The sequence below is a fragment of the Corallococcus sp. AB045 genome, from assembly GCF_003668895.1.
GTDB lineage: Bacteria > Myxococcota > Myxococcia > Myxococcales > Myxococcaceae > Corallococcus > Corallococcus coralloides.
Genome location: NZ_RAWN01000009.1, coordinates 1 through 57,671, shown reverse-complemented (window position 1 = coordinate 57,671; position 57,671 = coordinate 1). Strand labels below are relative to the sequence as shown.

Annotated in this window: 30 protein-coding genes, 2 tRNA genes and 1 pseudogene (1 of these 33 running past the window's edge); 22 read left to right on the top strand and 11 right to left on the bottom strand. The window is 69.2% G+C overall.

What is annotated here, in order from left to right:
- The 11 genes and pseudogenes from D7Y21_RS03865 to D7Y21_RS03815 all read left to right on the top strand — a co-directional run.
- Positions 1-226, top strand: partial view of a uracil-DNA glycosylase gene (locus D7Y21_RS03865; RefSeq protein ID WP_121711319.1) — the 3' end only. 455 nt of this gene lie to the left of the window's left edge; the window shows 226 of its 681 coding nt (coding positions 456-681); its start codon lies beyond the left edge, outside the window; its stop codon occupies positions 224-226.
- Positions 227-309: 83 nt separating this feature from the next.
- A tRNA-Val gene (locus D7Y21_RS03860) sits at positions 310-381 on the top strand.
- Between the two features lie 88 nt (positions 382-469).
- Positions 470-2,398: a threonine--tRNA ligase gene (gene thrS, locus D7Y21_RS03855; protein ID WP_120566089.1), complete on the top strand. Its 1,929-nt coding sequence runs from the start codon at positions 470-472 to the stop codon at positions 2,396-2,398.
- Positions 2,399-2,499: 101 nt separating this feature from the next.
- Positions 2,500-3,162, top strand: coding sequence for a translation initiation factor IF-3 (gene infC / locus D7Y21_RS03850; RefSeq protein WP_121711317.1), 663 nt, complete (start codon positions 2,500-2,502; stop codon positions 3,160-3,162).
- A gap of 97 nt (positions 3,163-3,259) precedes the next feature.
- A complete protein-coding gene (gene rpmI / locus D7Y21_RS03845) occupies positions 3,260-3,466 on the top strand; it encodes a 50S ribosomal protein L35 (RefSeq protein ID WP_120566087.1) in 207 nt (68 codons plus the stop codon).
- Between the two features lie 91 nt (positions 3,467-3,557).
- Positions 3,558-3,905, top strand: a complete 348-nt coding sequence (rplT, locus tag D7Y21_RS03840) for a 50S ribosomal protein L20 (protein WP_014397247.1) — start codon at positions 3,558-3,560, stop codon at positions 3,903-3,905.
- A 123-nt stretch (positions 3,906-4,028) separates the two neighbouring features.
- Positions 4,029-5,078, top strand: coding sequence for a phenylalanine--tRNA ligase subunit alpha (gene pheS, locus D7Y21_RS03835; protein WP_121711315.1), 1,050 nt, complete (start codon positions 4,029-4,031; stop codon positions 5,076-5,078).
- 30 nt (positions 5,079-5,108) lie between these two features.
- Complete coding sequence (gene pheT / locus D7Y21_RS03830) at positions 5,109-7,523, top strand: phenylalanine--tRNA ligase subunit beta (RefSeq protein WP_121711313.1); 2,415 nt, start codon at positions 5,109-5,111, stop codon at positions 7,521-7,523.
- Positions 7,524-7,617: 94 nt separating this feature from the next.
- Positions 7,618-7,896: pseudogene (locus D7Y21_RS03825) on the top strand (integration host factor subunit alpha); the annotation flags it as partial.
- A 195-nt stretch (positions 7,897-8,091) separates the two neighbouring features.
- Positions 8,092-8,168: transfer RNA gene (locus tag D7Y21_RS03820), tRNA-Pro, on the top strand.
- A 182-nt stretch (positions 8,169-8,350) separates the two neighbouring features.
- On the top strand, positions 8,351-10,003 hold the full coding sequence (locus D7Y21_RS03815) for a cyclic peptide export ABC transporter (protein WP_121711311.1): 1,653 nt from the start codon (positions 8,351-8,353) through the stop codon (positions 10,001-10,003).
- A 1-nt stretch (position 10,004) separates the two neighbouring features.
- Here the strand turns inward: D7Y21_RS03815 and D7Y21_RS03810 are convergent, their stop codons facing one another.
- On the bottom strand, positions 10,005-11,330 hold the full coding sequence (locus D7Y21_RS03810) for a glycosyltransferase (protein WP_158627226.1): 1,326 nt from the start codon (positions 11,328-11,330) through the stop codon (positions 10,005-10,007).
- Between the two features lie 61 nt (positions 11,331-11,391).
- Between D7Y21_RS03810 and D7Y21_RS03805 the strand changes: the two genes are divergently transcribed.
- Together D7Y21_RS03805 and D7Y21_RS03800 are read left to right on the top strand one after the other, a co-directional pair.
- Positions 11,392-12,330: a glycosyltransferase family 2 protein gene (locus D7Y21_RS03805; protein ID WP_158627225.1), complete on the top strand. Its 939-nt coding sequence runs from the start codon at positions 11,392-11,394 to the stop codon at positions 12,328-12,330.
- 38 nt (positions 12,331-12,368) lie between these two features.
- The gene (locus D7Y21_RS03800) at positions 12,369-13,853 is read left to right on the top strand and encodes a GMC oxidoreductase (protein WP_147469183.1); all 1,485 of its coding nucleotides are present in this window, start codon (positions 12,369-12,371) and stop codon (positions 13,851-13,853) included.
- Positions 13,854-13,862: 9 nt separating this feature from the next.
- Here D7Y21_RS03800 and D7Y21_RS03795 read toward each other — a convergent pair whose 3' ends face one another.
- The gene (locus D7Y21_RS03795; RefSeq protein ID WP_121711305.1) at positions 13,863-15,161 is read right to left on the bottom strand and encodes a glycosyltransferase; all 1,299 of its coding nucleotides are present in this window, start codon (positions 15,159-15,161) and stop codon (positions 13,863-13,865) included.
- A 250-nt stretch (positions 15,162-15,411) separates the two neighbouring features.
- Positions 15,412-16,311, bottom strand: coding sequence for an MBL fold metallo-hydrolase (locus D7Y21_RS03790; RefSeq protein ID WP_121711303.1), 900 nt, complete (start codon positions 16,309-16,311; stop codon positions 15,412-15,414).
- Between the two features lie 194 nt (positions 16,312-16,505).
- On the opposite strand from D7Y21_RS03790, the gene D7Y21_RS03785 reads away from it, so the two are divergent.
- Positions 16,506-17,486 (top strand): LysR substrate-binding domain-containing protein, encoded by a 981-nt coding sequence (locus tag D7Y21_RS03785; protein ID WP_233591824.1) that lies wholly within the window; start codon positions 16,506-16,508, stop codon positions 17,484-17,486.
- 628 nt (positions 17,487-18,114) lie between these two features.
- Here the strand turns inward: D7Y21_RS03785 and D7Y21_RS03775 are convergent.
- The 4 genes from D7Y21_RS03775 to D7Y21_RS03760 form a co-directional block, all read right to left on the bottom strand.
- Positions 18,115-19,494, bottom strand: a complete 1,380-nt coding sequence (locus tag D7Y21_RS03775) for a polysaccharide deacetylase family protein (protein WP_158627224.1) — start codon at positions 19,492-19,494, stop codon at positions 18,115-18,117.
- Between the two features lie 137 nt (positions 19,495-19,631).
- The gene (locus D7Y21_RS03770; RefSeq protein WP_121711299.1) at positions 19,632-20,975 is read right to left on the bottom strand and encodes a nicotinate phosphoribosyltransferase; all 1,344 of its coding nucleotides are present in this window, start codon (positions 20,973-20,975) and stop codon (positions 19,632-19,634) included.
- Positions 20,976-21,131: 156 nt separating this feature from the next.
- A complete protein-coding gene (locus D7Y21_RS03765; protein ID WP_121711297.1) occupies positions 21,132-23,387 on the bottom strand; it encodes a kelch repeat-containing protein in 2,256 nt (751 codons plus the stop codon).
- A 219-nt stretch (positions 23,388-23,606) separates the two neighbouring features.
- Complete coding sequence (locus D7Y21_RS03760) at positions 23,607-24,893, bottom strand: right-handed parallel beta-helix repeat-containing protein (RefSeq protein ID WP_370038061.1); 1,287 nt, start codon at positions 24,891-24,893, stop codon at positions 23,607-23,609.
- Between the two features lie 180 nt (positions 24,894-25,073).
- Between D7Y21_RS03760 and D7Y21_RS03755 the strand changes: the two genes are divergently transcribed.
- Together D7Y21_RS03755 and D7Y21_RS03750 are read left to right on the top strand one after the other, a co-directional pair.
- Positions 25,074-25,529 carry a cation-transporting P-type ATPase gene (locus D7Y21_RS03755; RefSeq protein ID WP_158627227.1) on the top strand — a complete coding sequence of 152 codons (456 nt, stop codon included), beginning with the start codon at positions 25,074-25,076 and terminating at the stop codon, positions 25,527-25,529.
- Positions 25,530-25,868: 339 nt separating this feature from the next.
- Positions 25,869-26,291, top strand: a complete 423-nt coding sequence (locus tag D7Y21_RS03750) for a CBS domain-containing protein (RefSeq protein WP_158627223.1) — start codon at positions 25,869-25,871, stop codon at positions 26,289-26,291.
- Between the two features lie 107 nt (positions 26,292-26,398).
- On the opposite strand, the gene D7Y21_RS03745 is transcribed toward D7Y21_RS03750, so the two are convergent.
- Both D7Y21_RS03745 and D7Y21_RS03740 read right to left on the bottom strand, forming a co-directional pair.
- Positions 26,399-27,535: a CapA family protein gene (locus tag D7Y21_RS03745; protein ID WP_121711290.1), complete on the bottom strand. Its 1,137-nt coding sequence runs from the start codon at positions 27,533-27,535 to the stop codon at positions 26,399-26,401.
- Complete coding sequence (locus D7Y21_RS03740; protein ID WP_014397215.1) at positions 27,535-27,711, bottom strand: zinc ribbon domain-containing protein; 177 nt, start codon at positions 27,709-27,711, stop codon at positions 27,535-27,537. Before D7Y21_RS03740 ends, D7Y21_RS03745 begins: the two co-directional genes overlap by 1 nt.
- 238 nt (positions 27,712-27,949) lie before the next feature.
- Between D7Y21_RS03740 and D7Y21_RS03735 the strand changes: the two genes are divergently transcribed.
- The 3 genes from D7Y21_RS03735 (at position 27,950) to D7Y21_RS03725 (ending at position 36,418) form a co-directional block, all read left to right on the top strand.
- Positions 27,950-29,047, top strand: a complete 1,098-nt coding sequence (locus D7Y21_RS03735; protein WP_121711288.1) for a hypothetical protein — start codon at positions 27,950-27,952, stop codon at positions 29,045-29,047.
- 620 nt (positions 29,048-29,667) lie between these two features.
- Positions 29,668-30,594, top strand: coding sequence for a hypothetical protein (locus D7Y21_RS03730; RefSeq protein WP_121711286.1), 927 nt, complete (start codon positions 29,668-29,670; stop codon positions 30,592-30,594).
- Complete coding sequence (locus D7Y21_RS03725) at positions 30,584-36,418, top strand: HEAT repeat domain-containing protein (protein WP_147469181.1); 5,835 nt, start codon at positions 30,584-30,586, stop codon at positions 36,416-36,418. Before D7Y21_RS03730 ends, D7Y21_RS03725 begins: the two co-directional genes overlap by 11 nt.
- A gap of 2 nt (positions 36,419-36,420) precedes the next feature.
- Here D7Y21_RS03725 and D7Y21_RS03720 read toward each other — a convergent pair whose 3' ends face one another.
- The gene (locus D7Y21_RS03720) at positions 36,421-37,698 is read right to left on the bottom strand and encodes a polysaccharide deacetylase family protein (protein ID WP_121711282.1); all 1,278 of its coding nucleotides are present in this window, start codon (positions 37,696-37,698) and stop codon (positions 36,421-36,423) included.
- Between the two features lie 55 nt (positions 37,699-37,753).
- Positions 37,754-40,195 (bottom strand): penicillin acylase family protein, encoded by a 2,442-nt coding sequence (locus D7Y21_RS03715; RefSeq protein ID WP_121711280.1) that lies wholly within the window; start codon positions 40,193-40,195, stop codon positions 37,754-37,756.
- Between the two features lie 192 nt (positions 40,196-40,387).
- Between D7Y21_RS03715 and D7Y21_RS03710 the strand changes: the two genes are divergently transcribed.
- The 3 genes from D7Y21_RS03710 to D7Y21_RS03700 all read left to right on the top strand — a co-directional run.
- A complete protein-coding gene (locus tag D7Y21_RS03710) occupies positions 40,388-41,542 on the top strand; it encodes a CCA tRNA nucleotidyltransferase (protein ID WP_121711278.1) in 1,155 nt (384 codons plus the stop codon).
- Positions 41,539-43,191 carry a cyclic peptide export ABC transporter gene (locus D7Y21_RS03705; protein ID WP_147469180.1) on the top strand — a complete coding sequence of 551 codons (1,653 nt, stop codon included), beginning with the start codon at positions 41,539-41,541 and terminating at the stop codon, positions 43,189-43,191. The genes D7Y21_RS03710 and D7Y21_RS03705 overlap by 4 nt, the downstream gene beginning before the upstream one ends.
- A gap of 184 nt (positions 43,192-43,375) precedes the next feature.
- A partial coding sequence (locus D7Y21_RS03700) for a non-ribosomal peptide synthase/polyketide synthase (protein WP_121711275.1) occupies positions 43,376-57,671 on the top strand: 14,296 nt, incomplete at its 3' end.

Genomic DNA, 57,671 nt, shown 5'->3' with positions numbered 1-57,671 from the left:
GGGGGCCATCGGGTGGAACGCCGCGCTGGCGTCGGCCGCCCGCACGGGCAGTCCGCTCCCCACGCCCCGGCCCGCCTTCGGCCACGGCGCCGAGTTCCGGCTGCCGGACGGCCGGTGGCTCGTGGGCAGCTACCACGTCAGCCAGCAGAACACCCAGACGGGGAGGCTCACCCCCGCCATGTTCGACGCGGTGATGAAACGCGTCCGCGCGTTGTTGGAGACGTGAGCGCGGGGAAGAGAAGGCCCTTTGCTCATGTTCCTTGACAGGTGTGGGAGCCCGCTGTTATTCCCCGCGCCCATCCGCACGACGGGTCGTTAGCTCAGCGGTAGAGCACTACCTTGACACGGTAGGGGTCAGTGGTTCGATCCCACTACGACCCATCATCAGTAAGTGTTCCATCTCGCGGGCGGCAGGCTTTCTCAAAAGCCTGCCGCCCGCGGTTTTTTCCAGCGCAGGGGTTTATCCGCCATGTCCGAATCCATCACGGTGACGCTCCCCGACGGCAGCCAGAAGCAGACCGCCCGGGGCACGACCATCGCGGACTTCGTGAAGGGCAGCATCGGCGTGGGGCTCGCGAAGGCGGCCCTGTTCGCCCGGGTCAACGGCCAGGACATGGACCTGACCCGGACGCTCGACGAGGACGCGAAGCTGCAGATCTTCACGTCCAAGAGCCCGGAAGGCCTGGACCTCATCCGTCACGACGCCGCGCACGTGGTGGCCAGCGCCGTGCAGAAGCTGTTCCCCGGCACGCAGGTGACCATCGGTCCCGCGACGGAGGAGGGCTTCTACTACGACTTCTTCCGCGAGAAGCCCTTCACGCCGGAGGAGCTGGAGAAGATTGAAGCGGCCGCCAACGCGGAGCTCAAGCAGGACGCGCCCTTCGTCCGCACTGAGATCTCCATGGAGGACGCCATCAAGCTCTTCGAGGAGAAGGGCGAGAAGTTCAAGGTGGAGATCGTAAAGGACATCGCCGCCAAGGGCGCCAAGACGCTCACGCTCTACACCCACGGCGACTGGGTGGACTTCTGCCTGGGGCCCCACGCGCCCAGCACGGGGAAGATCGGCGTCATCAAGATCCTCTCCTCCAGCGGCGCGTACTGGCGCGGCGACCACCGCAACCCCATGCTCCAGCGCGTGTACGGCACGGCCTTCTTCGACAAGAAGGCGCTGGAGGCCCACCTCACGCGCATCGAAGAGGCGCGCAAGCGCGACCACCGCAAGCTGGGCAAGGAGCTGGATCTCTTCCACTTCCACCCGTACTCGCCGGGCGCGGCCTTCTGGACGCCCAAGGGCACCGCGCTCTACCAGACGCTGTCGGACTGGATGCGCTCGCTCACGGCCGGTGACGGCTACGTGGAGATCAAGACGCCCCTGATGTTCAACAAGGGCCTCTGGGAGACGAGCGGTCACTGGGGCAAGTACAAGGAGAACATGTTCCTGGTGCTCGACAGCGAGTCCGGCGAGCACGACTTCTCCCTCAAGCCGATGAACTGCCCGTCGCACCACCTGTTCTACGGCTTCAAGAAGCACAGCTACCGCGACCTGCCCCTGCGCCTGCACACCCAGGACGTGCTCCACCGCAACGAGGCCGCGGGCTCCCTGGGCGGCCTCACCCGCGTGCGCCAGTTCGCGCAGGACGACGCGCACATCTACTGCATGGAGAGCCAGATCACCGACGAGGTGCGGCGCTTCGTGCAACTGCTGGATCGCGTCTACAAGGCGGTGGGCCTCACCTACGCGGTGAAGCTGTCCACGCGCCCCGAGCAGCGCCTGGGCGACGACTCCCTCTGGGACCGCGCGGAAGGCGGCCTCAAGGCGGCGCTGGAGTCGCTGGGCCTGGCGTACGAGCTGGCCCCTGGTGACGGCGCCTTCTACGGCCCGAAGATCGACTTCGCCGTGTCCGACAGCATTGGCCGCAAGTGGCAGCTGGGCACCATGCAGCTGGACTACCTGGCCCCGGAGCGCTTCGACCTCACCTACGTGGGCGAGGACAACGCCGCGCACCGCCCGGTGGTCCTCCACCGCGCCATCTTCGGCTCCTTCGAGCGCTTCACCGCCATCCTCATCGAGCACTTCGCCGGCGCCTTCCCAGCGTGGCTGGCCCCGGTGCAGGCCATCCTCGTCACCGTGGCGGACCGTCAGATGGACTACGCCCGCAAGGTGCGGGACGACCTGCGCGCCAAGGGCTTCCGCGTGGAGCTGGACGAGCGCGGCATCACGCTCAACGCGAAGATCCGCGAAGCCCAGCTGCAGAAGATCCCCTTCACCCTGGTGGTGGGCGACAACGAGGTGGAGGCCGGCGCCGTGGCCCCCCGCCGCTACGGCGGCGAGGACCTGAAGACGATGAAGTACGCGGACTTCGAGGCCCTGCTGGTCAAGGAAGCCACGCTGCCCTGAGTTGTGTAGGGGACTTGACTCCCCGTCCGGGCTGGACTACTTGCGCGACTTCCGGGGATTGAGGCACGCCCTCATCCCCTGAGTCGTCGGAGGGTCCTCCCATCGTTCGCGATCAGAGAACCAATCGCCGTATCCGAGCCCGCGAGGTCCGAGTCGTCGGACCGAACGCCGAGCAGCTCGGAGTCATGTCCCTGGAAGCAGCCCTGGCGCGCGCCCAGGCGGACGGTCTCGACCTCGTCGAGATCTCCCCCATGGCCAAGCCGCCGGTCTGCAAGATCATGGACTACGGCAAGTTCAAGTACGAGGAGAAGAAGAAGGCCTCGGACGCGAAGAAGAAGCAGGTCGTGGTCCACCTCAAAGAGGTGAAGCTCCGCCCCAAGACGGAGGAGCACGACTACGAGTTCAAGGTCCGCAACGTCCGCCGGTTCCTGGAGGAGGGGAACAAGGCGAAGATCACCATCCAGTTCCGGGGTCGTGAAATCACCCACAAGGAGCTGGGGAGCGCGATCCTGGACGATGTGACGAAGGACCTGAAGGAAATCGCGGTGGTGGAGCAGAACCCCCGGATGGAAGGGCGCCAGATGTTCATGATCCTGGCCCCCAACCCGAAGGTGGCGCAGCGTGCCCGCGACCTGGCCCGCCAGCAGGTGGAGGCGGCCGGGAAGAAGCAGGAAGGCAGGCCGGCGGACGTCAAGCCGGCGGTGGCGGCAGTGGTTTCTGCGTTGGCTGTAGGAAACGCTACCCCCATCGCCTCAAAAGAGTGATAGAGGCTTTCGCCCAAAGCGTCCGGGAACCGTGTGTCCCGGTCCGCCGTCAGTCACGAAGACTGCCGGCCGACAGGCAGAAGGAAGGTTTGGGATCATGCCCAAGTTGAAGACCCGCAGCGCCGCGAAGAAGCGCTTCCACGTGAAGAAGAGCGGCCAGGTGAAGTTCGGCAAGGCGTTCAGCAAGCACCTGTTCACCTTCTCCAAGACGGCCAAGCAGAAGCGCGGCAACCGTGGCACGGGCCACCTGCGCGACATGGACGCGAAGAAGGTCATCAAGGAGCTGTTCCCCTACGGCGCCTGAGTCGTCCTCGGGTTTGAACCAATCGTGAGTCCTGGCGGAGCGGCGTGAAGCCAGCGCCCCGGGGCTCCCTTCCAGAAGTCAGGAGTGTGTCATGCGCGTCAAAAAGGGTTTCAAGGCTCGTCGTCGTCGTAATCGCATTCTCAAGCTTGCGAAGGGCTTCCGCGGCCGTCGCAAGAACTGCTACCGCCGTGCGAACCAGGCCGTCGAGCGCGCCCTGGACTACGCCACCCGCGACCGCGCGGTGCGCAAGCGCAACTTCCGCTCCCTGTGGATCGTCCGCATCAACGCGGCCGCCCGCACCGTGGGCCTGTCCTACTCGAAGCTGATCGCCGGCTTGGCGAAGGCGAAGATCTCCCTGGATCGCAAGGTCCTGTCGGATCTGGCCATCGCGGACCCCGCGGGCTTTGCCGCCATCGCCAACATCGCGAAGGCAGCCTGAGACACGGCCGGCGGTGACGCCGGCTTCCGAAGCTGAAACGGGCTGCCTCCACCAGGGGGCGGCCCTTTTTTTTGCCCGGCGCCAGAGGCGACCGGGGCGTGAATGGAAGGCGGGAAGAGGACCATGCGAGACCGGTTGCAGGCTTTGGCGGACGCGGCGCGCCAGGAGATCTCCGGCGTGTCGGAGCCCTCGCAGGTGGAGGCGTTGCGCATCCGCTACCTGGGCAAGAAGGGCGAGCTGTCCGCGGTGCTGGGCGGCATGGGCAAGCTGCCCCCGGACGAGCGGCGCGCCCTGGGAGAGATCGCCAACACCGTCAAGGCGGAGCTGGAGCAGCTGCTGGCGGACGCCACGAAGCGGGCGGAAGAGGCCGCGCTGGAGGCTCAGCTGAAGGGCCCCAGGCTGGACGTGACGCTGCCCGGGCGCGCGGTGCTGCCCGGCGGACGGCACCCGGTGTCGCGCACGATGGAGGACATCGTCCGGACGTTCGCGCGGCTCGGGTTCGAGGTGGCGGTCGGCCCGGAGATCGAGCTCGACTACTTCAACTTCGAGGCGCTGAACCTGCCCAAGGATCACCCCGCGCGGGACATGCAGGACACGTTCTACGTGGACGAGCCCAGCCTGGGCCACGCGAAGAAGGCGGACAGCCCGTCGCTTCTGCGCACGCACACGTCGCCGGTGCAGGTGCGGCACATGCTGGCGCGCAAGCCGCCCATCCGCGCGGTGATGCCGGGCCGGGTGTACCGGCGGGATTCGGACATCACGCACACGCCCATGTTCCACCAGGTGGAAGGCCTGCTCGTGGACAAGGACGTGAGCTTCGCGGAGCTGAAGGGCACGCTGGACGCGTTCGTGAAGGCGTTCTTCGGTTCGGAGACGCGCACGCGCTTCCGCCCGTCGTTCTTCCCCTTCACGGAGCCCTCCGCGGAGGTGGACGTCACCTGTGCGTCGTGCGGCGGCAAGGGCTGCCGCGTGTGCAAGCAGACCGGCTGGCTGGAGGTGCTGGGCAGCGGCATGGTGCACCCGAACGTCTTCACCGCCGCGGGCTACGACCCGAAGGAGGTGACGGGCTACGCGTTCGGCATGGGCGTGGAGCGACTGGCCATGCTGCGCTACGGCATCGACGACCTGCGGATGATGTTCGAAAACGACGCGCGCTTCCTCGCGCAGTTCTGATTCCGGCCCACCAGGAAAGAGGACAACCCTGTGAAGATTTCAGTGAAGTGGCTGGGTGATTACGTCGCGCTGCCGCCGTCCGTGGACGAGCTGGCGCGCAAGCTGACCGCGGCGGGCCTGGAGATTGAGGGCGTGGAGCGCCCCGGCGAGGGCCTGCGCGGCGTGGTGGTGGCGCAGATCCGCGAGTCGGTGCAGCACCCCAACGCGGACAAGCTGTCCGTCACGCAGGTGGACATCGGCGGCTCCGCGCTGTTCCAGGTGGTGTGCGGCGCGAAGAACTTCAAGGTCGGCGACAAGGTGCCGCTGGCCACGGTGGGCGCGAAGCTGCCCAACGGCATGGAGATCAAGCAGGCCGCGCTCCGGGGCGTGGACAGCTTCGGCATGCTCTGCTCCGCGAAGGAGCTGGGCATCACCGAGGACTCGTCTGGTCTGCTCATCCTCCCCGCGGACACGAAGCTGGGCATCCCCATCGCGGAGGCCCTGGGGCTGGATGACTCGGTGCTGGAGGTGAACGTCACCCCGAACCGGCCGGACGCGCTCAGCCACCTGGGCATCGCGCGCGAGGTGGGCGTGGTGACGGGCGCGCAGCTGAAGTTGCCGCAGCCGAAGCCCGCCGAGTCCGGCAAGCCCGTGACGGAGCTGGTGAGGGTGCGCATCGACGCGAAGGAGCGCTGCTCGCGCTACGCGGCGCGGGTGGTGGAGGGCATCACCGTCCAGCCGTCGCCGCAGTGGATGCAGGACCGGCTGAAGGCGTGCGGCGTGCGCGCCATCAACAACGTGGTGGACGTCACCAACTACGTGCTCCTGGAGTACGGCCAGCCGCTGCACGCGTTCGACCTGGAAAAGGTGGCGGGCCAGGAGATCGTCGTCCGCACCGCGAAGGCGGGCGAGAAGCTGCGCACGCTGGATGACAAGGAGCGCACGCTGGACGCGGACGACCTGGTCATCGCGGATCGCGACCGGGCGCAGGCGCTGGCGGGCGTGATGGGCGGCGGCGACAGCGAGGTGACGCAGGGCACGAAGCGCATCGTCATCGAGTCCGCGCACTTCCACGGCTCCGGCGTGCGCCGGTCCGCGAAGCGCTACGCGCTGCACACGGAGGCGTCGCACCGCTTCGAGCGCGGGGCGGATCTGGACGCGGTGCTGCCGGCGTTGGACCGGGCCGCGCAGCTCATCGCGGAGCTGTCAGGCGGCTCGGTGGTGCCGGGCCGGGTGGACGTGCAGCCCGAGCCCCTGGCGCCGCGCCGGGCGACGCTGCGCTACGCGCGCGTGGAGAAGGTGCTGGGCGTGGCGGTGCCGGAGGCGGAGGTCCGGCGCATCCTGACGGCGCTGGGCTTCAAGTCCGTGGAGGAGTCGCAGGGGCAGACGACGTACGAGGTGCCCCGGGCGCGAGTGGACGTGGAGCGCGAGGAGGACCTGATGGAGGAGGTCGCCCGCGTGTACGGCTACGACAACATCCCGGCGCGGCTGCCGCGAGGGCTGGAGACGCTGGCGCCCGAGCCGCTGTCCATGGAGGCCGAGCGCCGGCTGCGCCACGCGCTGGGCGGCGTGGGGCTGTCCGAGGTGGTGAACTACTCGTTCGTGGCGCCGAAGTCGCTGGAGGTGCTGGGCGGGAAGGAAGCGCCCATCGCGCTGATGAACCCGCTGAGCGTCGAGCAGTCGGTGATGCGCACGAGCCTGCTGCCGGGCCTCCTGGAGAACCTGTCGCGCAGCGTGCGCCACCAGGTGGAGTCGGTGGGCCTCTACGAGACGGGCCGGGCGTACTTCCGGGATGCGCAGGGAGGGCAGGGCATGCGCCCGGCGGCTCGCGAGGTGCCGCGCGTGGCGGGCCTGGTGTGGGGCCTGCGTGGCGGTGGCCGGAGCTGGACGCAGAAGGACTCGCGCGTGGACTTCTACGACGCGAAGGGGGCGGTGGAGGCGCTGCTGCACGCACTGCACGTGGAGGGCGCGGCCTTCACCCCGGCGGAGGCGCCCGCGTACCACCCGCGGAGCTGCGCGCAGGTGGCGCTGAAGGACGGGACGGTGCTGGGTCTGGTGGGCGAGGTGCACCCGCGCGTGACGAAGGTGCTGGGCCTGCCGGAGGGCGTGTTCGTGTTCGAGCTGGACACGGATCCGCTGTACGCGGCGGCGCGGCTGGTGCCGCAGGCGGCGGCGTTGCCGAAGTACCCGGCGGTGCTGCGGGACCTGGCGGTGGTGGTGCCGCTGGAGCTGCGCAACGAGGAGGTGCGCCGGGTGATCCTGGAGGTCGGGGCGCCGCTGGTGGAGGACGCGCTGGTGTTCGACGTCTACACGGGCAAGCCCATCCCCGAGGGGAAGAAGAACCTGGCGTACGCCTTGAGGTACCGCTCGCCCGAGCGGACGCTGACCGACGCGGAGGTCACGGCGGCCCACCAGCGCATCATCACGGAGGTGAACCAGCGGCTGGGAGCGGCGCTGCGCGCCTGAATTCCTGAATGAAGTCAGGACGTTGACACGGTTCGGGGAAGGCTGACACCATGCCCCGCGTTCACCGGCCAATCACGGGTGCCAGAGGACTCGCATGACGAAAGCGGACATCATCGAGGGGGTCTACGAGAAGGTCGGCTTCTCCAAGAAGGAGTCGGCGGAGATCGTCGAGCTCGTCTTCGACACCGTGAAGGAGACGTTGGAGCGCGGGGACAAGATCAAGATCTCCGGGTTCGGAAACTTCCAGGTGCGCCAGAAGAAGGCGCGCGTGGGGCGCAACCCGCAGACGGGCAAGGAGATCGAGATCAGCGCCCGCCGGGTCCTGACCTTCCGGCCGAGCCAGGTGTTGAAGAGTGCCCTGAACGGCGAGGCACCCCCGGAGAACCACGCGGAGATCGACGCGCAGGAAGAGGCGGCGGCGGACGCGGCGGAAGCCCGGGGCGAGGACTTCGACGAGGGAATGGAAGAGGGCGACGAGTAGGTTTTTTTCACCAGCGCCCGTCACCTCCTGCTTGACCTGAAACGAGGGCAGGGGCATAAGGGCGCACCGTTTCACGACGGCGGTTCTCGGGGCGTAGCGCAGCCTGGTAGCGCACTTGCTTGGGGTGCAAGTGGTCGCAGGTTCAAATCCTGTCGCCCCGACCAAATAGAGGCCCTGGAGTTTCCGGTGCAAGCCGGTGACTCCAGGGCCTTTGTTTTTGGTTCAGCGTTCTCAGCTGCAAACCAGCGAATCCAGCAAGCTGCGGCAGGTCTGAAGAACTCATGTAGAGTCCTTCACGGATTCCGGTGCAGGCCCTCGCCTCCGAGGCGTGCCGGGCCTGTCACCCATGAAATTCCTCGCCCTCCTGTTCCGGACGTCCCCCGCGTCGCTCATCCTGGTGACGCTCTGCGGGCTCCTGTCGGGCGCCAGCAACGCGGGGCTCATCGCGCTGATCAACCACGCGCTCGGGGCCCAGCTGCGGGTGAGCTCGGCGGTGGCCCTGGGTTTCGTGGTGCTCGGCGTGCTGACGCTGTTGCTGCGCTACGGGACGCAGGCCCTGGTCAACAAGCTCAACGGGGACGCGCTCTTCGACATGCGCATGCGGCTGGCCCGTCAGGTCGTCGCCACGCCGCTGCGGCGCCTGGAGGAGCAGGGCATTCCCAACGTGATGACCGTCCTCACGGAGGACCTCTTCGTCATCAGCACCGCGTTGGGCGTGTTGCCTCGCTTCCTCACCAACATCGCCATCGCGCTGGGCTGCTGCGTCTACCTGGCGTGGCTGTCCTGGCAACTGCTCGTCGGCTTGTTGCTCGCCATCGCGCTGAGCGTGGTGGGCTACCGGCTCCTGGCCCGGAGCGCCATCCTGGATCTCCAGCGCACTCGGGAGCACCAGGGGGCGCTGTACAAGCAGCTTCGCGGCCTCACGGAGGGCATCAAGGAGCTGAAGCTGCACCAGGAGCGGCGCGCCGCGTTCCTCACGGAGGAGGTGGAAGCCACGTCCTCACTCGTGCGCGCGCTGCAGATCCGGATCGGCAACGTCTTCGCGGCGACGGGGAGCCTGGGGATGCTCCTGTCCTTCGCCTTCGTGGGGGCGCTCATCTTCGTGATGCCGGGCCTGGGCTGGGTGCAGCCGTCGGTGCTGGTGGGGTACTGCATCGCGGCGCTCTACCTCCAGCAGCCGCTCCAGTCCGTCATGGAGACGCTGCCCATCCTGAGCCGCGGGGATGTGTCGTGGACGAAGGTCCACCAACTGGGGCTGACGCTCGACTCCCTGGGCTCCGATGCACCCGCGCTTCCCGAACGGGGACACCGCGCGACGTTCCAGACCGTCGAACTCGTGGGCGTCACCCACACCTATTACCGCGAGGAATCCGATGGGCACTTCGTGGTGGGACCCATCCATCTGCGCATGCACGCCGGGGAGCTGATCTTCCTCGTGGGCGGCAATGGCAGCGGGAAGACCACGCTGGCCAAGCTGCTCACGGGGCTGTACCAGCCCGAGGGCGGGCAGATCCTCGTGGACGGTCAGCCCATCACGGAGCAGACGCAGGAGTCCTACCGGCAGTTGTTCTCCGCCGTGTTCTCGGACTTCTACCTGTTCGAACGGCTGCTGGGGCTCGTCGGAGAGGGCACCGCCTCGCAGGTGCAGCACTACCTGTCGCTGCTCCAGTTGTCGCGGAAGGTCCGGATCGACGGCGGCGTCCTCTCCACCACCGAGCTGTCTCTGGGGCAGCGCAAGCGGCTGGCGCTCCTCACCGCCTACCTGGAAGACCGCCCCATCTATCTCTTCGACGAGTGGGCGGCGGATCAGGACCCCGCGTTCAAGGCCGTGTTCTACACGGAGCTCCTTCCGGAGCTGAAGCGCAAGGGCAAGACCGTGGTGGTCATCTCCCACGACGACCGTTACTTCGGCGTCGCTGACCGCGTCCTCCGGCTCGACGCCGGGAAGCTGGTCGCTCCCGCCGAGTCCGTTCCGGTCCTGCAGGAGCGCGCCTCCTGACTCAGGCCGCGAGCCGCTGCCCTTGGAGCAACTGCTCGAGCGTCACCGCGCCACGGCTGGCCGCATCGGCTTCCAGGAAGGTGCGCTGCATGGCCCGGGTCCGGGCCTGGAACGCAGGGGTACCGAGGAGCTGATCCAGCTGCGCGCCCACCTGCTCCGCCGAGGTCTCTCGGATGTTTCCCCTCAGTCCGAGCCCATGGTGGACGACGCGCGCGGCGTTGCCCGGCTGGTCGAACATCAGCGGATACACGAGCATCGGAACGCCCAGACAGATGCATTCCTTCACGCTGTTGAGCCCACCATGGGTGATCATCAGCGACGCCTGTTTCAACGCGGTGAGCTGGGGAACCCAATCCACCACCGTGACATTGGGAGGCAGCGGGCCGAAAGCGTCCGTCCGCAGCTGCTTGCCCACGGCCATGAGCAGCCGGAGCCGGGGCCGGCGTGCGACGGCGGAGATGACGGACTGGAAGAAGGCTTGGTGTCCACGCAGCCGGTCGCCATGGCTCCCCAGTGAGCACAGGATGAGCGGCGAATCGTCCTGGGGAGGATCCAGGCGCAGCGGAGGCTCCGCCCGGTCGAGATCCACACACGGCCCCAGGTAGTGGACGTCCGCGGCCGAGCGGCGGAAGTCGAACTCCGGCGCGCTCATCACCAGCGTGGGGACCTGGAAGTGCGGGCCGATCTGCAGATGGGTGTTGAAGCTGGCGCGGGGCGCGCCGGGGTGCAGGCGATAGAAGGCGCGAAGCCGTTCGCGCATCTTCTCCTCGAACGGCAGGAAGGTGCGCAGGTACTGCCATTGCCATGCGAGCCGGATGCCGAGCCGCGAGCCGACACTTCCCGTGGGGACGTGGTGTGAGTTCAGCGGGGGGACGGCGACATCCCTGTTCAACGCGAGGTTGGTGCAGAGCTGGAACGCCGGCACGCCAGCCTTGTGGGCCGCCAGCACGGGCAGCGGGAACGTCGCATCCACGAGCAGCAGGTCGGCCCTCGCCTCGCGCAGGCGCGCCTCCAGCGTGGTCCCGAAGAGGGCCTCCGTGATGCGGAGCCCGTGCCGGTGGATCACCTCCCGGATGATGTCCTTGCGCGCCTGGGGGGAGAGCCCCGGGGCGGCCAGCTGTGCATCCAGCTCCGCCTGGCGCCCCCTGGGCATCGCCTCTTCGTGGATGGGGATGAACGGCCAGGGCCGCTCACGCAGGAAGGCCTCTCCATCCGGCGGAGCCATGTAGACGAGCTCGTGTCCCCGGGACGCCAACTGCCTCGCGAGCCCGAAGGTCGCGTGGATGTGGCCGGCCTCCGGTAGGGGAAGAAAGACGATTCTCGCCATGACTCCCGAAGGTAGCAGGGTGGTAATCTGGGTGAAACCGGAAGAACGAGAGCGCTCCGCGATGAAACCCTCGGTGTCCGTCATCATCCCCGCCTTCAACGTCGAGGCGTATCTGGGCGCTGCCATCGACTCGGTGCTTGAACAGACACAGCGGGATGTCGAGCTCATCATTGTCGATGATTGCTCCACGGACGGGACCGCGGAGGTCGCCGGGCGGTATCAGGACGCGCGCATCCACGTCCTCCGGAACGCGAAGAACGAGGGGCCTTCCCAAAGCCGCAACGTCGCCATCGACCACGCCACGGGGGAATGGGTCGCCATCCTGGATGGCGATGACTGGTGGAAGCCTCGGCGCCTGGAGGGGCTCCTGGCGCTGGCGGAAGCACACCGCGCGGACATCGTCTGTGATGACCTGCTGCTGGTCCCGGAAGGGGAGCGGAATCCCTCGGTGACGTTCTTCCAGACGCAGGCCCGGCGGCTGGGGCGGATTGAGCAGCCGTTCGAGGTGAACGCCCTGAAGATGGCCGTGGACGACTACGGGTTCCTGAAGCCTGTGTTCTGCAAGGCCTTCTTGAACGCGCATGCGCTTCGCTACAACCCGGCCCTGTGGGCCGGTGAGGACTTCGACTTCCTGCTCCGGTGTCTCCTGGCGTCTGGCCGGATGGTCGTGTCGCAAGAGGCGATGTATTGCTACCGGAGCCGGCCGGGTTCGTTGACCTCGGATCCCGTGCGGTGCCTGACGCGCATCATCGACATGGCTGATGCGCTGACCGCTTCCCTGGACCCCCGGACGCAGGGCGAGGTCATCGCGGCGATGGGCCGCTATCGCGAGTGGAAGCTCCGGGAGCGGGAGGATGCGCGGTTCCGCGCGCCGCTCCAGAAGGGAGCCTGGGGGGAGTGCATGTCATTGGCATGGAGGAACCCCGCGAAGCTCCCGCGGTACATGCCGATGGTGGGGCGGCAGCTCGTTTCACTGGCCGTTTCCAAGGCCCGTCGCTGAGTGGCTGACAAATCTTTCACAGAGCGTGGGTGGGGAACGTGAGCTGGGTCAAGTCTGGGTATGACGTGGTCATCATTGGCAGTGGCCCGGGCGGGAGCACCCTGGCCCAGGGGCTGGCGCGCCGTGACTGCAACGTGCTGGTGGTCGAACAGGGCGAGTACCTGAAGCCGGACCCTGCCCGGAGCGAGCAACAGACGACGTTCATCGCGGACTACCAGCGGCGCGGGATTCGCTACAACGTGGGCGGCGAATCGAAGTTCTACGGCGCGGCGCTCTACCGCCTGCGGGAGAACGACTTCAGCGCCAGGCAGACGGAGCATGGCGAGTCCACGGCCTGGCCCCTCTCCTACGCCGACCTGGAGCCCTACTACGACGAAGGCGAACGGCTCTATTCGGTCCACGGCTCGTCCGAAGGCGACCCCTCCGAGCCGCCTCGCTCCAGGCCCTTCCCCCACGGGCCCATCGAGCACGAGCCCTTCATCGCGGACGTGTTGAAGCGGCTCCAGGGCTGCGGCGTTCCCGTGGGCTACATCCCCAAGGGCGTGGACCGGGGCCCCAACGGCCGATGCGTCCTGTGCTCGACCTGCGACGGCTACTTCTGCCATCGCGACGCGAAGATGGACGCGGAGGTCGCCGCGCTCCGGCCCGCCCTCAAGACGGGCCGGGTGGACCTGTGCACCGGTACGGACTGCCTCAAGGTCCTCACCACGCCGGACGGCCGCCGCGCCACCGGTGTCCTCCTGCGCCGCGGAAGCGAGGAGGTCACCGTGCACGCGGACGTCGTCGTCGTGAGCGCGGGCGTCAGGGAGTCGCCGTTGCTGCTCTGGCGCTCGAGGAACGACGCCCACCCGGAGGGCATTGGAAACGCCAGGGGCGCCTTGGGGCGGTATCTGGCGGGCCACACGAGCGGCTTCATCTTTCCCTTCCTCGGGCTGCGCCCCATTCCGGAGCTCCACCAGAAGACCTTCGCCATCAACGCCTTCTACGGCGCGGCGGAGGATTGGCCCTATCCCCTGGGCGTCATCCAGGCGACGGGCCAGATTCCCATCTGGCAGCACGTGCATCCGCTCACCGCTCCGTTCGTGAAGTTCGTCGCGCGCCGCAGTCTGGTGTGTCTGTTGATGACAGAGGCCGTGGGCACCGCGGTGTCTGGGTTCGACTTCAACGAAGAGCAGATCGCCCGCGTCCACAATCCCAGACCCAGCCGTGAGACGTACCGGAAGCTGCGGAAGACCGCTGTCTCGCTCTTCCACAAGGCCGGGTTTCGCTGGGTCCATGCATCGGAGCACTTCGATGCGCCCTGGCACACGGTGGGGACGGCGCGGATGGGAGTGGATCCCGCGAGCTCGGTGCTGGATGCGGACTGCCGCGTCCATGGCATGGACAACCTGTACGTGCTGGACGCGTCCAGCCTGCCCACCGCTGGGGCGGTCAACACCACGCTCACCATCATCGCGCTGTCGCTCCGCGCCGCGGAGACCATCGCGCGGGTCCAGCGCAGGCCCCGGGTGGAAGTGGCGTGACCCGCGGGTTCAGCTCGCCCGCTTGACCGCGGGCTGGGGGCCGGGCAGCAGTTGCTCGATGACGGCCATCTCCGCCTCCGCCTCGCGGAAGCGGCTGCTCATCCTCGCGAGCGCCTGGGCATGGGAGGCGCTTCCCACCACAGAGTCGAGCAGTGAGAGCAGGGCGCGGGGCGTCAGCTGCTTCACGGCCCCCTGGACTCCGAGCCCATGGTGCACGACGAGCCGGCTCACGTCCGGCTGGTCGTCCTTCATGGGCAGCGCCACCATGGGGACACCAAAGTAGATGCACTCCTTCACGCTGTTGAATCCGCCATGGGTGATCATGGCCGCCGCGGTGCGCAGCAGTTGGAGCTGGGGCGCCTTGCGCACGGCCACGAGCTGCGCCGGGCCTCCGTCGAACTCCGCCGGGTCGAGCACGGACCCCACGGCGAGGACGAACTGCCATCGTGGCCGCAGCGCCGCCGCCTCGCTCACCGTCTTCATCACCTGACGGGCCAGGCCGGATGAGGCCAGCGTGCCCAGCGAGAAGAAGATGAGGGGCTGGTCCTCCTTCAGCCGCTCCCAGGGGAACGCCGGCTCCTGGCGTTCCAGATCGATGGAGGGGCCCAGGTGGAGCACCGGCTCGCGCCCGGCCGGCATGTCCGGCGTGGCGAACTCCCTGGGGAAGAGCACCACGTCGCGCAGCAGGGGGAGCTGGAAGGGTGGGAAGTCCACGGGCTCCATCGGGCAGCCATGCTTGAGCGCAAGCTGCCGGTGGAACTCCTGGAAGCGGGGCACCAGGCCCGCGCGCGCGAGCACGACTTCAAGCGGGCGCAGCACGGGCCTGAGCGCGCTGCTGAGAGGCTTGCCTTTGCTCGTCGGCAGCAGGTGCAACAGGTGCTGGGGGAGGGTGGTGTTCAGCCGCGCCACGGAGACGCCATGGCCATGACACACGATGGGCAGATCCATCACCCGGTCATCGCAGAGGACGAGGTCCGGGCGGAGGGCGTCCAGCAGCCTGTCGTATTCACCCTCCAGGGTGGCCTGGAGCACGGCATTGCGGCGCTGGATGTGGTCACGCGCGAGGTTGCGCAGCTCCCGGCCGCGCGAATGGGATGCCCTCGTCGTCATCTCCGCCACCAGGCCCTTGGGGAAGAGGGACGTGAAGACAGGGATGAGCTCGAAGCCCTCGGCCTGGAGCGAGGACTCGATATCCGGCAGGGAGCAGTAGACCACCCGGTGTCCGCGGGCCCGGAGCGTCTTCGCCAGCTTCAGCGTGGGGTTGATATGCCCTGCGAGCGGAAGCGGAGCGACGAGGATTGTGGCCATACGGCCTCCAAGGTGTCCCGGCTTGAGTCCCCCGGAAAAAGCGGCGCGGTTATACTTCGAGTGAAGGCGTGTCGACAGTCCTCGGAAGGCCCTCGGCTGCGGCGAAGGGCTCAAGTCTTGTCGCTGCACCGCATCAGTCCCACTGGAGGACGAGGGCCCCCGTCACCCTCCATATCCAGCCGCGTCCCGGTCCTCGGACTGAGCACCACCGAAACGAGGCCGGGTTGCCGCCCGGCCCCAAGGGAGCGGGTCAGGTCCGGGCCTGCCAGGTCAGCCACTCTCCCGGACGTGCCAGCTCCACGCTCACCTTCCGCTTGCGCGCGGAGGCCAGGAGCAGCGCTTCCGCGTCTGGGACCTCCTGGTAGTCATCGGAGGCGGCCACGCCGTAGTGGATGGGCACGAGGAGCCGTGCTCCCAACACCACGGCCGCGGCCACCGCCTGCTCGGGCGTCAGGACGGCATGCACTTCGCTCACGGGCTTCCGCCAGCCGAAGCGCGCCCCGTTGATGGGCAGGAAGGCCGCATCGAAGGGGCCGAACTGACGCCCGATGCGCCACCAGGACCCGTGCCAGAGCGTGTCGCCGCAGTGGATGACGCGGCGGCCTCCGCCCGAGACGATCCACGAAACCTGGGGATCCCCATAACCGTCCGCCGCGGGGACGGCGGTGGCGGTGAAGTCATTGAGCAGGATGGGCTCGTAGAGCGGAGCGGACCGCACGCGGAAGCCCGACGCGGCGGCCGCCACGGCCACGTCCGGGGCGCACACCAGCGTCCCGGTGTCCCCCAACGCCTGACGGACGGCCACCGGATCGAAGTGGTCGGAATGGCGATGCGTCACCAGGACGAAGCGGCTCCCGCTGCTCACGTCCATCGGGACGAGCGGGTCCTTCAGCGCCGCCCCCCATACGGTGGGGTCGATCAACGGGTCCACGAAGAGCGTGTCCTGTCCGAGCCGCAGCCGCACTCCGGCCCAGGCCAGCCGCTGGGCACGAAGCACGGCGCTGTCGACAGGCTTCGCCGCGCGGCCCGTGCCAGGGGGTATCAGGACCGCGCCCACTGAAAGCGCAGCCGCCGCACGCAGGAAGTCCCGGCGGCCCGTCCGCTCGGGCCGGGCCAGTCTGTCCCGGCTCTCGCTGCTCGAGGGGATCATCGGCTGATCCCCCTCGATGCGCTCACACGACCATGGCGGTACGACAGGGCTCTGCGTCCTCGGGAAGCTGTCTGTGTGGGGCATCCGTCCGTCCTCCTGGCATTGGGACGCCAACGTTAAGGAGGGGCTTGCCATGAGCACAGCGAAACGATTTCGCGATGATGCTGAATCCTGTTCATGTGAAGCTGCCCGGCATGCTCGAGCTCCGTCACTTCAAGCTGATTGCCGCGGTCGCCGACACGGGAAGCCTGGCCGCGGCGAGCCGGCAGCTTCACCTCACGTCCTCGGCGCTGAGCCACCAACTCCGCGACGCCGAGGAGCGCCTGGGCGTGCAGCTCTTCCAGCGCCGCCAGCGACGCCTGCTTTTGACTGGCTCGGGAGGGAAGCTGCTCCTCTCCGCACGGCGGGTCCTGAGCGAGGTGGCCCAGGCCGAGTCGGTCTGCCGCGCGCACCCACAGGATGATCTGCTCCGGCTCAGCACGGGCTGCTACACGGTGTATGGCTGGCTGCCGCCCATCCTGGGGCGGTGGCAGGCCGAGCACCCACGCGTCGAGCTGCGCATCGTCCTGGAGGCCACGCGTCAGCCGCTTGGGGCGCTGCTGAATGGCGAGCTGGATCTCGCCTTGACCCCGGACGTCCCGAAGCAGGCCCGCCTGGCGCAGACGCCGCTCTTCGAGGACGAGCTCCTGCTGGTGGTCCCCGCGGACCATGCGTTGGCGCGGCGGGGACATGTCACGGCGCAGGACCTGGTGCGGGAGCACCTGCTCACCTATGCCGCGCCCCGCGAGCAGCTCGATGTCTTCACACGCGTGCTCTGGCCCGCGGGCCTCGAGCCGCACCGGGTCTCTCCCGTGCCCCTCACCGAGGCGCTGATCGAACTGGTGCGTGGCGGTATCGGCGTGACGGCGCTGCCCGAATGGATGCTGCCGGACCAACGCCACGGGCTGCGGACCGTCCGGCTCACCCCTCGGGGAATCCGCCGCCGCTGGAGCGCGGTCACCCGCGCCTCCCGCCAGCGTCCCGCCCCGCTGACCCACTTCATCCAGCTCCTCCGCGAGCGCTTCGCCCTCCAGGGCAAGGCAGGGCCGCGGGCCTCCTCACGGAGAGAAACGCCCGCCGCGACCGCGCGCGGTCCAACTGCCGCCGTAACCTCCGCAACTCGCTCCGGCGGATGATCCGGGAGAACCTCCCGATCAGCCACCAGTACCGCCGGAAGCGTCTCCACGAGGCCGCGTCCGTCGCCGTCACCCTCAGCTCGACACCCAGCCACGCGCCGCCTCCTTCGCGTGGCTCCACCCGCACGTTCCAGGCGAGCTTGCCGAAGCCGGGCTCGCTGAACGCGGTGAAGCCCCCAGGCGTCACGCCCACGAAGTCGATGCGCGGTCGCCAGAAACGCCCGATGGCGCCGACCACCTGCTCGCGTCCGGTTTCCTCGCCCAGCAGGAGGAAGCCGTTCCCCGGCGCCACGATGTCATCGATCCGCATGTGCGGGGACCGCCGCACCGGTCTGCCACGAAGACGCGCGAGGATGCGCTCGGGGAGCAGCCGGAGTGCGAAGAGCCAGCGGATGAACGGGACGTCGTGCAGATCCATCGCTCGCACGGCGGCCCAGGCCCTCTCGGGGCTCGCGGCGGTGGCGACCCGGTCCACCTCGCGCAGCGCGCAGTCGGGCATGAACTGGTGGATGAGCGTCATGCCTTCATCAGATGTGCTTCGCGCCCCGGTTCGGCAAGCAGGGCGGGCAAGCGAGTGTACGCACCCGCGGGGCCACGCGGTGCGAGGGCCGGGGCTCACTTCCTTCACTCAAGGGACCGGCGGAGGTTCGGGCTCGAGCGGCGCGAAGGGACTCGGGCCGAGGTCCTCGAGCCTGAAGTCATCCATCGTCAGCGTGCCGACGCGCTCCAGGGCCAGCCCCACGCTCAGCCCCCGGCCCGCGGCGGGCGCGGGGGGCGTCGTCCACTCGGCGTAGCCGTAGGTGCCGCGCGTGGGCAGCAGGGCGCTCTGTGCCCACCACACCCAGCCGCCCGAAGCGTTGCGGTAGTACGCCTTGAAGAGGGGCGCGGCCGTGGCCTTGTACCAGGCGGACACCTTGTAGCGGTGGCTCGTGGTGAGCGGCGGTGCGCACGCTCCGAGATCCTGCAAGGAGATGAGCTTGCGATCCCCGCTGGAGTAGCTGGTGAGGCTCAAGCGCTGGGCCCAGCTCCCTGAATGGGCATCCGCGGTCCGCAACCAACTGTAGGAGTTGGCGCCATAACCGCCGCGCTGCCAGCAGTCCGGAGCTCCGTCGCCGTTGCTGTCGGTCTCCAGGGATGGATTCGCCAGCAATTGCGTGGGAGGTGGTGTGCCCGCGTCGGGCAGTGGGGGCCCGTTGACGGGCGGCTTCACCGCGCCCCCGATGACCTGGTCCACCGTGCGCACGAACGTGCCTCGCGAAGCGCGCGCCGCGAGCCAGTCCAGGAAGGCCGTGAAGGTGGACACGTTGATGCCGTAGGTCTCGGACGACGGGCACGGCCCCGGGCAGATTTCGTGGAAGGCGATGGGCACCCAGCCACCGCCGGCGGACTCGGCGCGGAGCACCAGCCCCTGCAGGTCCGCCAGCGTCTGGGTTCTCTGGATGGAGCCGTGGTTGCGAATGGCGAAGGCGTCCTGCGGCGGAACGGTCTCCGCGTACGGGCAGCTCGTGCAACTGTCCGGCGTCCGCAGGCCGCCAGACTCTCGCGCGGAGTTGTAGTTGCAGCCGATGACGACCTGCTCGGTGGTCGCGTCCCGGGCTCCGGACGGGTAGGCGAATGACGTCACCCTCAGCCCCGCGTTCATCAGGGCCACGCGGTCGTCACACACCTGTCGGCGCTGCGAGTCCACGTCCAGCGGGGGGAGCTGGACATGCGACACCGTGTGGCCGCCCACCTCGTGGCCGGCGGCCTGGAAACTCCGGAGCTGAGCAAGTGTCAGGTAGCCCGGGATGCCGAGCCGCCCGCTGCTGACGAAGAAGGTCCCACGCAGGCCGCGCGCCTCCAACAAGGATGCCGCGTTGACCTGGCTGGCCCTCGCGTCATCGAAGGTGAGCGAGACAACGAGCTGCCCGGGCTCCAGGACGAGGCGCGGCGGCTGCTGCTCCAGCGCCTCTTCGGGCCCAGAGGGCGCGGAGCCCTGGCATGCCAGCGCCATCAAGAGAGGAATCACGAACAATGACAGCTCAAGCGCGCGGGCAGGCCGGGGGGAGCGGAAGCAGGGGGGCATGGTGCCCGCCAAGGTGCGTGCTCTCCTCTCGCCGCCAAGAGGCCCGGAAGCAGGGCGCGGCTGCTCACGGGTGAGCGCAGTCAGTGCGCGGCCAGTCGCTCGCGCAATGCGGTGACCACCTGCTCTTTCGATTCGCTCAGCGCGGGACTCACGTCCACCGGATAGGGCGGCCGTGCCGGCTCCAGCCGCCGCACCTCCCGTGGCAGGCGCGTCAACGCCTCCCGCGCGTGCGCCCGCAGCGCCGTCAGCGGTGGAGAGGCGCCCTCCAGCCGCCGGCCCGCGTGCATCACCCGCCGCAGCAGGGGATGCCCCGGCAGCACCTCGTCATGGCACGCGAGCACGTCCCGGCTCGCCACGCCGTCCCGCTCCTCGCGAAACACCTGCTTGCGTCCGGGCAGCAGCACCTTACCCGGTGACAGCTTGAGCCGCCCTCGGCCCGCGTACTCCACCAGCTTGTAGGCCATGTCCAACGCGGGCGCGTCCTCGGACACCCCCATGGCCGTGCCCACGCCGAACGCGTCGATGGGCGCCTGATGCGACAGCAACCGCGCCACTTCGTCCTCGTCCAGTCCGCCGCTCGCGAGGATCCGCACGCGCTCCAGCCCCGCGGCGTCCAGCAGCGCGCGGGTCTGGTGCGAGAGCGACGCCAGGTCCCCTGAATCCAGCCGCACCGCTTGCACGTGGAAGTCCGGCCCGAGCTCCCTCGCGAGCGCCACCACCTTCCGCACGCCCTCGAGCGTGTCGTACGTGTCCACCAGCAGCGTCGTTTCAGGGAAGCGGTGGACGTAGGCGCGGAAGGCGGCGAGCTCGTCGTCGTGCGCCTGGATGTAGCTGTGCGCCAGGGTGCCCGCCACGGGGATGCCGTAGCGCTGCGCGGCTTGAAGGTTGGACGTGGCGCTCACCCCGGCGACATGGGCTGCGCGCGCCACCTTGAGGCCCGCGTCCTCGCCATGCATGCGCCGCACGCCGAAATCCACCACCGGCCGTCCACGCGCGGCCTCCACCACTCGCGCCGCCTTGGAGGCCGCCAGCGTCTGCAGGTGCACCTGGTTGATGAGATACGTCTCCACGAGCTGCGCCTCGGGCAGGGGCGCCACGACCTCCAGCAGCGGCTCCTGGCCGAAGACGGGAGTGCCCTCGGGCACGGCGTGAACGTCCCCGGTGAAGTGGAAGTGCTCCAGCCAGTCCAGCAGTGGCCGGGAGAAGCGCCCCAGTGACTCCAGCCAGGCGAGCTCCCCGGGGGAGAAGCGGAGCGTCTCCAGATAGGTGAGGGCCTGCTCCAGGCCGCATGCCAGCAGGAAGTTCCGGCGTGCGGGCAGCCGGCGGACGAAGAGGCTGAAGGCCGCCTGTTCGTGGAGCCCCTCGGCGAGGTAGGCGTCCACCATCGTGAGCTCATAGAGGTCCGTGAGGAGCGCCGGCATCATGGGTTTCCTCCCTCCGCGCACCCTCATGAAACGTATTGCCGTGGGCTGAGGAGTGGGGCACCGGGATGGCGAACCGCGCCGTCCCAGTGTCCCACTCGGCATCCATTCAGCCCGCGCACAGCGCTGCCGCGAGCACCCGGTGTGGCGTAGCGCACCTCACGGCGTGTAGACCTCCGCGGACTCCGATTCCACTTCGGTGTTGGGAGGTGTCCCGGCGATGAGCGCCCTGCCGTCTGCCAGCGCCGTCACCGTGTATCCAAGCCGCGGGATGGCCGGCGCAGGGGCCATGCTCCACGTGCCCGAGCCCGGCTCATACAGCTCCGCCACCTCCGGGCCCACGACGAGCGCCCTGCCGTCGGTCAGCAGCACCGCAGGGCCACCGATGGGTTCGAGTGGGGCACCCGTCAGGCTCCAGGTGTTCAGGAAGGGGTCATACAGCTGTGCCGTCCTGCCCCCTGTGACGAGCGCCTTGCCATCGAGCAGCACCACCGGCTGGCCTCCCAGGGGCGCGAGCGGAGGACGGGCCGGGCTCCAGGTTCGCGTGGCCGGATCATACAGCTCCGCCGCGGTGACTCCCGTGGCGAGCACCTTGCCCGTGGGCAGCAGTGGCGCCGTGGAGAAGTGGGGTTCGGCCATGGCGCCCGCCGGGCTCCAGGTGCCCGTGGCCGGGTCGTACACCTCTGCGGACGTGAGGGAGCCGTTGATGTCCTCGCCTCCCGCGACGAGCACCTTGCCGTCCAGCAGCCGCGTCGCCAGGTGCCTGGAGCGGCCCTGGGCCATCGAGCCTGTCCGGGTCCAGGTGTTCGTGGCCGGGTCGTACAGCTCCGCCCCAGCGGAAAAGCCCTCGACGCCCTCGAAGCCTTCGCCTCCCACGACGAGCACCTTGCCGTCCAGCAGCAGCGTCGCCGAGTGGAAGAGGCGGCGCGCGTTCATGGGGGCGCCCGCGCTCCAGGTGTTCGTGGCCGGGTGGAACAGCTCCGTCGTGTCCAGGTAGAAGCTCCGTTTCTGGGCGCTTCCTCCCGCGATGAGCACCCTGCCGTCCTGAAGCAGCGTCGCGGTGTGGCCCCACCGGGGCCCGCCACCCATGGGGCCGGTCGGATCCCACTGTCCCACCAGGGCGCAGTCCGGCAGCCCCGCCACCGTGAAGCTCCGGCTGGCCGTGAGGTCGAAGGCATTCGTCACGGTGACGGTAACAGTTGGAGTCGTGCCCGGGCGGATACACGCGGGCGCCGTCCAGGTGACGCGGCTGTGGGTGCCCACCTGCGCCGGCGCGCCTGTCGTGCCGACACTGGAGTCCCACGCGAAGCTGAGCGCGGAGCCCTCGGGGTCGCTGGCCACCACCTCATACGTGAGCACCTGGCCCGGGCTCGCCGTGTCCGAGGAGCGGTAGGAGCGGAGGATGACGGGCTCGAGGTGGTTGACGGGGGGCGTGCTGGTAACGCACAGGGCGACGGTGCCCGTGTTGTGCCCGCCGCGTCCGTCGGACACGGAGACGCTCAGGCGGCAGTTGTTGCAGGCTTCGGCTGGCGCGAGTGAGGGCGTGAACTGACCGAGGGCGGAGGTCGCGTCGGTCCAGGTGCCCGCGCACGACGCGCTCCAGGAATAGGAGAGGCTGTCCCCGTCCGGGTCCATGGCCAGCGCGAAGACCGTGGTCATCTGCCCGACGGAGAGCTGCGTCGCCGTCGCGGTGATGGAGGACACCTCCGGTGCGCTGTTGAAGGAGATGGACAGCTCGGCCTCGCCTTCCCCTTCGGGCAGGACGTTGACGACCAGGAGCGCGCTGGAAGCCAGTCCGCGCGAGTCGGTCACCGTGAGCGTCAGCGTCTGGATGCCGGTGGACGTGGGCGCCGTCCACGTGGTGTCCCGCTCGGAGGGCGAGGAGATGGAGCCCGCGGTGGCGCTCCACGTGTAGCTGATCGTGTCCTCCGGGTTCGGGTCATGCGCGGAGGAGAACAGCGAGACAGTGCCTCCGGCCGCCACTGAGCTTGGGTTCGCCGCCACGAAGTCGATGATGGGCGCTTCGTTGTCGAAGGGTGGCGGCGGGTTGATTTGCTGGAGGGTGATGGCGACGAGGGTCGTCTGGTTCGCGAGGATGGAGACGCCGTCGGCGGAGCCAGAGAAGAGCAGGGTGCCGGAGGCGTCATAGGCGCGCGCGGCGAAGGCGCGGCCGGTGCCCGCGGGGATGTTGCCAATGGTGCCGCCCCACACGCCGTTCGTGGGCGCCAGGTCCACCCAGACGGTGCGGATGTCCGGCCCGCCCGAAGCGACCGCCACGCGGGTGATGTTGGATGCGAGGGATTGGGGCACCGAGACGGCGAACCGCGCCGTCCCGGTGTCCCCGGCCGTGGCTCCACAGCCCGCCAGCAGCGCCGCCGCGAGCGCCAGCATCAGGTGAAGGCCTGCTCTTTTCATGGTCGTCCCCCTCGCCGCGAGCGTGATGCTCGCGAAGCAGTCGCAGCGGATGAGAGGACTTGGGACGGAGCGCGAGAATGATCATCCTGCTTGCGATGGATTCGACTATCCAGGATGGAAGGCATTGCCGCCTATGACCCGGACAGGTGGCTCAGCGTCCTTTGGCTGACGGCCGGGGCGCCTCCGTGTGCATCTGGCACGGCTTGTCTCAGGGCGTCGTCAGTAGGGCGCGCAGACGAGGCCCACGCAGTTGCCCGCGCCATTGTCTCGCGCGACGTTTCCTCCTCCGTCGAACGCGGTCGGAGCGAAGAGGCCAAAGCCCGTGTTGCCCAGGGCGACGTTGTTGAGCACCGTGGGCTTGCCAGGCGCCTCGACCCGGAGGCCGTCGCCGTCGTTGCTCAGGAACTGGTTGCCGCGGATGATCCCCGTGAGCACGACGGGAACCTGCCAATCGCGGCCGGTCAGCGACAGACCGTCCGCGTTGTCGAAGAAGGTATTCCCGTGGATGTAGACCGTATCGGCGGCCGCCTGGAGACCCGCCCCGTTGCTGACGACCAGCGAGTCGAGCATCGAGAGCTTTTGCGGCTGCCACACGGGAACCTCCGGCGGCGCGAGCGCGGTGTTGTTCGAGATGAGTGTGTTCTCGAACCGCATCTCGTCGCATTGGCGAAAGCCGTTGTCATTCGGGATGGTGCTCACGGAGGCGTTCCACGCGAGCGTGCTCGACCTGAAGCGGACGCGGCCCTGCCTGCAGAAGACGGCCAGTTCGTTGGACGTGAAGGTGGAGTCGAGCACGTCGATGTCATGGAAGTCCACGTACATCGCGACCTCGTTATGGGTGAAGACGGAGGACCTCACGTCGAATGAACCGGTGGATCCGTCGGGTTCACCGTCCAGCCCGACGAGGTTTCCCGTCAGGCGGCATTCCGTGATGAGGAACCGCATATCGACGACGCCGTTGAAAATGGCGGCTCGGTTGTCCAGGAGCGCCAGTTGGTGGAGTCGCAGGTTCCGCACGTCCGAGGATTCGGTGGTCGCGACGCCCTTGCCGAAGCCCTGGATCGTGCCATTGCGCACCATGCTGTTGGTATCGACCGTGATGCCGACAGACTCCAGATTCTCCGGGCCGGTGCGGCGGATGGTGTGTCCGCCCAGGTCGAGGACGATGCCTTCGCCGGCGATGCGGAGCGCGAAGGGGGCCGTGCCCGGACAGGAGAGGTCGCGCGTGAGCTTCGTGGAATGGGTGAGGGTGTCACCGCAATGAACGGTGGTGCCTCCGCTGGCCCGGGCGGCGGGCGCCCCCATGAGCAACGTGGCCGTGGCGACGGCGACGGCGAATCCATGCGCCTGCTTCATGCTGCCTCCCTGGGCCGGAGGAATCCGGCCGCAGGCGGACAGGCTAGGCATTGCGCTTCCGGTGGCGTCCCTCCCGGCAGTAGCGGCACGCCCGCTGGGGCGTAACAGTCTGCTCGCGTGGGAGGATGAGGCGGCGCGGGCCTTGAGCACGAAAGGGGGCCAGGGGACAGGCGTGTCGCCGTGAGGCCGCGAGTCCCCGGAGGGCTCCCTTGTGTCCTGCGCCCGCCATTTCCATCTCAGACGGGAACCCATTCGCGGAGAGCGCCCGGCGCATGTCGCGCGCGGGGGGCTTCCACGCCTTCCTGCCCCCACGCGGGCCCATGAAGATCCATCACCTCACGGTGGCCGAGAGCCTGCGCAGCCTGGACAGCCGCGCTGGCCAGCGTCGAGGCGGAGCGCCGCCAGCACGAGTTCGGCCCCAACGAGGTTTCCCATGCGCGACAGGCGTCGCTGGTGCGGCGCTTCCTGCACCAGTTCACCCACTTCTTCGCGCTCGTGCTCTGGGCCGCCGCGGTCCTGGCCTTCGTGTCGGCGTGGCAGGAGCCCGGCCAGGGCATGGAGACGCTGGGGTTCGCCATCCTGGGCGTCATCCTCGTCAACGGGGTGTTCTCCTTCGTCCAGGAGTACCGCGCGGAGCGGGCGCTCGCGTCGCTGCGCCGGCTGCTGCCCGGTGAGGTGAAGGTGCTGCGCGACTCCCAGGTCTGTCTGCTGCCGGCTTCCGCGCTCGTGCCTGGCGATGTGCTCGTGCTGGAGGAGGGGCGCAAGGCGTGGGTGCGGCGCCCATGAGCTGGAGGGCGGGAGCGTCGTCCCGTCACCTCGTCCGCCCGAAGGGCCTGGGCTTCCAGAGGTACGTGTCCAGGTCCTCCAGCAACCGGTCCGTCATCTTCGTGGCGTCGGGCCTCCATCGAGTCCTCCGAGAAGGCGATCATCAAGCCAGAGGCACACGCCACCTGGAACCGTGGGGACATGGCCGTCAGCGCCCTGGATGAGCACGCGAGCCCCTGCGCGCCAGGGGTTGCATCCGGCCGCGGTCGTGCGCTGCGTCCATATGAGGAGGACGCGCGGGAAGGCCCCGCCGCCACGCCGTGCGACTGGTCGCACGGACTCGACGTCCGGGGAGGCGCCATGTCGCTCGCAAGGTTCTGCCGTAAGCCGGTGGCCATCATCCAGTCCACGCAGAGCGTGGCCGAGGCCGCGGAGACACTTCGCGACCAGCACGTGGGCGTGCTCGTCGTGGTGCAGGAGGATCTGCGTCCGGTGGGCATGCTGACGGACCGGGACATCGTGACCCGGGTGATGGCCGCGCGGAAGGACGCCGCCGCCACCTCCGTCGCGGACGTCATGTCGCCCAAGCCCTTCGTGGCTCGCCTGGAGGATTCCATCGACATGACCCTCTTCGCCTTCCGGAATCACGGCGTGCGCCGCCTGCCCATCGTGGACGAGCAGGGACGCGTGGCGGGGCTCGTCTCGCTCGACGACCTCTGGGTGCTGCTGTCCGCGGAGCTGGACCAGACGGCCGCCGCCGTGCGCGACAACCAGGGGCCGTGAGGCGGCTCCTCCCAGGACCGCTGGATGGGCGGGAGAGCCGAGCGCATCAAGAGGCGCGCGAGCTCCCGCTGCTCCGTCCAACGGGTCGTCCCACTTCGCGGAGGAACTCACCCCCACTGGAGGACGAGGGCCCCGTCACCCTCCAGCGCCAGCCGCGTCCCGGTCCTCAGTCGGCGTGCCTCGCGGTCCATGACGCCGCACAGCCACTCGGCGTCCTGACGCGAGGCCCGGTGGGGCCGGAGTTGACGCAACTGCATCGGGACCATGCGCAGGCTGACGAGCTGGCCGCTCATCGAATCCACCGACGCCAGGTACATCAAGGCCAGGTCGGGCCTGTAGTCCTCGTGGCCGTGGATACCCTCGTAGTCGTTCAGGAAGTCTCCGCAGCCGTGGAGGATGAGCTTGCCCTGGTGGACCTCGATACCGCGGGGATGGTGTGAGGAGTGGCCGTGGACGACGTCCACTCCGGCTTCCCCGATGAGCGCATGGGCAAAGGCCCGCTGGGCCTCCGGCACCGCGTAGCCCCAGTTTCCGCCCCAGTGGATGGAGGCGAGGACGACGTCTCCCTTTTGCTTGATGGACGCCACCCGCTCGCCCAGACGCCGCGCAGTGGCGAGGGACAGGTCGGGTAGCAGGTCCACGCCCGGCCTGTTCATTCCCGCCGCCCATGCTGGCGGAATGCCGCTGCTGTCGTCTCCGAACGAGAACACGACGACCCGCCTCCCTGGACCTGCTTCCAGGAGGGCGGGGCGCCGGGCCTCCTCCAGGTCTTCTCCCAGCCCCGCGGTGGCGATTCCCAGGCGCCGGAGGGTGGTCAGTGTCTCCGTCAGCCCCGGGTAGTCCCAGTCGAGCACGTGGTTGTTCGCCAGCGCGCAGCAGTCGATGCGGGCCGCCGTGAGACAGGCGGCGTTCTGCGGGTGCATGCGGTAGTGGATGCCCTTGTCGGGCCACCATTGCTCGCTCGTGGTGATGCTTGTCTCCAGGTTGATGATCCGGACGTCGGGCTCGGCCTGATCCAGCGCGGCGAGCGCGTCTCCCCAGATTTCACCGAAGCCGACGGGCTTGCGGATGGGGCCGTTGCGCTCCTCGGCGAGCGCGACGTAGGCCCGGGCATCCTTCAGGTAGGACTCATGGATGCCGGGTGGAGCAGGGTGGGGCAGTACCTGATCAATGCCCCTGCCTGTCATCACGTCGCCGCAGAGGAAGAGGGAAGTCAGCCTCTTGTCCTGGTGGCCAGGAGTCATCAGTAGGTGAGCGACTTCTTGGTGGTCACGGCATGGGCGGAAGAGATGCGCTTCTCCACCTCTTTCGCGTCGTGACCGCGCGGGCACTTCGGCGCTCGCTCGTCGTGCTCCTTCATGGACATGAACGCGGTGAAGGGCTCCTGGCACTTGCGGCAGAAGAACTCGTAGATGGGCATGGCGTGCTCCCCCTTTGAAGGAAGATGCGGTCCACCACCGGCAGGTGGCAGGGCACGAGGCGCCATCCAGCCGCCGACGCGCCAGGCCGGGCTTACTGCCTGGAACATTCGAATAGATATGGAAGTGGAAACCCTGAACCGTCGAGTGCCGACAATTCCCCGGGGCTGGTGGGTGAGATGCCACCATTCCGTCGTGTAGGATTCGTCTCCCCAAGCACCTTCAACCGGAGGCAGGCCCTTGATCAGCTCCCTCATCCGCCAGGTCGTCAGCACGGTCCATGCCGCGGTCACGAAGCCTGCGGTGGCGCAGCCTCCGGCTCCGCCTGCTCCCTCCGCGGCGCCGTACTTCCAGGACGGTGTGGACGCGGCGAAGGCTGCCCCGGTGAACCTCAGCGGCTACGGGAACACGCCTTCGGCCGCAGCTCCCGCGAGCGTGGATTCTCCGCTGACGAAGGCGAGCAAGGGAGAGAAGGTCGGCCCGGAGCTCATCCACCTGGACGCCGGATGGACTCCCCAGGGGCAGGGCTACGACGCCAAGCGCGGCGAAGTGCTCACGACCTATTACAACGACGACCATCGGGTGCTCCTGTCCGTGCAGGACAAGGACTCGGGGAAGGAGACGCATCAGGCCGTGCTCGGTGGACCGCCGCCTGCGGGTCCTCCCAGCCATGGTGGCGGCGTCTCCACGGATGGCGACCACGTCTATGTCTCCGACACGGATCACATCTACGTCTACACGCGCGAGGAGATCGAGGCCGCGCAGAACGAGTGTCGTGAGGCCATGCCCTCCCAGGTCATGGATGTCCCAAAGCCTGAAGGGCTGACGGATCCCGCCACGGGCATCGGCCTTGTCTCCGCCGGCAGCTTCATGACCGTGAAGGACGGCTACGCGTACATCGGTGGCTACAGCAAGGACGGCGATGGCAAGGCGGGTGCCGTCTGGCGGTACAAGATCGACGAGAAGACCGGCGAGCTCATCAAGGACTCGCGCGAGGGCCCCATCCGTGCTCCAGACCGCGCGCAGGGGATGACCATCGTCGACGGCGGGATCATCTTCACCACGGGCGACAAGAAGCTCATCTACCAGCCGTTCACGTCCACCGAGGACACGTTCTCGGCGGACATCGACCAGCGCGTGGACATCGACAACGGGCTCATCGACTCCTACGCCCAGGGCGTGAACATCATCGATGGCGAGATCTGGGTCACCTACGAGAGCGGCTCGCACAAGTACCGTGACAACGTGGACGAGCCCCGTGAGCACATCCAGCGCATCCCGCTGGAGGATCTGGACCTCGCGGCGGGATGCCTCACGGCGGAACAGCTCGAAGGCTAAGCCCTCCCGCATGCCTTTGTGGGGGAGAGCACCTCCAGGCGCAACGCGCTAACGTAGGTTTGCTTTACTACCAGCAAGCCAGGACACGTTGGCCCGGGGAGGCCTTGTGAGTCGTCGTTGGAGCGCGTCGGACGTGCAACCGATGTTGTCGGAGCGCGTTTGCTTCGACCACGTTGCGCGACACCTCTATCAGCCCAAGGAACGATGGGAGCAGGTCATCCCTCGATTGGGTGATGCGCGTGCTCGCGCCTGGGCGGCAGGCTGCGCTGAAACGATCCTGGATGCACCGAATCCCGACTGTGATCGGGCGCAGAGCTCTTGCCGTGAGCACGTCCAACGTGATCACGACACGCTCCTGATGCCCGCCTACCTGAAGGAGATTGAGGGGGCGGAGCACGCGGGACAGGTTGGTGGGCTTCCCGACGCGAAGGGGATGGGACGTGGTTGGGCCTTTGTTGGAGATCGGGGGGTCTACGTCATTGTCCGGGAAGTAGGGCCCAGTCATCGCCCTGAGGTGAAGACCGCGTACCGCGTCGTTCCCCGAAAGGGGCACCAGCCCGAGGACTTCCGCAAGGCGGCACTCAGGAAGCTCCGCGACAAGACGACCTGGGGGAAATGAAATGAGCAGCCTGGAGCCACGAGAGTGGATACAGAAGGCATGGGTGGAGCTGGCGCAACTGGCGCCCATGGCGGAGGTCGAGCCTGATGATGCCTGGCGGGCATTGGTCCTCGCGGCACGTCTGCTGGACAGCCCATTTGGCCTGGTGCCTCCTACTGAGTTGCTGCGCCGCCTTCCGGATTTGGTTCAGCAAGCAGGGCTGCCAGAGCCAGCAGCCCTGTTGACGCGCCTGGCATCGGAGCTGGACGGAGAAGCAGATCCGGAGGGTCCCCTCCTGGATGTGCTGCTCGACATTGACGACGCGATGGGAGTGCTCAACCTGCTTGGCGACGCGAACTCGGCCGCGTCGTTGGCTCGTGATTCGATCGCCTTCATTGCAAGGCACCCCTCACGCATCCGCGCACTGGAGCGCTTCGCGGTGCTTCGCCAGGCGACCTTGCGTCCTGAATTGAGAAGCGCGGCAATCTGGACTGCCGTCATTCGCGCCCCTAAGTCTTCGTCCGACATCGTGTCGAAGGAGGCTCGTCGGGACGAACGTCCATCGTCGGGATGGGTCCCGCCGGTCGTGGTGCTTCCACTGCCTGTGGAGACGTTCCGGCCTCAAGCCTGGACGGGCACGAACACGGTGTCTCTCCAGTCGGAGGATGGTGTCACCCAGGCATGGCTCTATGAAGATGCCGGACGACTCCTTCTGGAGATCCGCGGTGGACTTCCTCCTCCAACGAAGGCCCGCCTGGTGGCGCGGCGCCGAGTCGACGCAAGGGAGCTGGCGGTCCTGGACCTCCAACTCACGGTGGAGGGGCATACCGCTTACGTGGACCTGCGGAACGCTGGAGGGCAGGGCAATCCACTGCATGGCCTCCTCGCACGGACGGGCCTGCCTGCCGATGAGGTCGAACTGCGGCTCGTGGTGATGCATGAACGGTGAAGCGCTTGCGCTCGAACCGTTGATGCATGGACCGATCGAACGCCTGCTTCATCCGGCGGAGAAACGGCGGTGGCTCGCGCGAGAGGTGCCCCTACTCATCGCCAGACAACTGAGCCATCCCGTCTCCCCCGAGATCCGGGAGGCCTGGTGTTCGCGCTTCGTCGAGGAGCTCTGGCCCGCAATCCAAGCTGAAAGAGGTCACCGCTGGGACCTGGGCTGGGCCGAACTCGTCGCGGGGATCGCGGCCAGCATCGAACTGCTCGTGGGCGAGCTGCCTGGCGACCTCCAGCGCCAACTGGACGATACGCCCGCGAAGGCGTTGTGGGCGCAAGGGCGACGTCGCCACGAGCGCTACATGCTTCTGCTGGATGAGAAGGCCCACATCTGCAGGATGTTCGTCTTCGCGAGAGAACTCCCCTCTGGAGTGCCCGTGGAGAGTGGGGTCACCTGGAGGCATGACGGGCCTGCGTTCCAGGGCCGGTCTCACACGCTGTTGCTGGCCTTGATGGCAGGAGGTCTGCTCCCGGACTCGCTGGGGCCGATCGCCGCTTCGGGTGAGCTGGATGAAGATGGCCGCACGGTGCGCCCAGTCCGAGGGCTCATCGAAAAGGCGAAAGCGTGGTGGGAGAGCTTTCCGAACGGAATGCTGATCTCCGGTCCCCTGGACCGAATGGGAGATGATGACTGGCGCGCGCTGGGTGAGGACCCATGGCCTCAATGGATCTCCGGTGGTTCGCTGAGTGAACTGACGGCGAAGCTGGAGGCGCCTCCTGCCAGTCCCAGGCGCTGGGATGGGACGGTCCTGGCTCCGGAGCACATCGCGGAAGCCGCGCTGGATTACATCGCGGAGCCGCCCCCGGGGCCTCTGCGAGATCCACTGCTCGGCGCGGCCTGGGCCGCGAGCCTGAAGGGAAGTGAGGAAGGGGGACGGCGTGGCGTTCTCATCGAAGGTGTCCCAGGGGCGGGCAAGAGCACCCTCAGCCGGGTCTTGGAGTCGCGGTTCCGAACGAGCCTCTGGGGGAACTTGGGGTTCGTGGTGCGCCGTTCCGCACGAGAGCTGGCCGAGGACCTGTCACGTTCCTCCGCGCGAACGTGGTTCATGGTCCTGGCGGTACGAGAACCAGAGCGCCGTGCCTTGTTCGAGGAGTTGGACCGCACTGCTCGCCTCGTTCCCCTGGTGGATGGGTTGGACGAGCTGAGCGGCGTCGCGCTCAAGGACGTGGCTTCGCTGCTCGGGAACAGCCCAGGGTGGTGGATGGCGACCACCAGACCCATGGTGAGCGTCCTCTCGCGCCTGCCCCCCGTGTGGCGCCTCCAGATCCGACAGCCCTCTTCGTCGGAGGCCCGCAGATTGCTGCGGGGCGCGGGGCGTGGAGACCTCGCGGAGCGGCTCTTCGTCGGCGATGACTGGCGTCGCCCCCAGGTCCCCGCCAGCCTGGTATCGCTGATCCAGACGCCCCTGCATCTCACCCTGCTTGCACGGGTCCTACGTGAGAATGAATCCCTGGAGCAGCTTTCGGATGACCGGCTGTACCAGCGCGTCTTTGACGGGCTGATCGAGCAAGCCTGCCAGGAACAACGGCTCACGGAAGATGATGCACGCAGGCTCCGCGGCCTGCGAGGCGACGTGATTGGTGAGCTTGCGCTCGCCTGGCTGCGGGATCCGAAAGGATCGCTGGATGGAGCAACGGTTGACCTGCTCCTGGGCGAGGCGGGTTTCAAGGCAGCGGAGAGACCGGACCTGCTGCGCGCCTTGGAGTTCGGTCATCTCCTGGCTCCAGCAGGAGACGCATGGGATTTCGCACACCGGACGTTGGCCGAGTGGGCTGCTGCGGAAGCATTGCACCGGCAGGTGTCACGGCGGCAGCGGGAATGGGAGCGGTCCTCCGGAGCCTCCGCCGATCCAGAGGCACGAGCACGCATCGAACTGGAATGCCTTGCCTTCTTCCTGGGGGATGACAGCCCGAACTGGGGGCAGCTCCTGCGTTTCTATGCGGCACACCTCCGTGAGCCATTGGCGCTCCTGGCCCGCCTCACCCAGGTGCGACTGCCGACGTGGACGCCTGAAATGGACTCCGGAACGGGCCGTTCATCGCCGGTATCCGAGTACCTGAGGACCTGGGACCTCGCCTTCGACCTGCTTTCGCGGGCACGGTGGTCCCGCCCTCGGGAGGCATGTCTTGCGTGGGGAATGGCTGCTCGCCGCTGGCTCTTGTTCGAGCCCCACGGGGATCGCTTCGTCCCCGGCGAGCGGGACCTCACCCTCCTCAAGGCGCTCGCTGTCGCGGTTTCTGGCCTTCTTCCCCGGACACTTCCAGAGCTCCAGGCGCTGGTAGGGAGAACGGAGGCTCAGCGGACCCGGCTCCTCGACAATCCGACATTGTTGCTGCCTGCGATCCCACCGAGCCACGCGTCGACACTGGACGGTCTGCTACGGGATGACTCGCCCACGGTGCGGTTGGCCGTACTGCGCTGGTATGCCGATCATGGGCTGGAGCCAGACGAGAGCCTCCTCGATTCAATGATGCTCATGCTGCCAGCGGAGATCGAGGCGGCCGAAGCTGAAGCCCCAGCTGGACTGGCGGAATCCCAGTCACAGATGTCCCGAAAGGCGCATTCTGAAGCGCTGGGGCGGCTGGAAGCCCTCGTCTGGGAAACGAGTCTGCGAACTCGCCGTGCGCTTCCCAGGTCCAAGGTCCATTCCCGGATGCGCCGGTGGCCGGAGAATCTCGAGGAAATCATCATCCGTTGGATTGGCATGCCCACGGGACGCGATGTTTCGGCGGAGGACGGGCACCAACATCGGCGCGAGGTGGTGGCCGCCAGCCTTGAGGAGGCCGTCGGACTGACCGCGAGCATCCTCAAGGAGCTGAAGCAATTGAGAGAGGCGCCTGAAGGCGCCGGGCTCGTCGGTCATCTCCTCGAGTCCTTCAGTGACAGCATGAAGCCACAGCCTGGACCCCTGCTTCGCGAACTCCTGCGCGGAATGGAATGGACGGCGCCCCTCGAAGTCTCGAGCGGCGAGGGCTCGCAACGGTTGGAGGCAGGGCTCCGGCGCCTGATGCGCATCCGGAATCGTCTGGTGGAAACAGTCAATGCGCTGGATGACACGCGGTTGGAGCCGGTGCTGGGTGGACTTTGGGGCCTGCTGCATCCCGAGCAGCCCGAACGAGAGGTGCTGCTTCGGGCGATTGAAGAGGCCCAGCGGCCTCCACCGCAGGTGCCTGCGCGCCTGTTGATGGAGCGTCAGGGAGATGACTCCTGGATGTTGGAGCGGTTTTCCTGGACCCCATCCCATCTGCCGGAGCTGCGCGAGCTATCGGCGAGCGGGAGAGGAACGCTTCGCTTCATGGCGATCCGCCTGCTTGCAAAACAGGAGCGTGGAGACGAGAGGCAATCCCTCGTCCAGGCATTGCCCTCCGCGGACCCTGAACTCCAGGAGCAGATCCAGCGCCACCTCGAGCGGGAGACGGCCGGGAATGAGCCTCTGCGGGTGAAGTCACTTCCATTGGATGCCGCTGCCAGATTGCCACTGCTTCAGCGCGTGGAGCATGAGGTCCCAGGATGGAAGGCCGGCCTGCTCGCCGAACTGGCTGGACCTGACTCCTACGTGGAGCCATTGGTCCGGCTGGCCGTGCGAAAGGGGATCCATGAAGCGCTGCCCCTGCTCGCGGGGCGGTTGGAGAAGAAGTCCTGGCAGGACTCTGGGCTTACAGAGGCGATTGCACTCCTGTGCACGGCTTCAGAAGCCGACGCGCGGTGGGCACGGGTCGCCCTGCGTCATGCACTGCTTCATGGCTGGCCGGATGAGCCGATGGATCGGCGTCGTGCACGCGAAAGCACGGGACGAGCGCGTGCTGGCGAGGTCCTGGCTGGCTTCCTTGAAGTCGGCGACCTCGAGCTCCTTTCGCTTGGCGCGCGATCGGCCCTGCCGCACCCAGCGCTCGCGGCCGCCATCCGCCGCCTGGGAGCGCGAGCCCGGGAGCGACTGATGACCCTCTACCGCGACGCCAACGACGCGGTGCTCGCGAGGATGAGCCACCCCGGGGAAGACGACTCCGAGCGCGTTCCGACGGGGAGCGACCGGGAGTTGGCGAAGCGGAGGAACGCCCTGGCTGAAACCCTGGTGGTTTCCTTCGACCCCTTGTGTGGAGGGCTGAAGGAGCTTGTGGACCTTGCGCTCCAGGTGGTGGGAGGCGATGTCCACCACGTCTACAGCATGCCCGGCCCGCTGGGCTCCGACTTTGATGGGCCTGGCGATCTGGATTGGTACTCCGACCAGGAGAATGCAGGGTTGGTGAAGGCGCTTGGCCAGGAGTTGGAGGCAGGCCTTGCACGAGAGCCCGGCGCATGGCCAGAGCTTCGCAGACTGTTCGAGAGCCCTTCGGAGACGCTTCGCCTGCGGGCTTTTGAGCTATGCGCAGGCAGAGCGCCCTCGCACCTCGTAGCGCAGCTCGCACTCGATGCACTGGATGGGTTCGCGCGCGCGAACCAGACTCGATGGACGGGCCCCTCCCTGGCGTATCGCCTTTCCGGAGGAGGGGGAGCCGGGACTTCGTATGTCGAAGTTCCAGAAACCGCGACCCGGCTCACGGAGGCGGTGCGTCAGCGTCTGACCCCCGCGCATCGCGGTGTCGTTGAAGTGCTCGCCGCGCATGGGTTCCCAGTTTTTCGAGCACTGGCCGCGCGATGGAGTGGTCAGTTGGGTGATGAGTCGTGGGTCGGCATTCTCCGGCCGTTGCTCACGGATCCGGTGCCTTTCGTCGTCTACAACGCGCTCTACGCGCTGGCGTTGATTGCCCCCAGGTCCCTGGAGGATTCGCTGTCGCAGGCGGATCGCACGGTCTGGACGACCTCGCACGACGCCATGCTGTTTCAGTGGCTCCGCGGTGACGATCGGCGTCAGTCCGCGAGCCTCCTGTCGAAACAGGATGGGCCACCCCCCATGGAGCCGTTGCGCTACCTGTCGGTGGGCACGGTCGAGCGCTTGCTGATAGAGGCCGCGGAGCGGTGCACGCGGCCATCCGAAGACGAGCCCCGTAGAACGCCGCCTTTCGACGGATTCCCCAGCCTCATCGAAGAGGTATTCGCTTCCCTCTGGAGGACAACACGTCCAGGACCCTCCAGTCAGGAGATGTTGAAGAATTGGACCCATCATCCGGTGGTCTCGGTCCGTGCAATCGCCTTGAGGCTGCGCGCTGCTCATGACTTGTTGGCGGCGGAGGAAGTCCTGCCGTTGCTCTCAGGCGTGCCCATCGAGCAACTCCGCGCGGCGGAGTGCCTCGTGCGCATGGATGATGAGTCGCACGCAGAGGCCGCCTCTGCTTTCTGGCGGTCCGCGCTCGGACGCGATGGTGCCCTGATGGGCTCTCGGCACAGGCTGGATCTCTATCATGAGCGCGCTGAGGACCGGCTCATGTGGGCCCTGCGAGGAGCATCCCACCGCTTCGCCCCTCTGCTCGGATTGGTGGCCGCTCATATCCCTTATGACTCCGCCGAGGGAATGGATACGCCAGAGGGCGAGCGGTTGGTCCACGACACGCTCCAGGTCGTGCACCGCTGGGGGGAGCGTGGGGTGCGCGCCTTGTTGGACCTGATCGAGGCAAGACACGTGGAGGACCATTACGACTTCATGGAGCTTGTGAAGCGAACGGCACGTCGCAGCGAGTCCTTCCGGGAGTACCTGGGCCTGCTTGCAAAAGACAGAGGGGGGCCTGCGGAGCGCGCCTACACAGAAGTGCTTGTTGCTTTGGAAGAGGACGACCTTGATGGATTGGCGGTGCGCCTTGCCGAGGAAGTCTTCCCCGAGGGCTGGCCCACCTGAAGTCATGACGGATGTTCAGCCGGGGCCTGGACGGACACGCTCGCCTCCACGTCGGAGAGCGCGAAGTCATCCATCGTCAGCGTGCCGACCTGGTCGATGGACAGGCCCACGCTGAGGGCCTTCGCCGCGGAGGGTGTCGCGGGCGTGGTCCATTCCGCGAAGGTGTAGCTGCTGCGCGGGGGCAGCAGTGGCCCCTGCGACCAGTAGGTCCAGGCGCCCGCGCTGTTGCGGTAGTACGCCTTGAACCTCACCTGCGTGGTGGCCTTGTACCAGGCGGTGATCCGGTAGTGATGCCCCGTGGTCGGCGTGGGAGTGCAGCTGCTGTCATCCTGACGGGTGATGAGCTTCCGGTCTCCGTCGGTGATTTGCGTGATGCGCACCTGCTGAGCCCAGCTGCCTCCGTGCGCGTCCGACGTCCGGTTCCAGGTGAAGGTGTTGTTTCCAAAGCCGCCGCGCTGCCAGCAGTCCGGGGTCCCATCACCGTTGCTGTCCGCTTCGAGCGACGGATTCTTCAAGAGCTGCGCGGGGGGCCAGCTCACCGGGGGCTTGAGCACTCCGCCGATGATGGCGTCCATCGTGGCCACGGTGGTGCCTCGCGAGGCGCGGGTGGCCAGCCAGTCGATGAAGGCCGTCAGGTTGGCGGGCGAGATGGAATAGGTCTGCGGCGGGTTGCACGGCCCGCAGATGTGGTGGAAGACGATGGGCACCCAGCCGCCGCCTGACTCTTCGGCACGCAGCACGTAGTTCTTCAGGTCCGTGAGCGTGGTGGTGGCCTGCACGGAACCGTGGGTCCGGATGGCGTACGGTTCCGCGGGAGGTACGGGCTCGGCGGCCGGGCTGCTGCCGCTCGGCGTCGTTCTCAGCCCGCCGCTCTCCCTCGCGGAGTTGTAGTTGCAGTCGATGACGATCTGCCGCGTGGTCGCGTCCTCGTCGCCGAAGGGATAGGCGAAGGACGTCACTCGGAAGCCCGCGTTCAGCAGGGCGACCCGGTCGTTGCAGATCTCCTTGCGCTGGTCGTCCGGCGACAGCTCCGTGAGGTGCGGATGGGTCAGCGTGTGGCCGCCAATCTCATGGCCCTTGTCCTGGAGCGCGTGCACCTGGGCGAGCGTGAGGCGGCCGGACTGCCCCAGCCTGCCGCTGTTGACGAAGAACGTCCCTCGCATGCCTCGGGCCTCCATGGCGGAAGCACCGATGAGCTGGGAGGCCAGGCAGTCGTCGAAGTTCAGCGAGACGACCACCTGGCCGGGCAGGAGGGCGGTGGCTCGGGTCGTGGGTTCCATGGTGGGTGCTCCCCCTTGTGCACGAAGGCTTCACCCACAACCTGCGCATGCGCCGCTACTCGAGCTTCGATGTAGCGTCGATGGTCAGCTCCAGCGTCGTGAGCGCCGGATCCGCGAGGATGTCCGCTTCGTTGAAGTGCACGGGACGGAAGTGCTTGCCGGAGAAGAGGTCCGCCTGGTCCGCGAAGTGCGGTGACGCCGGGTCGGCGGACTGCGCGTAGGAGAGGACCGCGTTCGCCTTGGGCCCTTCCGGCGTGAACTCCATCACCATGAGGAAGCTGGTCCCGAAGTCGACCAGGTAGCCTTCCGGCGTGAGCCCCGTGCCGGGGGAGAGCAGCGGGCCCTGCGGCTGGGACTGCGGCAGCAGCGTCGCGTTCGCGCCGGAATAGCCGACGACGTTGGTGACGCCCTCGAAGGCCGCGCCGCCATGCAGCGGCACCTTGCGGTCTCCCTTCCACGCGAACTGCACGTCGCCCAGCTTCGTTCCCACCGCGATGCCCGCCTTGCCCAGGAGCGCCACGGCCTCCGCCAGCTTCTGGTTCACCGGATCCACGCCGGACTCCGGCGCGGGGACCAGCCCCGCCGGCGTCACCGCCGCCCGGGCCGGATCGAAGGGCTGCGCGAAGAGGGCTCCCCGGTCCACGAGGTCGGAGCGGTTGAAGCCGTTGAGGAACTCGCGCCAGATGATGGCGCCCGCGCGATCCAGCTCCAGCCGGCCATCCCACGTTGCAATCAGCTGGCACGCCTCCGTGATGTCCACCGGCGCGCCATCGACGACGATGGGCTCCGCGCCCTGGCAGCGCTGCACCACGGCCGTGCGCAGCTGCTCCGCCACCCAGGTGCGGTTGCTCAGGATGGCCTGCTCGGCCTCCTCGCGCGTGAAGCGCCCGTCGCTGCCGGCCGCCGCGGTGTCGCCCTGTTCGGTGATGAGCGTGAGGTTCATGTGCGAGCGCGTGCTCATGCGGCCGCGCGTCCCGAAGATTTCATAGAGGAAGGGCAGGTCGAGCAGGGGCGCGGCGGGGTTGGCGAACGTCGCCGGATCATTCGCGTTCATCACGAAGTCCGTGCGGCTGAGCTGCGGCATGACCGTCGTCGGCACCAGACCGTGCGACTCGCTGTCCAGGCCCACCCATTCGTCGCGGGACGTGCTGCCGTCCAGGAGGACGAGCCCCAACGACGCGAACACCGGCGCGTCCGGCGTGGACTCGAGCGAGTCGCGATACGCCGCGACCGTGGCAGGGCTCAAGTAGGGGACCCGGGACGCGTCCACGTAGCGCGTAGCTCCATCCGCGCTCGCGAGCAGCGTGTTCACCCAGGGCGCGCCGCGCACGGTGCGCTCCACGTCCGCGGCCTCGCCGATGTCGCGGGCCGTGTTCAGGCGCACCCAGTGCTCCGCGAAGCGTGGGTTGTCCTCCGTCGCGTCGCGCGTCGTGTACGCGGTCTCGTCCGTCCAGTCCGCGCCGGGGCCAGCCAGGATGGGGCCGTAGTGGCTGCGCCAGAACGTGCGCGTCTCCTGCGTCATGCCGCCGTCGTCCCCCCGCACGTTGACGGTGACGGTCCGCGACGTCATGCGGCGGGTCGCTCCGTCATAGACGTACGCCGTGGGGTCTCCCGGCACGAGCTTGAGCCGGTACAGCGTCAGGTGGCTCGACGCCGTCACGGTGTGCGTCCACGCGATGTCCCGGTTGAAGCCGATGTTGATCGCCGGCACGCCCAGCAGGGACACGCCGTACACGTCGAGCTTGCCGGGGATCGTCTGGTGGCTCTCGTGGAAGCGGAGGCTGCCCTCCCAGGGGAAGTGCGGGTTGGCGACGAGCATGCCCCGGCCGCTGGCGGTCTTCTCGCGGCCCAGCGCCCAGCCGTTGCTGCCCAGCTCATCCTTGCGCGGTGACAGCGCGAGCGGCCTCGACTGGAGCCGCTCGCCTTCCGCCTCCGCGCTCGGCGGCTGCGCGTTGCCCACGTAGCCCAGCAATGGCACCAGCGTGTCGAACAGCGACAGGTCAAAGTGATACGCCAGTAGATCGTACGCGCTGATGGGCTTCACCCATGCGGCGCCCCGACAGGGCTCGGGACGCTGAGCCGCCGGCACGTCCGCGAGGTACTGGTTGTAGCCCGCGGCATAGCCCTGCACGAGGTCGCGCAGCTCCTGCGACTGCTCCGCGAAGCTGGCCTCGGCGCGGGCGCGCAGCGCGAGCCCCAGGTAGGTGAAGTCGCTTTCGAGGAAGGCATCCTGCGGGCCCCGGCCCAGGTAGCGAGCGCGCTCGCCACGGACCTTGAGGAACTGATCCGCGAGGATGCACACCGCGTCCTGCGCCTGCGCGTAGCCGATGCCGGCGCCCAGGCTGCGATACCCGTCAGCCTGGATGTGGGGGACGCCGTAGGACGTGCGGTGGAGGGTGGCCTTGAGCGGGGAGGGCGCCGGTGGGTCGTCGTTCCGGCAGCCGCCGAAGGCCGTCAGCGTCAGCAGCAGGGACAGGGAGAAGCGGGAGGTGCGCATGGGTCACAGTTTCGCAAACAGGGCTGACAAGTTTATTCGCTTTATGCGTGTATTTCAGTCTGTGAGGGAGTGTGCTCCTGACACGCTTGTCTCGAATGAAAAATTATCGTGGACTTCAAGGGTATTCGCGTGTGTTGCTCCGCGCGCGCCGAGCCCTTCCCCCGGGGGCCGCGCGGAAGTGAGTCCGCACGCATGTCCCAGGCCTCCGCAGCTCCCGTGACCCTTGATGCCTCGCGCATCGATCCCAACGCCCTGGCCATCCTCGAGCGCCTTCGCGGCGCGGGGTTCCAGGCCCTGCTCGTGGGCGGTTGCGTGAGGGACCTGCTGCTCGGGCAGACGCCCAAGGACTTCGACATCGCCACGGACGCCCGGGCGGACCAGACCCACGGCCTCTTCGAGGAGTGCCTGATGCTGGGCGGCCGGGGCTCGGTGATGACGCTGGTATTCGAGGGCGGGAAGCCCTTCGACGTGGCCACGCTGCGTCCGCTGCGCACGCCCGCGTCCACGCCGCGGGTGCCGCTGGACGCCGACCTGAGCGCCGTGGCCCGCGAGCTTCCGGTGGGCACCGTGGCGCAGGACGCGGCCTCGCGAGACTTCTCCATCAACGCGCTCTTTCATGATCCGGCCACGGGCCAGACGCTCGACTTCGTGGGCGGGGTGGCCGACGTCCGCGCCCGCGTGCTGCGTTCGCTGGGGGAGCCCTCCGAGCGCTTCCGCGATGATCCGTCGCTCGTCTACCGGGCGCTGCGCATCTCCGCCCGGCGCGGCCTGACCCTCGAACCCCGGACGCTGGAGGCCCTGCGCGAAGGCGCCGCCGCGCTGCCGGACAGCCCGTTCGCGTTGCGCCTCCATGAGCTGCTGGAGTGCCTGAGCCTGGGTGTGGCCGGGGCCTGCCTGCGCCGCATGCGCGAGTTCGACGTGCTGGCGCGTACGCTCCCGTCCCTGGGACGACTGAGCCCGTTCGCGTGGGAGGGGCTGTTCTCGCTCGGGGATGCCATGGACCGGCTCCATGCCCAGGGGCGCGGGCTCGGTCATCCGGCACGGCTCGCGGCGCTCCTGCTGCCCCTCGCGGATCCCCCGGTGCTGTCGGGCGTGGACGCGCCTGTGTCCCTGGCGGAGCTCGTGCCGGCGGGGGACGACGCGGAGCGGCCGCCGCTGGTGGAGGACGGCCTCGCGGTGCTGGCGGCGCAACGTGTGTTGCGTCAGGGCCCTGACAGCGCGGGAGCCGCGGAGCTGCTCGGCTCGCACCTGCTGACGGAGGCGCTGGACGTGTACTCGCTCACGCTCGATGCCACGGGCGGATCGCGGCAGGTCCTGGATGCGTGGCGCGCGAGGCAGGGCGCATGAAGCTGCTGTCACTGCTGTTCCAGGCGTCGAAGGGCCGCTTCCTGGCGTCCGTGCTGGCCGGGCTCGTGTCCGGCGCCTGTGGGGCCGGGTTGATCGCGATGATCAACCGGGCCCTCGCGGGCACCCAGGCCCATGGGGCCGTGGAGGTCTCGCTCTTCGTGGGGTTGGTCGTCGTGGCGCTGGTGTCGCGCATCGCGGCCCAGGTGTTGATCAGCCAGATCAACCAGGACTCGCTCTTCGACCTGCGCTTGAAGATGAGCGCGCAGATCGCCCGTGCGCCGTTGCGTCAGTTGGAGGAGCAGGGCTCCCACCGGCTCCTGTCCGCCCTGACCGAGGACCTGTTCCACCTCACCAACGCCATGGCGATGCTGCCCCGGCTGGTCATCAACGCGTCCACCGTGTTCGGGTGTCTCGTCTACATGGTGATGCTGTCGCGGACGCTGCTGCTCGCGCTGGTCATCTGCCTGGTGCTGGGCATCGCCACCTACCGGCTGTCCACCGCGAGGGCGGTGCGTGACATGCGCCGGGCGCGCGAGGTGCAGGACGAGCTCATGCTGCACTTCCGGGGGCTGACCGACGGCATCAAGGAGATCAAGCTCCATGCCCGGCGGCGCGACGACTTCCTGTCGCGTGTGATCTCGGACGCCGCCGGCCGGGTGAAGGACCTCCAGCGGCGCGCCGCGACGGCGTTCGCGGTGGGCTCCAGCTGGGGGATGTTCCTCTTCTTCGTCGTCATCGGCGTGCTGCTCTTCCTCCTGCCCCACCTCACGCAGGTGAACACAACGGCCCTGGTGGGGTACACGCTCGCGGTGCTCTACCTACAGACGCCCCTCATGTCCCTTATGGAGGGCATGCCGTTGATCTCCCGCGGGCAGGTGTCCCACACGAAGCTCGAAGCCCTGGGCCTGTCGCTCGCCGCGTCCACCGAAGAGGCGCGCGAGCCGGCGGCGCTGGACGCCCGGCCGTCGTTCCAGAAGCTGGAGCTGCGAGGCGCCACCCACCGCTACCAGCGCGAGCACGACGACCGGACCTTCACCCTGGGCCCCATCGATCTGGAGCTGCGCCCGGGGGAGTTGCTGTTCATCGTGGGCGGCAACGGCAGCGGGAAGACCACGCTCGCCAAGCTCATCACCGGGCTGTATTCGCCCCAGGAAGGGCAGATCCTCCTGGACGGCCAGCCCGTGACGGCCGGGACCCTGGAGCACTACCGGCAGCACTTCTCCGCCGTGTTCTCCGACTTCCACCTCTTCGACCGCCTGATGGGACTGGAGGGGGAGCTGTCCCAGGTGCAGGGCTTCCTGGAGCGGCTGAAGCTGGAGCACAAGGTGCGCCTGGACGGGAAGGCGTTCTCCACCACGGCGCTCTCCCAGGGTCAGCGCAAGCGCCTGGCGCTGGTGACGACCCTGCTGGAGGACCGCGCCATCTACCTCTTCGACGAGTGGGCGGCGGACCAGGATCCCGCGTTCAAGGCCGTCTTCTACCGGGAGCTGCTGCCGGAGCTGAAGCGGCGCGGCAAGGCCGTGGTGGTCATCTCCCACGACGACCGCTACTTCGACGCGGCCGACCGCCTGCTGCGCGTCGAGTCTGGCCAGCTCGTCTCCGAGCCCCTCGCGGAGCCTTCCGCCGAGTCTCCCCGCGCCGCCTCCTGAGACACACGTTTTCCCGCCGAGTGGGATACGGACCCGGATATCAGTCATGGTGGTTCTGGCGAGTAATCAAAAGCTCTATTGGAAACTCAGAAATACAGTTATTTCTCGCAGTTGAATGAGCCCGGCCTCTCCCCGACCGTCCTCCCTTTCGGTTTTCGCTCAGCGTCCTCCATTTGAGTCCCTGGTGGACCTGCTCCGGCACCGGAGCGCTGACGCGGCTCGCGCGTCCCGGTACACGTTCCTGGGAGAGACAGGAGAGCTCGAGGCCTCCTGGACCCACGCGGAGCTGGACCTGTACGCGCGGCGCATCGCGGGGGCGCTGGCGGGCGTGGAGCCTGGCGCGCGGGCGGTGCTGCTGTATCCGCCGGGGCTCGACTACATCGCGGGCTTCTTCGGCTGTCTCTACGCGGGGCTGGTGGCGGTGCCGGCGTATCCGCCGGATCCGTCGCGCCTGGAGCGCACGCTGCCCCGGCTGCGCGCCATCATCGAGGACTCGCGCGCGACGGTGGTGCTGACCACGTCCTTCATCCTGTCGATGAAGGAGTTCCTCACGGATCAGGCGCCGGAGCTGAACGGGCTGCACTGGGCCGCCACGGATGCGCTGGAGCCCGGAGCGGAGGACGGATGGCGCCCTCCCGTGGCGCGTCCGGACACGCTGGCGTTCCTGCAATACACGTCGGGCTCCACGGGGATGCCCAAGGGCGTGATGCTCACGCACGGCAACCTGCTGCACAACCTGGACGCCATCCACCGCAGCTTCCGGGCGAGCGCCGACAGCGTGGGCGTCATCTGGCTGCCGCCGTACCACGACATGGGTCTCATCGGCGGCATCCTGGAGCCGCTGAACGGTGGGTTCCCGGTGACGTTGATGTCGCCGCTCACGTTCCTGCGCCGCCCGCTCGTCTGGCTGGAGGCCATCTCCCAGTACAAGGGCACCATCAGCGGCGGCCCCAACTTCGCGTTCGACCTCTGCGCGCGGCGCATCTCCGAGGAGGAGCGGGCCCGGTTGGACCTGTCCTCGTGGGAGGTGGCCTTCTGTGGCGCGGAGCCCATCCGCACGGAGACGCTGGAGCGCTTCAACCGCACGTTCGGGCCGCAGGGCTTCCGCGCTCCGTCGCTCTATCCCTGCTACGGCCTGGCGGAAGGCACGCTGATCGCCACCGGTGTGGCGCAGGGCGCGGGCGCCTCGGCGCTCACGTTGGAGGCGGAGGCGCTGGCGCGTTCTCGGGCCGTGCGCGTGGAGCCGGGCACTCCGGGCTCGCGTGAGCTGGTGGGGTGTGGCCAGTCGATGCCGGACCAGTCCATGCTCATCGTCGACCCGGAGGCGCGCACGCCTCGCGCCGACGGCGAGGTGGGTGAAATCTGGCTGCGCGGCCCCAGCATCGCGCAGGGCTACTGGCAGCGGCCGGAGCAGACGGAGGAGGCCTTCCAGGCGCGCCTCGCGAGCACGGGCGAGGGCCCCTTCCTGCGCACGGGCGACCTGGGCTTCGTCGTGGACGGCGAGCTGTACGTCACCGGGCGGCGCAAGGACCTCATCATCCTGCGTGGCCGCAACCACTACCCGCAGGACCTGGAGCTCACGGCGGAGCGCGCGCACCCGGCCATCCGCCCGGGCTCTGGCGCGGCGTTCAGCGTCGACGTCGCGGGCGAGGAGCGGTTGGTCCAGGTCCATGAGGTCAGCCTGCGCGACGGCGGGGACCTGGGCCCGGTGCTGGCGGCGGTGCGCCAGGCGCTGAGCGAGGAGCATGAGCTCCAGCCCCACGCGTTGATCCTGGTGGAGCCGGGAAGCGTCCCGAAGACGTCCAGCGGGAAGATCCAGCGGCGCGCCTGCCGCGAGAGCTTCCTCGACGGTTCGCTGCGTGTCGTCACCCAGTGGAAGGAAGGCAGCGCGCTCGAAGCGCACGCGGACGTTCACGAGGACGCTGGGCCTGGGAACACCGCCGAGTCGATGGGCGCCTGGCTGCGAAGCCGCGTGGCGGCGCGCCTGCGCGTCCGGCCCGACGAGGTGTCCGCCACCGAGCCCATCACCCGGCTGGGCCTGGATTCGCTCGCGGCGGTGGAGCTGAGCCACGACATCGAGAAGGGCCTGGGCGTCATCCTGCCCATGGAGGCGCTGCTGCAGGGGCCCACCATCGCGGAGCTGGCCGGGCGCGTGCTCGCGCACCGCGCGGGTTCCAGCCGTCTGACGCCGCCCTTGAAGCCGCGGAACCGTGAGGAGCTGCCCGCGCTGTCCTTCGCGCAGCAGCGGCTGTGGTTCCTGGATGCGCTCGTCCGTGGCAGCCCCGCGTATCACATCCCCGTCGCGGTCCGGCTGGTGGGGCCGCTCCATGTTCCGGCGCTTCAGCATGCGCTGGATGTGCTGGTGCGGCGCCATGAAACCCTGCGCACCACCTTCGTCTCCCGCGACGGCGTTCCGGCGCAGCGCATCCTCCCGGACCTGCCCGTGACGCTGGAGCAGGTGGATGTGAGCGGGCGGGAGGATCGCGCGGAGGAGACGGCGCGTCTGGCGCGAGTGGAGGCGGCGCGCTCCTTCGACCTGGAGACGGGTCCGCTGATGCGGGCCCTCCTGGTGAAGGAGGCAGAGGGCGAGCACGTGCTGGTGGTGGTGATGCACCACATCGTGTCGGACGGCTGGTCGATGGGCGTGATGGTGCGGGAGGTGGGGAAGGCCTACGAGGCGAAGGTGAAGGGCGTTGCAGCGCAGGAGGAAGCGCTGGACGTTCAGTACGCGGACTGGGCGGCGTGGCAGCGGGAGTGGCTGGAGGGCGGGGCGCTGGAGGAGCAGCTGGGGTGGTGGAAGCAGCAGTTGGCTGGCGCGCCCTCGGCGCTGGAGCTGCCCACCGACAAGCCCCGGCCGGTGAACCCCACGTTCCGTGCTCACACCGTCGACGCCAGCCTGTCTCGGTCGTTGTCGGAGGCGGTGAAGGGGCTGGCGAAGCAGGAGGGCGTGACGCCGTTCATGGTGCTGCTGGCGGCGTGGCAGGTGGTGCTGGCGAAGCACGCGGGGCAGGACGACGTGAGCGTGGGAACGCCCATCGCGGGGCGGCAGCGCGCGGAGACGGAGGGGCTGATCGGCTTCTTCGTGAACACGCTGGTGGTGCGCACGAAGGTGGCGGGCGGGGCGAGCTTCCGGGAGCTGTTGGGGCAGGTGAGGGAGACGACGCTGGGTGCGTACGCGCACCAGGACGTGCCGTTCGAGAAGCTGGTGGAGGCGTTGCAGCCCGCGCGCGACCTGGCGCGACACCCGTTGTTCCAGGTGATGCTCGCCTTCCAGCAGGACTCGCTGCCTGAGCTGAAGCTGCCGGGCCTGGCCTTGAGGGCCGTGCCGCTGGACTCCGGCGCGGTGAAGTTCGACCTGTCGCTGAACCTGTCGGAGACCGCGGAGGGCTTCACCGGCACGCTGATCAGCGCCGCGGACCTCTTCCACCGCGCGAGCACCGAGCGGATGGTGCGGCACTGGCACACGCTGCTGGAGGCCGCGACGGTCCAACCCGGACTGCGGGTGGACGCGCTGCCGCTGCTGGATGAGGAAGCGCGGCGCGCGGTGCTCGAGGCGTGGCCGGAGGAGCGGCTGGCGGCGGGGAACGACACGTGTCTGCATGCGCTCTTTGAAGCGCAGGCGGCGCGCGTACCGGACGCCGTGGCGGTGGTGGGCGGCGGCCAGTCGCTGACGTACCGCGCGCTGGACGCGGGCGCGAACCAGCTCGCAGGTGCGCTGCGCGCGATGGGCGTGGGCCCCGACGCTCGCGTGGGCCTCTGCGTGGACCGGCGTGCCGACGCGATGCGTGGCCTGCTGGGCATCCTCAAGGCCGGCGGCGCCTACGTTCCGTTGGACCCCGCGAACCCCGGGGAGCGGTTGCGCCTGATGCTCGACGAGGCGCGCGTGGACGTGGTCGTGACGATCCGCGAGCTTGCCTCGCGCTTCGACGGCCACCCTGGACGGCTCGTGCTGCTGGATGACGGGGCGGCGCCGTTCGCGTCGTTCCCCTCGGATGCGCCGCCCGCTCGCGGCGCGGTGCCGTCGAACCTGGCCTACGTCATCTTCACCTCGGGCTCCACCGGCCGGCCCCGGAGCGTGGGCATCGAGCACCGGCAGATCGTGCGCTACGTGCGGGGCCTCGTGCGGCGCCTGGACCTTTCGCCGGGCGCGTCGTTCGCGTCCGTCTCCACGCTGGCGGCGGACCTGGGGCACACCGCGCTCTTCCCCACGCTGGCCCAGGGCGGCACCCTGCACCTGGTGGACACCGAGACGGCGTCCGACCCGGCGGCGCTGGGTGCGTACTTCGCCCGGCATGGCGTGGAGGGGTTGAAGATCGTCCCGTCGCACCTGCGGGCGCTGCTGGCGTCGGAGTCGCCGGAGCGGTTGTTGCCGCGCCGCTGGCTGGTGCTCGGTGGCGAGTCGTCCGACTGGGCACTCGTGGATCAGGTGCGTTCGCTCGTGCCGGGCTGCGCGGTGTTCAACCACTACGGCCCCACGGAGACCACCGTGGGCGTGCTCACGCTGCCGGCCTCCGCACTTGCGCGAGAGGACCGTCCGGTCGTCGTTCCGCTGGGCCGGCCCCTGCCGGAGGTGCGTGCGTACGTCCTGGATGCGGGCCTGCGCCCGGTGCCCCCCGGCGTCGCGGGCGCGCTCTACATCGCGGGCGGCACGGTGGGCCGGGGGTACCTGGGCCGGCCGGAGCTCACCGCCGACCGCTTCATCCCGTCACCGTTCGCGAAGACGCCCGGCGAGCGCATGTATCGCACGGGCGACCGGGCGCGGCTCGGGCCCGACGGCGCCATCGTGTTCCTGGGGCGCGAGGACGACCAGCTCAAGGTGCGCGGCTTCCGCGTGGAGCCGGGTGAAGTGGAGGCGGTGCTCAAGCAGCACCCGGCCATCGCCGAGGCAGTGGTGGTCGCCCGTGATGCGGGCGGTGGTGAGCGGCGGCTCGTGGCTTATGGCGTGCCGACGACCGGTGGCCAGCTGGTGCCGGACCTTCTCAAGACGTTCCTCGAAGAGCGGTTGCCGTCGTACCTGGTGCCGTCCGCGGTGGTCGTGCTGGAGACCCTGCCGCTCACCGCCAATGGCAAGGTGGACCGCCGCGCGTTGCCGGAGCCGGCCGAATTCGCGCGCGCGGAGCCCTCGGCGCCGGGCACTCCGTACGAGGCGCTGCTCGCCTCCGTCTGGGCGCAGGTGCTGGGCGTGAGCGACGTGGGCCCTGGCGATGACTTCTTCGAGCGCGGCGGACACTCGCTGCTGGCCACGCGCGCGGTGTCCCGCATCCGTTCGGTCTTCCAGGTGGACCTGCCCCTGCGCGCGCTGTTCGAGACGCCGAAGCTGGGCGCGCTCGCCAGACGGCTGGAGGCGCTGTCTCGCACGGGCGCGGATGCCGTGCGGCCTCCTGTTGTCCCCGTGCCCAGGGACCGGCCGCTGCCGCTGTCGTTCGCGCAGCAGCGCCTGTGGTTCCTCGACCGGATGGAGCCGGGCAACGCGCTCTACAACGTGCCCGCCATGCTGTGGCTGGACGGGGCGCTCGATGCCGAGGCCCTGGAGCGCTCGCTGGCTGAGATCCTCCTGCGCCACGAGGTGCTGCGCACGACCTTCCACGAGACACCGGACGGAGCGGTCCAACGCGTCGCACCGGCGCCCGCGCGCGCCCTGACGCACGTCAACCTGCACGACGTTGCCCCGGATGCGCTCGAGGCGCGGGCGCTGGAATGGGCGCGCGAGGAAGCATCGCGGCCGTTTGACCTCGTCGCGGGCCCGCCGGTGCGCATGTCGCTGCTGGCGCTGCGGGATGACCGGCACGTGCTGGTGCTGGTGCTGCACCACATCGTCGCGGACGGTTGGTCGCTGGGTGTGCTCGTCCGCGAGCTGGGAGCGTTGTACGGCGCCTTCACGCGCGGCACCGCGTCCGGCCTGCCGGCGCTCGCCGTGCAGTACGCGGACCACGCCGTGTGGCAGCGCGGCTGGCTCCAGGGCGCGGTGCGGGAGGCGCAGCTCTCCTGGTGGCGCGAGCAGCTCCAGGACGCGCCCCGGGTACTGGACCTTCCCCTGGCTCGCCACCGCCCGAAGGTGCGCACGTCGCAGGGGGCCCAGGCCACGCACGTGCTGCCGCGCGCAACGGCGGAGGCCGTGCGTCAGCTCGCGCTGCGCGAAGGTGCCACGCCGTTCATGGTGATGATGGCGGCCTTCCAGGCGCTGCTGCATCGCTACACCGGCCGCACCGATCTCCTGGTGGGCACGGACATCGCCAACCGGCACCACGCGGAGACGGAGGCCCTGGTGGGCTTCTTCGTCAACCAGGTGGTGTTGCGCACGCGCCCCACGCCGGTGCTGCCGTTCCGGGCGCTGCTGGGCCAGGTGCGCGAGGCCGCGCTGGGCGCCTACGCCCACCAGGATCTTCCGTTCGAAGAACTGGTGCGCGACCTGAACCCGGAGCGCAGCCTGGGCGCGTCGCCACTCTTCCAGGTCAAGCTCATCTTCCAGAACGCGCGCGACGCGGAGCTGGCGCTGCCCGGCCTGTCCCTGCGGGTGGAGTCCATTGACCCGGGCGCGTCGAAGTTCGACCTCACCGTGGCCTTCAGCGACACCTCGGAAGGCCTGTCCGGCCTCTGGGAGTACAGCACCGACCTCTTCGACGCGGCGACGGTGGCGCGCATGCAGGAGCACCTGCGCACGCTCCTGGAAGGTGCCCTGTCACGGCCTGACGGCGCGCTGGAGTCTCTGCCGCTGCTCACGGAGGCGGAGCGGGCCCACGTCCTGGGAACCTGGAACGCCGCCACGCTTCCCATCGGCGAGCCCCTGCGGGTCCACCGCCGCTTCGAGGCCGCGGTCTCGACCTTCGGCGACAGGCCCGCGCTCCGCTTCGAGGGGCAGGAGGTGAGCTACCGGGAGCTGGAGGCGCGCTCCAACGCGCTCGCGCGCCACCTGCGCGCGCAGGGCGTGGGGCTGGAGACGCGCGTGGGCATCTGCCTGGAGCGTTCGCCGGAGCTGGTGATCGCCATGCTGGCGACGCTCAAGGCCGGCGGCGCCTTCGTCCCGCTGGATCCGGCGTACCCGAGCGCCCGCCTGACCTTCATGCTGCAGGACTCCGCGGTGCCCGTCGTGGTGACGCGCTCGGAGCTCGCGGACGAGCTGCCGGCCACGGGCGCCCACCTGGTGTGCCTGGACGAGGACGCCGCGCGGCTGGAGCGGCTTCCCGGAACGACGTTGGAGGACGCGGGAGCTCCCGAGCACCTGGCGTACGTCATCTACACGTCGGGCTCCACCGGCAGGCCCAAGGGCACGCTGCTGACACACGGGGGCCTCTGCAACACGGCCGTGGCGGTGGGCCGCGCGCACGGCGTCCATCCGGACAGCCGCGTGTTGCAGTTCGCCTCCAGCAGCTTCGACGCGGGCGTGTGCGAGGTCTTCTCCACGCTCCTGGCCGGCGCGTGCCTGGTGCTCGCGCCGAAGGATGCGCTGCTGCCGGGGCCCGCGCTGGAGCGGACGCTGACGGAGCAGGCCATCACCACCGTGACGCTGACGCCGTCGGTGCTCGCGCAGCAGTCGCCGGAGGGGCTCACCCGGCTGGAGACGATCATCTCCGCGGGCGAGGCCTGTCCGCCGGAGGTGGTGCGGCGCTGGTCGCCGGGCCGCCGCTTCATCAACGCGTATGGCCCCACGGAGATCACCGTGTGCGCCACGCTGACGGATCAACCGCTGTCGGCGGACCGCGTGACCATTGGCGGACCGCTGGCCAACGTGCGTGTGTACGTGCTGTCCCCGGCGCTTCAACCGGTGCCGCCGGGCGTTCCTGGCGAGCTGTACGTGGGCGGCGCGGGCGTGGGCCGCGGCTACCTGGGCCACCCGTCGCTCACCGCCGAGCGCTTCATGCCCGACCCCTTCGCCACGGAGCCCGGCGCGCGGATGTACCGCACGGGTGACCGGGCGCGGTGGCTGGAGGCCGGAGCCCTGGAGTTCCTGGGCCGTTCGGACGCGCAGGTGAAGGTGCGCGGCTTCCGCATCGAGCTGGAAGAAGTGGAGGCCGTGCTGGGCGCGCAGGCCGGCGTCCAGGCCGCGGCGGCGACGGTGCGTGAAGAGGCGTCAGGGGTGCGCCGGCTGGTGGGCTACGTGGTGCCCTTCGAGGGCGCGGCGGTCGACGAGGCCTCGCTGCGCGATGGGCTGCGGCGGCGGTTGCCGGAGCACATGGTCCCTTCAGCCTTCGTGGTGCTGGACGCGTTGCCGCTGTCGCCCAACGGCAAGGTGGACCGGAGCGCGCTGCCGGCGCTCGGCGGCCGTCCGACGCGCGAGGAGGCCACCTTCGTGGAGCCCTCCACGCCCGCGGAGCGGCTGCTCGCGTCGCTCTGGCAGCAGATCCTCCGCGTGGAGCGGGTGGGGGCGGACGACAACTTCTTCGAGCTCGGCGGCGACTCCATCATCAGCCTCCAGGTCGTCGCGCAGGCGCGGCGGGCCGGACTGGCGATCACGCCCAAGCAGCTCTTCGAGCACCAGAAGCTGCGGGACCTGGCGGCGGCGGCCACTCTGGATGCCACCCCGGCCGTCGCCGACGCAGGACCGGCGAGCGGGACGGTGCCGCTCACCCCCATCCAGCGCTGGTTCCTGGAGCAGGGGTCGCCCGCGCCGGAGCACTACAACCAGGCGGTGCTCCTGGCGGCTCGCGAGTCGCTGGACGCGGGGCTGGTGGAAGCGGCGCTGCGGGCGCTCTGGCGGCACCACGACGCGCTCCGCCTGCGCTTCACCCGCGCCTGCGATGGATGGTCGCAGCAGTACGGCTCGCCCGACGAAGCGGTGGACTTCCTCGTCCGCGAGGATCTGTCCGGCCTGCCCGAGGAGGCGCGCGAGGCGCGGCTGGAGCAGGTGGCCACGCGCGTCCAGGGCAGCCTCGATCTGGGTTCGGGACCGCTGATGCGGGCGGTGCTCTTCACGATGGGCGCGGGGCAGCCCGCGCGGCTGCTGTGGGTCATCCACCATCTCGTGGTGGACGGCGTGTCCTGGCGCACGCTGCTGGAGGACTTCGAGTCCGCCTACCTGGCGCTGCGCGACGGCCAGGCGCCCGCGCTGCCTCCGCGCACCACGTCCTTCAAGACGTGGGCGGAGCGGTTGGAGTCCTACGCCGCGACGGACGCGGTCGCCGCGGAGGCTGAGGTCTGGGCCGCCCAGGCGCGAGTGCCCGTGGAGCCGCTCCCGCTGGATGGTCCCGGCGGCGAGAACACCGTGGCCTCCGCGCGGACGGTGGCGGTGGAGCTGGACGCGGAGACGACCCGGTTGCTGCTGCGCGAAGCCCCCACGGCGTGGCGTGCGCGCGTGGACGAGCTGCTGCTGTCCGCGGTCGCGCGGGCGTTGGGACAGGTCCTGCGCGTGGGCCGCGTGCGCGTCACGCTGGAGGGACATGGCCGCGACGTCGCGCTCCCCGGCGTGGACGTGTCGCGCACCGTGGGCTGGTTCACCGCGGCGTATCCGGTGGTGCTGGATGTGGCGGGCCGGGGCTCGGAAGGAGACCTGCTGCGCGCCGTGCGTGACTCGGTGCGGACGGTGTCCGGCCGGGGCGCGTCCTACGGCATGCTGCGCCACCTGCGCGGAGACGACGTCTCGCGCGGCCTGGGCGTGCAGCCCGCGCCTCCGGTGGCCTTCAACTACCTGGGCCAGTTCGACGGCCTGGCCGCGGGGCTGACGCTGCTGGAGCCCGCGAGCGGGAGCACAGGCCTGTCGAAGGTCCCCGGCGCGCTCCGCACGGAGGTGCTGTCGGTGGGGGCGCGCGTGTTGAATGAGCGCCTGCGCCTGGAGTGGACCTTCAGCGAGCACCTGCACCAGCGCGCCACGGTCGAGGCGCTGGCTGGCGCGAGCCTGGAGTCGGTGCGGTCCCTGGTGGCGCTGCGCTCCACGCCAGACGCCCTGCGCTACACGCCCGCGGACTTCCCGCTGGCGAACCTGTCCGCGGACATCCTGGAGCGCATCCTGCCGCCCGGTGAGGCCGTGGAGGACGTGTATCCGTTGTCCCCGCTGCAAGAGGGCCTGCTCTTCCACGGCATCCTGGCGCCGGAGTCGGGAGCGTACTTCGAACAGGTGAGCTGTTCGTTCCACGCGCCCCTCAACGTGCAGGCCTTCCACCGCGCGTGGCAGGAGGCGGTGGCGACCGAGCCGGTGCTGCGCACCGCGTTCCGGTGGGAAGGGCTGGAGCGTCCCCGGCAGGTGGTGTTATCCCGGGCCGAGCTGCCCTGGCGGGAGCTGGACTGGCGCGGCCTGTCCCCGGAGGAGCAGGAGGCGCGACTCGTGGCCCTCCGCGCGGAGGACCGGGCACGCGGCCTGGAGCTCACGCACGCGCCGCTGATGCGCATGTCGCTCATCCGCACGGACGCGCGCGTCCATCACCTGGTGTGGAGCTTCCACCACCTGCTGATGGACGGCTGGAGCGTGGGCCTGCTCCTGCGGCGGATCTTCTCCCTCTACGAGGCCTTCGGACAGGGCCGCGCGCTGCCCCGAAGTGAGGGCGCGACCTTCCGCGACTACATCGCGTGGTTGCAGCACCAGGACCTGGGCCGCGCGGAGCGCTACTGGCGTGACGCGCTGGCCGGCCTCACCCAGCCCACGCCCTTGCCGGAGGACCGGGGAGCGGCGCGCGCGAGCGATTCGCGGATGCTGCGGCGGCTGTCCCTGTCGGGCTCCGTGACGTCGGCGCTCCAGGAGTTCGCGCGCCAGCAGCAGGTCACCCTCAACACGCTGGTGCAGGCGGCGTGGGGCCTGATGCTCGGGCGCTGCGCGGGGCTGGAGGACGTCGTCTTCGGCGCGACGGTGTCCGGCCGTCCGCCGGAAATCGAAGGCGTCGAGTCCACGGTGGGCCTGTTGATCAACTCGCTGCCGGTCCGCGTCCGGATGCCGGGAGACGCGGTGCTCGGGCCCTGGCTCCAGGCGTTCCAGCAGCGGCAGGCGGAGCAGCGACAGTACGAGTTCAGTCCGCTGGTGGAGGTGCAGGGCTGGAGCGGGCTGTCGCGCGGGGCGTCGCTCTTCGAAGCGCTGCTCGTGTTCGAGAACTACCCGCTGGACTCGGCCGTGTGGGAGTGGGCGCGGAACCTGGAGGTCCGCGGCTTCGTGGTGAGCGAGTGGACGAACTACCCGCTCACGTGCGTCGTCGTCCCGGGCCGGGAGCTGGAGCTGAAGCTGCTGCACGACGTGGGCCGCTTCGCGCCGGAGTCCGCCGACGCGATGCTGCGCCACCTGGGCACGTTGCTGGAAGCGTTCGTGTCACACGCGGACGCGCGGCTGGATGCGCTGCCCATGCTGTCCGCCATGGAGCGCCAGCAGGTGCTCGCCTGGGGGCAGCCCAAGGCGCCGGCGTTCGGCTCCACGCCGAACGTGCACCAGCGCTTCGAGGCCTGGGCCGCGAAGACGCCGGACGCGGTGGCGGTGACGTACGAGCAGGCGTCGCTGACGTATGGCGAGCTGAACCGGCGGGCGAACCAGCTCGCGCACCACCTGCGCAAGCAGGGCGTGGGGCCGGAAGTCCGCGTGGGCCTGTGCGTGGAGCGCTCGCTGGAGATGCTGGTGGGCCTGCTCGCCATCCTCAAGGCGGGCGGCGCGTACGTCCCGTTGGATCCGTCGTATCCGGCGGAGCGGCTCGCCTTCCTGCTGGAGGACGCGGACGTGCCGCTGCTGCTCACGCAGGCGCGGCTGGTGCCGACGCTGCCCGCGAGCCGACCGGTGTTCCGGCTGGATGCGGACTGGGACCGCGTCGCGGGCGAGCCCACGCAGGATCCGGCCCCTTCGGCGACGCCGGAGAACGGCTGCTACGTCATCTACACCTCGGGTTCGACGGGCAAGCCCAAGGGCATGCAGATCGAGCATGCCCGGGTGACGCGGCTCTTCACCGCCACGGCGCCCTGGTTCTCCTTCGGCTCCGACGAGGTGTGGACGCTCTTCCACTCGTACGCCTTCGACTTCTCCGTCTGGGAGATCTGGGGCGCGCTCATCCACGGGGCGCGGCTGGTCATCGTCCCGTATCTGGTGAGCCGTTCGCCGGAGGCCTTCCGCGCGCTGGTCCACGATGAAGGCGTGACGGTGCTCAACCAGACGCCGTCCGCGTTCCTCCAGTTCGTGCAGGCGGACGCGGCCCGGGCCACGGGCGGCGCGTCGAGCCTGCGGTGGATCATCTTCGGCGGCGAGACGCTGGAGTTCTCCAGCCTCCGGGCCTGGTTCGAGCGGCACGGCGACGCGCGGCCGAAGCTCGTGAACATGTACGGCATCACGGAGACGACGGTCCACGTGACCTTCCGCCCGTTGACGGCCGAGGACGCGGCCGGCGCGCAGCCCAGCAGCGTGGGCGTGCCCATCCCGGACCTCCAGGTGTACGTGCTGGACGCGCGCGGCGAGCTTGCGCCCATGGGTGTCCCGGGCGAGCTGTTCGTGGGCGGTGAAGGCCCCGGCCGGGGCTACCTGAAGCGCCCGGCGCTCACGGCGGAGCGCTTCGTGCCGGATCCGTTCTCCGGACGTCCCGGCGCGCGGCTGTACCGCACGGGTGACCTGGGCCGCTGGCGCTCCACCGGGGAGCTGGATCACCTGGGCCGCATCGACCACCAGGTGAAGCTGCGTGGCTTCCGCATCGAGCTGGGAGAGATTGAAGCCGCGCTGCGTGCCCATCCCAGCGTGCGCGACGCGGTGGTGCTGGTGCGGACGGTGGCCGGCGACGCGCGGCTCGTGGGCTACGTGACAGCCCGCGACGGCGCGCACGTGGACCCGTGGGAGCTGCGCCGCGTGCTGCGCGAGCGGCTGCCCGACTACATGGTGCCGCAGGCGCTGGTACCCCTGGAGGCGTTCCCCCTCACGTCCCACGGCAAGCTGGCGCGTGAAGCCCTGCCGCTGCCGGAGGCGGTGGACACCGAGGAGTCCTCGTCCGCGGACGTGGCGCCGAGGACGCCCACCGAGGAGCTGCTGGCGGACATCTGGGCGTCGGTGCTCGGCGTGGCGCGGGTTGGCCGCGACGACGACTTCTTCGAACTGGGAGGCCACTCGCTGCTGGCGACGCAGGTGGTGTCCCGGTTGCACTCGGTGTTCCCCGTGAAGGTTCCGCTGCGGGAGCTCTTCGAGAACCCGACGGTGGCCGCCTTGGGCCAGTGGCTGGACGCGGCGCTCGGCGCGAAGACGGGAGCCGAGGCCATCGCTCGCATTCCGTCGCGAGTCCGTGGTGAAGGGGAGTCACTGCCGCTGTCGTTCGCGCAGCAGCGGTTGTGGTTCCTGGACCGGCTCACGCCTGGAAGCGCCGCGTACAACATCCAGGCCGCGCTGCGGCTGAAGGGACCGCTGGACGTGGCCGCGCTGGAGCAGGCGTTCACGCACGTCGTCCAGCGGCACGAAGCGCTTCGCACCACCTTCGGATCCGTGGAGGGACGTCCGTTCCAGCGCATCGCGTCTGACGCGTCCTTCGCCCTGCGGCGGGTGGACGTGAGCGGCGGCGAGGACCGCGCGCGGGAGACGGCGCGGGTGGCGACGGAGGAGGCGCAGCGGCCGTTCGACCTGGATGCCGGGCCGCTGATGCGGGCGCTGCTGGTGAAGGAGGGAGAAGGGGAGCACGTGCTGGTGGTGGTGATGCACCACATCGTGTCGGACGGCTGGTCGATGGGCGTGATGGTGCGGGAGGTGGGCAAGGCCTACGAGGCGAAGGCGAAGGGCACCGCGGCGCAGGAGGAGGCGCTGGAGGTGCAGTACGCGGACTGGGCGGCGTGGCAGCGGGAGTGGCTGGAGGGCGGGGCGCTGGAGGAGCAGTTGGGGTGGTGGCGGCAGCGTCTGGCGGGAGCGCCCTCTGCGCTGGAGTTGCCCACCGACAAGCCCCGGCCCGTCGTGCCCTCGACCGAGGGCGCGAGCCTGGACGTGCGGCTGTCGCGGTCGCTGGCGGACGCGGTGAAGGCGTTGGCGAAGCAGGAGGGCGTGACGCCGTTCATGGTGCTGCTGGCGGCATGGCAGGTGGTGCTGGCGAGGCACGCGGGTCAGGACGACGTGAGCGTGGGAACGCCCATCGCGGGGCGGCATCACGCGCAGACAGAGGGGCTGATCGGCTTCTTCGTGAACACGCTGGTGCTGCGCGCGAAGGTGGAGACAGGCGCGACGTTCCGGGAACTCTTGGCGCAGGTGCGGGAGACGACGCTGGGTGCGTACGCGCACCAGGACGTGCCGTTCGAGAAGCTGGTGGAAGCGTTGCAGCCAGCGCGTGATCTCGCGAGGCACCCGCTGTTCCAGGTCCTCTTCACGCTGCAGAACACGCCGGTGACACCGTGGGCGGTGCCGGACCTGTCGGCGGCGCCGTATGCGCTGTCACGACGGGCCTCGAAGTTCGATCTCGCGCTGTCCCTCACGGAGCAGGAGGACGGCTTCGCGGGCTCGGTGGAGTACAGCACGGACCTGTACGAGGAGCGGACGGTCCGTCGGTGGATGGACGGCTTCGAGCGTGTGGTGCGAGCGCTGGTGGAGAAGCCGGAGCGGCGGGTGGGGGACGTGGAGTGGATGGGGG

Excerpts from the sequence above, each read along its gene's own strand:
- thrS (WP_120566089.1), top strand. The coding sequence starts at position 470 with ATGTCCGAATCCATCACGGTGACGCTCCCCGACGGCAGCCAGAAGCAG.
- rpmI (WP_120566087.1), top strand. The coding sequence starts at position 3,260 with ATGCCCAAGTTGAAGACCCGCAGCGCCGCGAAGAAGCGCTTCCACGTG.
- rplT (WP_014397247.1), top strand. The coding sequence starts at position 3,558 with ATGCGCGTCAAAAAGGGTTTCAAGGCTCGTCGTCGTCGTAATCGCATT.
- pheS (WP_121711315.1), top strand. The coding sequence starts at position 4,029 with ATGCGAGACCGGTTGCAGGCTTTGGCGGACGCGGCGCGCCAGGAGATC.
- D7Y21_RS03815 (WP_121711311.1), top strand. The coding sequence starts at position 8,351 with ATGAAATTCCTCGCCCTCCTGTTCCGGACGTCCCCCGCGTCGCTCATC.
- D7Y21_RS03810 (WP_158627226.1), bottom strand. The coding sequence starts at position 11,330 with ATGGCGAGAATCGTCTTTCTTCCCCTACCGGAGGCCGGCCACATCCAC.
- D7Y21_RS03805 (WP_158627225.1), top strand. The coding sequence starts at position 11,392 with ATGAAACCCTCGGTGTCCGTCATCATCCCCGCCTTCAACGTCGAGGCG.
- D7Y21_RS03795 (WP_121711305.1), bottom strand. The coding sequence starts at position 15,161 with ATGGCCACAATCCTCGTCGCTCCGCTTCCGCTCGCAGGGCATATCAAC.
- D7Y21_RS03790 (WP_121711303.1), bottom strand. The coding sequence starts at position 16,311 with ATGATCCCCTCGAGCAGCGAGAGCCGGGACAGACTGGCCCGGCCCGAG.
- D7Y21_RS03785 (WP_233591824.1), top strand. The coding sequence starts at position 16,506 with ATGCTCGAGCTCCGTCACTTCAAGCTGATTGCCGCGGTCGCCGACACG.
- D7Y21_RS03770 (WP_121711299.1), bottom strand. The coding sequence starts at position 20,975 with ATGATGCCGGCGCTCCTCACGGACCTCTATGAGCTCACGATGGTGGAC.
- D7Y21_RS03765 (WP_121711297.1), bottom strand. The coding sequence starts at position 23,387 with ATGAAAAGAGCAGGCCTTCACCTGATGCTGGCGCTCGCGGCGGCGCTG.
- D7Y21_RS03750 (WP_158627223.1), top strand. The coding sequence starts at position 25,869 with ATGTCGCTCGCAAGGTTCTGCCGTAAGCCGGTGGCCATCATCCAGTCC.
- D7Y21_RS03745 (WP_121711290.1), bottom strand. The coding sequence starts at position 27,535 with ATGACTCCTGGCCACCAGGACAAGAGGCTGACTTCCCTCTTCCTCTGC.
- D7Y21_RS03740 (WP_014397215.1), bottom strand. The coding sequence starts at position 27,711 with ATGCCCATCTACGAGTTCTTCTGCCGCAAGTGCCAGGAGCCCTTCACC.
- D7Y21_RS03730 (WP_121711286.1), top strand. The coding sequence starts at position 29,668 with ATGAGCAGCCTGGAGCCACGAGAGTGGATACAGAAGGCATGGGTGGAG.
- D7Y21_RS03725 (WP_147469181.1), top strand. The coding sequence starts at position 30,584 with ATGAACGGTGAAGCGCTTGCGCTCGAACCGTTGATGCATGGACCGATC.
- D7Y21_RS03720 (WP_121711282.1), bottom strand. The coding sequence starts at position 37,698 with ATGGAACCCACGACCCGAGCCACCGCCCTCCTGCCCGGCCAGGTGGTC.
- D7Y21_RS03715 (WP_121711280.1), bottom strand. The coding sequence starts at position 40,195 with ATGCGCACCTCCCGCTTCTCCCTGTCCCTGCTGCTGACGCTGACGGCC.
- D7Y21_RS03710 (WP_121711278.1), top strand. The coding sequence starts at position 40,388 with ATGTCCCAGGCCTCCGCAGCTCCCGTGACCCTTGATGCCTCGCGCATC.
- D7Y21_RS03705 (WP_147469180.1), top strand. The coding sequence starts at position 41,539 with ATGAAGCTGCTGTCACTGCTGTTCCAGGCGTCGAAGGGCCGCTTCCTG.